Source organism: Rhizocola hellebori, assembly GCF_016862955.1.
In the GTDB taxonomy this organism is placed as follows: domain Bacteria; phylum Actinomycetota; class Actinomycetes; order Mycobacteriales; family Micromonosporaceae; genus Rhizocola; species Rhizocola hellebori.
On record NZ_BONY01000013.1, the window covers coordinates 112340 to 170010 of the forward strand.

General features: G+C 67.6%; 49 protein-coding genes (2 of these 49 running past the window's edge). 18 read left to right on the plus strand and 31 right to left on the minus strand.

Going from position 1 to position 57671, the window contains the following annotated elements; genetic code table 11:
* Nucleotides 1-256: the 3' portion of a hypothetical protein gene (locus Rhe02_RS13100; RefSeq protein WP_239123747.1), read on the plus strand. It extends 287 nt beyond the left edge of the window; 256 of the gene's 543 nt are visible here — the last part of the coding sequence; its start codon lies beyond the left edge, outside the window; its stop codon occupies nt 254-256.
* Here Rhe02_RS13100 and Rhe02_RS13105 read toward each other — a convergent pair.
* The 3 genes from Rhe02_RS13105 to Rhe02_RS13115 are packed head-to-tail and all read right to left on the minus strand — an operon-like array spanning nt 199 to nt 2262.
* Nucleotides 199-1431: an MFS transporter gene (locus Rhe02_RS13105; RefSeq protein ID WP_203908445.1), complete on the minus strand. Its 1233-nt coding sequence runs from the start codon at nt 1429-1431 to the stop codon at nt 199-201. The genes Rhe02_RS13100 and Rhe02_RS13105 overlap by 58 nt on opposite strands.
* 3 nt (nt 1432-1434) lie before the next feature.
* Nucleotides 1435-1830: a hypothetical protein gene (locus tag Rhe02_RS13110; protein WP_203908446.1), complete on the minus strand. Its 396-nt coding sequence runs from the start codon at nt 1828-1830 to the stop codon at nt 1435-1437.
* Nucleotides 1831-1854: 24 nt separating this feature from the next.
* Complete coding sequence (locus tag Rhe02_RS13115) at nt 1855-2262, minus strand: PaaI family thioesterase (RefSeq protein WP_203908447.1); 408 nt, start codon at nt 2260-2262, stop codon at nt 1855-1857.
* Between the two features lie 55 nt (nt 2263-2317).
* On the opposite strand from Rhe02_RS13115, the gene Rhe02_RS13120 reads away from it, so the two are divergent.
* Nucleotides 2318-2683, plus strand: coding sequence for a PH domain-containing protein (locus Rhe02_RS13120; protein ID WP_203908448.1), 366 nt, complete (start codon nt 2318-2320; stop codon nt 2681-2683).
* Here the strand turns inward: Rhe02_RS13120 and Rhe02_RS13125 are convergent.
* The 3 genes from Rhe02_RS13125 to Rhe02_RS13135 are packed head-to-tail and all read right to left on the minus strand — an operon-like array spanning nt 2680 to nt 5802.
* A complete protein-coding gene (locus tag Rhe02_RS13125; RefSeq protein WP_203908449.1) occupies nt 2680-4167 on the minus strand; it encodes an MFS transporter in 1488 nt (495 codons plus the stop codon). The genes Rhe02_RS13120 and Rhe02_RS13125 overlap by 4 nt on opposite strands.
* Complete coding sequence (locus Rhe02_RS13130) at nt 4157-4849, minus strand: LppX_LprAFG lipoprotein (protein ID WP_203908450.1); 693 nt, start codon at nt 4847-4849, stop codon at nt 4157-4159. The genes Rhe02_RS13125 and Rhe02_RS13130 overlap by 11 nt, the downstream gene beginning before the upstream one ends.
* 29 nt (nt 4850-4878) lie before the next feature.
* Entirely contained in the window at nt 4879-5802 is a 924-nt protein-coding gene (locus Rhe02_RS13135; RefSeq protein WP_203908451.1) for a 2-hydroxyacid dehydrogenase, read from the minus strand.
* An 83-nt stretch (nt 5803-5885) separates the two neighbouring features.
* Between Rhe02_RS13135 and Rhe02_RS13140 the strand changes: the two genes are divergently transcribed.
* Both Rhe02_RS13140 and Rhe02_RS13145 read left to right on the plus strand, forming a co-directional pair.
* Nucleotides 5886-7010 carry a PQQ-dependent sugar dehydrogenase gene (locus tag Rhe02_RS13140; RefSeq protein WP_203908452.1) on the plus strand — a complete coding sequence of 375 codons (1125 nt, stop codon included), beginning with the start codon at nt 5886-5888 and terminating at the stop codon, nt 7008-7010.
* Nucleotides 7007-8461, plus strand: coding sequence for a metallophosphoesterase family protein (locus Rhe02_RS13145; protein ID WP_203908453.1), 1455 nt, complete (start codon nt 7007-7009; stop codon nt 8459-8461). Before Rhe02_RS13140 ends, Rhe02_RS13145 begins: the two co-directional genes overlap by 4 nt.
* On the opposite strand, the gene gatB is transcribed toward Rhe02_RS13145, so the two are convergent.
* The 4 genes from gatB to lysX all read right to left on the minus strand — a co-directional run bounded on the left by gatB (nt 8454) and on the right by lysX (nt 15650).
* Nucleotides 8454-9935, minus strand: a complete 1482-nt coding sequence (gene gatB, locus Rhe02_RS13150; protein WP_203908454.1) for an Asp-tRNA(Asn)/Glu-tRNA(Gln) amidotransferase subunit GatB — start codon at nt 9933-9935, stop codon at nt 8454-8456. The genes Rhe02_RS13145 and gatB overlap by 8 nt on opposite strands.
* Before the next feature lie 6 nt (nt 9936-9941).
* Complete coding sequence (gene gatC / locus Rhe02_RS13155; RefSeq protein ID WP_203908455.1) at nt 9942-10241, minus strand: Asp-tRNA(Asn)/Glu-tRNA(Gln) amidotransferase subunit GatC; 300 nt, start codon at nt 10239-10241, stop codon at nt 9942-9944.
* 11 nt (nt 10242-10252) lie between these two features.
* Nucleotides 10253-12319: a putative bifunctional diguanylate cyclase/phosphodiesterase gene (locus Rhe02_RS13160; RefSeq protein ID WP_203908456.1), complete on the minus strand. Its 2067-nt coding sequence runs from the start codon at nt 12317-12319 to the stop codon at nt 10253-10255.
* A gap of 163 nt (nt 12320-12482) precedes the next feature.
* The gene (gene lysX / locus Rhe02_RS13165) at nt 12483-15650 is read right to left on the minus strand and encodes a bifunctional lysylphosphatidylglycerol synthetase/lysine--tRNA ligase LysX (RefSeq protein WP_239123751.1); all 3168 of its coding nucleotides are present in this window, start codon (nt 15648-15650) and stop codon (nt 12483-12485) included.
* A gap of 56 nt (nt 15651-15706) precedes the next feature.
* Between lysX and Rhe02_RS13170 the strand changes: the two genes are divergently transcribed.
* Both Rhe02_RS13170 and Rhe02_RS13175 read left to right on the plus strand, forming a co-directional pair.
* Complete coding sequence (locus tag Rhe02_RS13170; protein ID WP_203908458.1) at nt 15707-16411, plus strand: alpha/beta fold hydrolase; 705 nt, start codon at nt 15707-15709, stop codon at nt 16409-16411.
* Between the two features lie 60 nt (nt 16412-16471).
* Nucleotides 16472-18622: a transglycosylase domain-containing protein gene (locus Rhe02_RS13175; RefSeq protein WP_203908509.1), complete on the plus strand. Its 2151-nt coding sequence runs from the start codon at nt 16472-16474 to the stop codon at nt 18620-18622.
* Nucleotides 18623-18629: 7 nt separating this feature from the next.
* Here the strand turns inward: Rhe02_RS13175 and Rhe02_RS13180 are convergent, their stop codons facing one another.
* The 10 genes from Rhe02_RS13180 to Rhe02_RS13225 form a co-directional block, all read right to left on the minus strand.
* Entirely contained in the window at nt 18630-19283 is a 654-nt protein-coding gene (locus Rhe02_RS13180) for a response regulator transcription factor (RefSeq protein ID WP_239123753.1), read from the minus strand.
* Complete coding sequence (locus Rhe02_RS13185; protein WP_203908460.1) at nt 19280-20392, minus strand: sensor histidine kinase; 1113 nt, start codon at nt 20390-20392, stop codon at nt 19280-19282. Before Rhe02_RS13185 ends, Rhe02_RS13180 begins: the two co-directional genes overlap by 4 nt.
* 30 nt (nt 20393-20422) lie before the next feature.
* A complete protein-coding gene (gene ligA / locus Rhe02_RS13190) occupies nt 20423-22477 on the minus strand; it encodes an NAD-dependent DNA ligase LigA (RefSeq protein ID WP_203908510.1) in 2055 nt (684 codons plus the stop codon).
* Between the two features lie 15 nt (nt 22478-22492).
* Complete coding sequence (locus Rhe02_RS13195; RefSeq protein ID WP_203908461.1) at nt 22493-22897, minus strand: ester cyclase; 405 nt, start codon at nt 22895-22897, stop codon at nt 22493-22495.
* 3 nt (nt 22898-22900) lie between these two features.
* The gene (locus Rhe02_RS13200; protein WP_203908462.1) at nt 22901-23863 is read right to left on the minus strand and encodes a uroporphyrinogen decarboxylase/cobalamine-independent methonine synthase family protein; all 963 of its coding nucleotides are present in this window, start codon (nt 23861-23863) and stop codon (nt 22901-22903) included.
* On the minus strand, nt 23860-24927 hold the full coding sequence (gene mnmA, locus Rhe02_RS13205) for a tRNA 2-thiouridine(34) synthase MnmA (protein ID WP_203908463.1): 1068 nt from the start codon (nt 24925-24927) through the stop codon (nt 23860-23862). Before mnmA ends, Rhe02_RS13200 begins: the two co-directional genes overlap by 4 nt.
* A 211-nt stretch (nt 24928-25138) precedes the next feature.
* Nucleotides 25139-26275: a cysteine desulfurase family protein gene (locus Rhe02_RS13210; protein ID WP_203908464.1), complete on the minus strand. Its 1137-nt coding sequence runs from the start codon at nt 26273-26275 to the stop codon at nt 25139-25141.
* 61 nt (nt 26276-26336) lie between these two features.
* Complete coding sequence (locus tag Rhe02_RS13215) at nt 26337-27293, minus strand: electron transfer flavoprotein subunit alpha/FixB family protein (RefSeq protein ID WP_203908465.1); 957 nt, start codon at nt 27291-27293, stop codon at nt 26337-26339.
* Nucleotides 27294-27309: 16 nt separating this feature from the next.
* Nucleotides 27310-28089: an electron transfer flavoprotein subunit beta/FixA family protein gene (locus Rhe02_RS13220; protein ID WP_203908466.1), complete on the minus strand. Its 780-nt coding sequence runs from the start codon at nt 28087-28089 to the stop codon at nt 27310-27312.
* Nucleotides 28090-28327: 238 nt separating this feature from the next.
* Complete coding sequence (locus tag Rhe02_RS13225; protein ID WP_203908467.1) at nt 28328-29128, minus strand: GNAT family N-acetyltransferase; 801 nt, start codon at nt 29126-29128, stop codon at nt 28328-28330.
* Between the two features lie 18 nt (nt 29129-29146).
* Here Rhe02_RS13225 and Rhe02_RS13230 point away from each other — a divergent pair, with 18 nt between their 5' ends.
* From Rhe02_RS13230 to Rhe02_RS13250, 5 genes are read left to right on the plus strand one after another with little or no spacing between them, the layout of a single operon-like run.
* The gene (locus Rhe02_RS13230) at nt 29147-29533 is read left to right on the plus strand and encodes a YidH family protein (protein WP_203908468.1); all 387 of its coding nucleotides are present in this window, start codon (nt 29147-29149) and stop codon (nt 29531-29533) included.
* The gene (locus Rhe02_RS13235) at nt 29520-29813 is read left to right on the plus strand and encodes a DUF202 domain-containing protein (protein ID WP_203908469.1); all 294 of its coding nucleotides are present in this window, start codon (nt 29520-29522) and stop codon (nt 29811-29813) included. The genes Rhe02_RS13230 and Rhe02_RS13235 overlap by 14 nt, the downstream gene beginning before the upstream one ends.
* A gap of 17 nt (nt 29814-29830) precedes the next feature.
* Nucleotides 29831-30253 carry a PLD nuclease N-terminal domain-containing protein gene (locus Rhe02_RS13240; RefSeq protein ID WP_203908470.1) on the plus strand — a complete coding sequence of 141 codons (423 nt, stop codon included), beginning with the start codon at nt 29831-29833 and terminating at the stop codon, nt 30251-30253.
* Nucleotides 30254-30303: 50 nt separating this feature from the next.
* Nucleotides 30304-32337, plus strand: a complete 2034-nt coding sequence (locus tag Rhe02_RS13245; protein ID WP_203908471.1) for a glycosyltransferase family protein — start codon at nt 30304-30306, stop codon at nt 32335-32337.
* A 52-nt stretch (nt 32338-32389) separates the two neighbouring features.
* Nucleotides 32390-35401, plus strand: a complete 3012-nt coding sequence (locus Rhe02_RS13250; RefSeq protein ID WP_203908472.1) for an AfsR/SARP family transcriptional regulator — start codon at nt 32390-32392, stop codon at nt 35399-35401.
* On the opposite strand, the gene Rhe02_RS13255 is transcribed toward Rhe02_RS13250, so the two are convergent.
* From Rhe02_RS13255 to Rhe02_RS13275, 5 genes are all read right to left on the minus strand, one after another.
* Nucleotides 35398-36192 carry an ABC transporter permease gene (locus Rhe02_RS13255; protein ID WP_203908473.1) on the minus strand — a complete coding sequence of 265 codons (795 nt, stop codon included), beginning with the start codon at nt 36190-36192 and terminating at the stop codon, nt 35398-35400. The genes Rhe02_RS13250 and Rhe02_RS13255 overlap by 4 nt on opposite strands.
* Nucleotides 36189-37139, minus strand: coding sequence for an ATP-binding cassette domain-containing protein (locus tag Rhe02_RS13260; protein ID WP_203908474.1), 951 nt, complete (start codon nt 37137-37139; stop codon nt 36189-36191). The genes Rhe02_RS13255 and Rhe02_RS13260 overlap by 4 nt, the downstream gene beginning before the upstream one ends.
* Nucleotides 37140-37187: 48 nt before the next feature.
* Nucleotides 37188-38798: an acetolactate synthase gene (locus tag Rhe02_RS13265; RefSeq protein ID WP_203908475.1), complete on the minus strand. Its 1611-nt coding sequence runs from the start codon at nt 38796-38798 to the stop codon at nt 37188-37190.
* Between the two features lie 81 nt (nt 38799-38879).
* Nucleotides 38880-39062, minus strand: coding sequence for a hypothetical protein (locus Rhe02_RS13270; protein ID WP_203908476.1), 183 nt, complete (start codon nt 39060-39062; stop codon nt 38880-38882).
* Nucleotides 39063-39157: 95 nt separating this feature from the next.
* On the minus strand, nt 39158-39931 hold the full coding sequence (locus Rhe02_RS13275; RefSeq protein ID WP_203908511.1) for an enoyl-CoA hydratase/isomerase family protein: 774 nt from the start codon (nt 39929-39931) through the stop codon (nt 39158-39160).
* 57 nt (nt 39932-39988) lie between these two features.
* On the opposite strand from Rhe02_RS13275, the gene Rhe02_RS13280 reads away from it, so the two are divergent.
* Together Rhe02_RS13280 and Rhe02_RS13285 are read left to right on the plus strand one after the other, a co-directional pair.
* Nucleotides 39989-40465, plus strand: a complete 477-nt coding sequence (locus tag Rhe02_RS13280; protein WP_203908477.1) for a DUF6232 family protein — start codon at nt 39989-39991, stop codon at nt 40463-40465.
* 45 nt (nt 40466-40510) lie between these two features.
* On the plus strand, nt 40511-41383 hold the full coding sequence (locus Rhe02_RS13285; RefSeq protein WP_203908478.1) for a nucleotidyltransferase domain-containing protein: 873 nt from the start codon (nt 40511-40513) through the stop codon (nt 41381-41383).
* A gap of 3 nt (nt 41384-41386) precedes the next feature.
* On the opposite strand, the gene Rhe02_RS13290 is transcribed toward Rhe02_RS13285, so the two are convergent.
* Together Rhe02_RS13290 and Rhe02_RS13295 are read right to left on the minus strand one after the other, a co-directional pair.
* Entirely contained in the window at nt 41387-42001 is a 615-nt protein-coding gene (locus tag Rhe02_RS13290; protein WP_203908479.1) for a ribonuclease FAU-1 family protein, read from the minus strand.
* The gene (locus tag Rhe02_RS13295; RefSeq protein ID WP_203908480.1) at nt 41979-42806 is read right to left on the minus strand and encodes an ABC transporter ATP-binding protein; all 828 of its coding nucleotides are present in this window, start codon (nt 42804-42806) and stop codon (nt 41979-41981) included. The genes Rhe02_RS13290 and Rhe02_RS13295 overlap by 23 nt, the downstream gene beginning before the upstream one ends.
* 20 nt (nt 42807-42826) lie before the next feature.
* On the opposite strand from Rhe02_RS13295, the gene Rhe02_RS13300 reads away from it, so the two are divergent.
* Together Rhe02_RS13300 and Rhe02_RS13305 are read left to right on the plus strand one after the other, a co-directional pair.
* Nucleotides 42827-43825 (plus strand): ABC transporter ATP-binding protein, encoded by a 999-nt coding sequence (locus Rhe02_RS13300; protein ID WP_203908481.1) that lies wholly within the window; start codon nt 42827-42829, stop codon nt 43823-43825.
* A complete protein-coding gene (locus Rhe02_RS13305; RefSeq protein ID WP_203908482.1) occupies nt 43822-44781 on the plus strand; it encodes an ABC transporter permease in 960 nt (319 codons plus the stop codon). Before Rhe02_RS13300 ends, Rhe02_RS13305 begins: the two co-directional genes overlap by 4 nt.
* A gap of 7 nt (nt 44782-44788) precedes the next feature.
* Here Rhe02_RS13305 and Rhe02_RS13310 read toward each other — a convergent pair whose 3' ends face one another.
* Nucleotides 44789-45784, minus strand: coding sequence for a YihY/virulence factor BrkB family protein (locus Rhe02_RS13310; RefSeq protein WP_203908483.1), 996 nt, complete (start codon nt 45782-45784; stop codon nt 44789-44791).
* A 37-nt stretch (nt 45785-45821) separates the two neighbouring features.
* A complete protein-coding gene (locus Rhe02_RS13315) occupies nt 45822-46997 on the minus strand; it encodes an ROK family transcriptional regulator (RefSeq protein ID WP_203908484.1) in 1176 nt (391 codons plus the stop codon).
* A gap of 95 nt (nt 46998-47092) precedes the next feature.
* Between Rhe02_RS13315 and Rhe02_RS13320 the strand changes: the two genes are divergently transcribed.
* Both Rhe02_RS13320 and Rhe02_RS13325 read left to right on the plus strand, forming a co-directional pair.
* Complete coding sequence (locus Rhe02_RS13320) at nt 47093-48541, plus strand: glycoside hydrolase family 3 N-terminal domain-containing protein (protein ID WP_203908485.1); 1449 nt, start codon at nt 47093-47095, stop codon at nt 48539-48541.
* Between the two features lie 16 nt (nt 48542-48557).
* A complete protein-coding gene (locus Rhe02_RS13325; RefSeq protein WP_203908486.1) occupies nt 48558-49463 on the plus strand; it encodes a class I SAM-dependent methyltransferase in 906 nt (301 codons plus the stop codon).
* 637 nt (nt 49464-50100) lie between these two features.
* Here the strand turns inward: Rhe02_RS13325 and Rhe02_RS13330 are convergent.
* Together Rhe02_RS13330 and Rhe02_RS13335 are read right to left on the minus strand one after the other, a co-directional pair.
* Nucleotides 50101-51315 carry an HNH endonuclease signature motif containing protein gene (locus Rhe02_RS13330; RefSeq protein WP_203908487.1) on the minus strand — a complete coding sequence of 405 codons (1215 nt, stop codon included), beginning with the start codon at nt 51313-51315 and terminating at the stop codon, nt 50101-50103.
* 118 nt (nt 51316-51433) lie between these two features.
* Complete coding sequence (locus tag Rhe02_RS13335; RefSeq protein WP_203908488.1) at nt 51434-56338, minus strand: NAD-glutamate dehydrogenase; 4905 nt, start codon at nt 56336-56338, stop codon at nt 51434-51436.
* Nucleotides 56339-56433: 95 nt separating this feature from the next.
* Here Rhe02_RS13335 and Rhe02_RS13340 point away from each other — a divergent pair, with 95 nt between their 5' ends.
* Nucleotides 56434-57671: the 5' portion of a penicillin-binding transpeptidase domain-containing protein gene (locus Rhe02_RS13340; protein WP_203908489.1), read on the plus strand. It continues 658 nt past the right edge of the window; only the first 1238 of its 1896 coding nucleotides appear in the window; it begins with the start codon at nt 56434-56436; its stop codon lies off the right edge, out of view.

Consider the following 57671-nt stretch of genomic DNA (forward strand, 5'->3'; position numbering starts at 1 on the left):
TCCCGATGACGCCGACGCGGCGCTGGCGGTCGCGAAGCGGGCGCTCAACGGGGTGCCGAGGCTGATTCCGGTCTACGGGCATCGCTTCGCCCCCGCGCTGCCCGAGGCCGGGTTGCCGGTGCTGTCGGTGGTGCAGACCGACGTCATCGTCTACGGCCGGGACATGACCGATTATCTGTTGCGGGAGTTCGGTTCCGGTCAGCCGGAGACGGTCGGCTCGGCCACCGCCGTGCCGTTCTGGCTCGACCTGAGCTGAGCCACCCCAACGCCGAGCCCCAGCGCGACGGTCGCGATCGCCGACGCCAGCAGGGTTTCCCGCGCGCCGAGCCAGCCGACCAGCGGGCCGCCGGCGAGCGCGCCCAGCGACGTGGCCGGAATCGTCAGCGCGCCACGCGTCGCGAGGACTCTGCTCAGCAGCTCAGGTGGGCTCGTCCGCTGGACCATCGCCGAGGTGACCGAGGTGAACGGCCCGTAGATCACCCCGCCGACGGCGAAGCCGATCAGCCCCGGCACCAGCCGGCCAGAGAGCCCCAGCGGCAGCAGCGCCAGCCCCCAGCCCACGATGATGAAGACCACAACCGTCCCAAGTGGACGGTTTCGTAGTGTTGCTGCGGCAAGGCCGCCAACGACCGCACCAATGCCGAAAACCGCCCAGAACGCGCCGAGCATCGCCGCCGACCCGTGCTCGTCCAACACGACATGGACCGGCAGCGCCACCTCGACCGGCCCGTAGAGAAAGAAGAAAGCGCATGTGATCAAAACCAGGCCCAGCAGTTGGGGGTACCGGAAAAGCGCCCGCCAATCCCCTTTCGCCGCCTCGGCGTGACTTCGGGTCGGACCGGCGATGGTCCAGGACACCGCCGCGAGCACGGCCCAGGAGAGCGCGTCCACCCCTATCGCGCCGGCCGGCCCGATCGCCGGCACCAGCAGGCCCGCCAGCGCCGGACCGACGATGTAGGCGGTTTGGGTCCCGGTGCCCAGCAGCGAGTTGCCCACCACGTGATCGTCGCTGGGCAGGGCCTCCGCCACGAGCGTGTACATGCCCGCCAAACCCCAGGCGTGCCAGAGCGACGAAACGCCGAGCAGCGCCACGTAGAGCGGAGGCGTCAGCTGCCCGGTCGCGCCGAGCACCGCGACCGCGCCGAGCGCGGCCGCTCTGAGCGTGGCGTCGCACGCCACCAGCTTCGCTCCGCTCAGCCGCCGCGCTATCCGGCCAAACGCAAGCGCCCCAACGGTTGCCGGCAGCGAGAAGGCCGCGAGCGCAAGCGCTGTCCACGCTCCGGCCTGCTCTGCGGGCGCGATGGTGATGGCGAGCCAGGCGATGACGACCACGCTCATGCCGTCCCCGAGCGCCGAAACCCCCATTGCGGGCAGGAATCGGCGCATCGTGGGACTGCCCAGCACCCGCCGGTAGGCGGCTACCGTTTGCATGCGTCAGTTACCGCCGCTGAGCACCGCTCCGGCACAGCACAGCACGACCACGAGACCCACCACGCCCAGCATGATGAGCATCGCCAGCATGCCCGGGTACTTCTGCTGGGTAAGGCCGACCGCGCCACCCATGAAGTTGATCATCGGTGCCGAGTAGTGGACGGTCGGGACACCGGAGGTGTTGTCGACCGTGATGTTGGCCTTGCCCATCTTCCACAGGTAGGGAATGTGGATCTCGATGTTGTGCACACCGAGCGGGGCGGGCAGCACGTTTTCGCCCCAGTTCAGCTGGACTTCATGTCCGTTGATGGAGGCGCGGGGCTTGAAGGCCGCCATCGTGAAGGCAGACCAGTGGAACCTGGGGACAATACGCAACTGTCCGGTCTGAGGGGTAGTCATGGTCGCAGATCCTAACCACAACCCTCAGCCGATGGCGTACACCGTGGTGGCATGAGCGACCAGCGACTCCCCCGCGGTCATGGTGATGTCGGCGAAAGCCAGCGAGCGCCCGAGTTTGGTGAGCCGGGAGGTGACGAGCACATCCTTGCCCAGCACCGGCCGCTGGAACGTCGTCGACAGCTGCACCGTCGTCATCGGACCGAAGCCGCCACGCGCCGCACAGATGGCGATGACCGTCGCGGTGTCGGCGGCGGCCATCAGCGCCTGGCCGGACATCGCCCCGCCCTCGCGGGCAAGCCGCGCCGACCACGGCAGGCGCAGCGTGGCGAAATCGGCGCCGGTCTCCTCGACCGTCAAGCCCAGCTCCTGCACCCAGGGCGCGAAATGCTCCGCCAGGATCGCGTTGCCGTCGAGGTCAATGTCAGCGGTCATGGCGTCAGTATGCCCGTGGTGTGGGACACATCGCCTCCCGTGGGACACTCGAACGGTGACCAGGTTCAGAAAACCCGCACCTCTGGCCATCACCGCCCTGCTGGCGCTGATCGGATCGGTGTCAGTCGCCGCCGAGGGCGGCTGGCTGATGCTTGTGCCGCTGGTCCCGCTCAGTGTCGCCGTCTGGGCCTGGCGGGCGGGCACGGATGTCAACACCTACGGCCTCCGGGTGCGCGCGCTGCTGGGCAACCGGGTCGTCAGCTGGGACGACGTCGAGGCACTCCTGCCAGACGAAAAGGGCGGCGTCGCCGCCGCCCTCATCAATGGCACCGTCCTACGGCTGACCGCGGTCAGGACGGCAGATTTGCCGCGCCTCCTCGAGGCCTCCGGCAAGGCCCCGGCCGAAGCTCCTGCCGTTTAAGAAGGCAACGGGCGGGAGCGGCGGCTGCCCAGCAGCAGGCCGAAAAGCGCGCCAACCACGCAGATCGCCGCTGTGACAAGGAAAATCTCGCGATACTCGGCGCGTAGCGCGGCTTCCAGCGCCGTGCGGTAGACCGCGAACTGTTTGGCGTACTCGTCCGGGGTGACGTTGAACGGCAGCGGCGGCACCAGATCTTTGGTGAACTCCGCGAAACGGTGCAATCCCCAGGCCGACAACCCGGCCACGCCCAGCAGCATGCCCATCATGCGGGCCACCACGACCGCGGCGGAGGCGATGCCGTGCTGGCTCGCCGGGACCACGCGCAGCACCACCGCGGACAGCGGCGCGATGACCAGCCCCAGGCCCAGGCCGGCCAGAACGAGGTCGGTGTCCAGCCGCGGCAGGCCGAACCCGTATTGGGCATCGAGGATGTCCACCGGCCAGTTCGCGATGAGGTAGTACGCGAACCCGGCGAGCAGGAGGCCGAAGAAGGTGAGCAACCGCTCGCCGAGCAGCCGGATCAGAAGGCCGCCAAGGAGAGCCCCGATCGGCAGCGCCACCAGGAATCGGGTCAGCAGCAACGTGCCGCCGAAGGAATCCTTGCCCAGCAACGTTTGCGCCACGAGCTGGACATCGACCAGCGTCACCAGCAACGCGGCCCCGGCACAGAGGCTCGCCACCAAGGAACTCAGAAACGGCCGCATGGCCACTTCGCGTGTTTCCATCAGCCGGGTACGGGCGAACGCCTCCCAGAGCACAAAGAGCAGCAGCGCCACCGCTCCCCCGCCGAGCGTGGCCGGACCCCAGCTGGGTAGCACAGAGACGGACGGATCGGGGTTATAGAGCCCCGCCACGAACAGGCCCAAGGAGATGGCGAGCAGAAGCCCGCCAACCACGTCGACCCGGGGCGCGGCCTGACCCGAGACCCGCTTCGGCACCATCGTCCAGACGGCGATCGCGGCCAGCACGGCCAGCGGGATGTTGAGCCAGAAGATGCCCCGCCACCCGATCCAGGCCGCCACGGCGGCGCCGAACAGCGGGCCGAGCACCGCGCCCAGCTCCTGAGCCGCACCGACCCAGCCGAGCGCGGCGGCCCGGCGCGGCCCGGCGAAGACGTCGGCGACAAGCGCCATCGTCACCGGCAGCAGAGCGCCGCCAGCGAGACCCTGCAAGGCCCGTCCCGCGATGAGCACGTTGAGGGTGTCCGCGGTGGCGGTGACGGCCGAGCCGGCGGCGAAACCGGCGAGGCACACGACTATGACCGCACGCCGGCCGAATCTGTCGGAGAGCCGGCCGAGCAGGGGCATTCCGGCGATGTAGCCGAGCAGATAGCCGGTGATCAGTGGGGTGGCGCGTTCCAGCCGGTTGATCGGCACATCGAAGTCGTTCACGATATCGATGAGGATGGAGACCAGGACGTAGGCGTCAAGGGCACCAAGCAGAACGGCCAGCCCACCGACCCCGACCGCGAGCCTAGGGCGCACTGATGGTCACCGGTACGTCGTAGTTGCTGAACGTTATCGAGGCAACACCCTTCGAAGCCGAACCGGATTGGGGGATGGTGAACTCCGCTTTGGCGATGCGCTTGGTGGTGGCGTCGAGCCAGACCACCGCGGTCACGCCGGATGCCGTGGTCGGGATGAGGGCCGCCAGCGCCGACGCGTCGGGGTCGAACGAAACCTTGTACGCGTCCTTGCCGTCGACCTGTTCCTTGGCTTCGGTCTTCGGGTTCTTCGCGGTGCGCAGCAGCTTGGCCGCTCCCCGCTGCGGGTCGAGGATCGCCGACGGGTCGTAGACCGTGGATGCGACCGCGAGCGGCACCTCCTGGTACCCGCCGGTGGCGAGCTTGAGGTAGAGCTTCTGCCCGAGGATGACGAAAGCGGCCTCCGTCTTCATTCCGCCCATGTCGATGGTGGCGGCGCCCTTGGCGTTGCCCTCCTTGGTCAGGTCGCCCTCGGCCTTCGACAGGGGCACCCCGTTGATCGGCGTCTTGACGTCGATGACGAAGTGGGCGCTCTTCACGTCGCTCATCGCCTTGTCACCCTCGGACATGAGCTGTGAACCCGCCGGCAGCGAACCGGTGTCATTCTCGGACTTCTTCGTACACCCCGTCAGCGCGATACTAAATATTGTCAGCGCGGCTAGCGCGCGGAAAGTGCGAGACATACACGCATGCTATGCACAGCCCGCACCCGTTAGTAGCCGTCCTGAACCTCGTTGGCCAAGGGCTCGCCCGCCAGCATTCGCCGAAGCTGATCTCCGACCAGCCGGTAGGCCCGGGGCAGCAGCCCCCGAACCGACCCGGCCACATGCGGCGTGATCAGCACGTTAGGCATTGTCCACAATGGATGATCAACGGGGAGTGGCTCGGGATCGGTGACGTCGAGTGCCGCCAGAATCCGGCCGCCGGCAAGTTCTTTGGTCAGGGCGGCGGTGTCGGCAACCGGACCCCGTGCCGCGTTCACCAGCAGGGCCCCGTCGCGCATCGCGGCCAGGAAAGTCGCGTCGACCATGCCGCGGGTGAGGTCGGTCAGCGGTACCAGGAGGACCACGATGTCGGCGTGTGGCAGCAACTCCGGAAGCTCACCGATAGCATGCACTCCGTCGCGCGCCGTGCGGGCCACGTAGGTCAGCTCGACCTCGAACGGGGTGAGCCGGGCGCCCAGGGCCGTGCCGATTGAGCCCGCGCCGACGACGAGCACCCGCTTGCCCGCGAGCTCATCGGTCGGCGCGAACTCGGCGTAGCTCCAGGTCGGCACCGCCTGCGCGCGGGCGAAATGGTCAAACCGCCGCAGGACGGCCAGCATCGCGGTGACCACCCATTCCGCCGTGGAGGAGTCGTGTACCCCACGCGCGTCGCACAGCATCACGCCGGAGCGGGTGCGGCCGATCCAGGCGTCGGCCCCGGCCGAGAGCAGCTGGATGACCTGAAGGCTGGGCAGCCGCTGCGCGAAGTCGACGACCGCACCGCTGCTGAGGAACGGCGGCACCCAGAAGGTGACCTCGGCCGGATCGGAGGGCAGCGGTTTGTCGGGACCGGTGAGAACCCTGATATCGACGTGCGTTGCCAGCTCGCCGAGGAATTGGCGGCCTTGTTCGTGGGCGATCCAAACGGTCACGGCGACCACGTTATCTCTCAGGGGTGCGGGGTAGTCTGAGGCGCATGCGGAACCAAGGCGCGAGGTCGGGGCTCAGCAAGGTCATGAGAAGGTTTTGGGCACCCCTCGCGGTAGCGGTCTGCGCCAGCTTGGTGGCTTGTTCACAGCAGGGGCCGAGTGTCGTGGCCACCCAGCCGCCGCCCGTGCCCACCCCGGCCCCGTCGGCGAGCGCGCTCGGCACGCCAGTGGTGACCGCCAAGGATGTGATCGCAAAAGGGCTGAAAGCCCCCTGGGGAATTGCCTTCCTGCCCGACGGCAGCGCGCTGGTGACCGAACGTGACAGCAAGCGTGTGCTCAAGCTGACCAAGGGCACCGGTCACGACTCGCCTTACGCCGTGTCCGAGGTGGGTGTCATCCAGGAGGCCGATCCGGGTGGCGAGGGCGGGTTGCTGGGCATCGCGGTGTCGCCCGACTACGCCCAGGATCAGACGATTTTCCTTTATTACACAAGCTCTACGGACAACCGCGTGGTTCGCTGGAAGATCGGCGGCAAGCCCGAGCCGATCCTCACCGGCATCCCGATGGCGGGCAACCACGACGGCGGCCGCCTGGCCTTCGGCCCGGACAAGATGCTCTACGTGACCACCGGCGACGCCGCGCGCTCGGCCAACTCGCAGGACAAGAACAGCCTGGGCGGCAAAATCCTGCGCATGACGCCCGACGGCAAACCCGCGCCGGGCAATCCCTTCAACAACTATGCGTGGACCTTCGGGCACCGCAACGTCCAGGGCATCAGCTGGGACTCCAGCGGCCGCATGTGGGCCAGCGAGTTCGGCCAGAACACGTGGGACGAAATCAACCTCATCGAGAAGGGCAACAACTACGGCTGGCCCGAGGTCGAGGGCGCGGCGGGCGACAAGCGTTTCACCGACCCGATAGCCGCCTTCCCCACCAGCGAGTCCTCCTGCTCCGGCACCGCGGTCGCGGGCGACATCCTCGCCGTGGCCTGCCTTCGCGGGCAGCGCCTCATCCTGGTGCACGTGCCGCCCGGCGGCGTGAGCAAGCCCAACGCCCAGCTGGTCAAGGAGTTCGGCCGGCTTCGCGCGGCGGTGCTGGCGCCAGACAAGTCGCTCTGGGTGCTCACCAACAACTTCGACGGAAGGTGCAACGCTGGATGCACCAAGCACCCCGATGACGACCGGATCCTGCGCATCACAGTGGGCACATGACCAGAAAGGTGCCGTGGCCGCGCATAGCTAGGGCGCTTGGACTAGCGGGGGTGACGCTGGCCGGAGTGGTGCTGGCTCTTCTGGTCGCCGGGCGGGTAGGGGTCGATGTCGGCCCCTTTCGGTCCACCTTCTCGGTAACCCCGTCGGTGTTCGGCGACACCGAGGTGCTGCTGCCTCCGCTCGGTTCGCTTCAGCTCGACACCCATGAGGGCCCGGCCCATCTGCGGATCAGCCTTGACGGTCTGGACCAGGCCCGCACCGAGGCGCTGATTGAGGATCCGGCCACCATCACCAGGGCCAGCCGCACGGCCGTGACCGATCTGCGCAGCGGTGTCAACCGGCTGGTGATGCATGCGACCGGGGTGGCCATGCTGGGCGCGATGTTCGCCGCTGCCATCGTCTACCGCCGCATCCGCGAAATGGCTTGGGCCGGTGGGCTTTCCCTTGCCGTCATGGCCGGCAGCTTCGGCTTCGCAGCGCTCACCTTCCATCCGCGTGCCCTGACCGAGCCCCGTTACGAAGGTCTGCTCGCCAACGCCCCGGCCGTGGTCGGTGATGCGCAACGACTTGCGGATCGCTATGACGAGTACGCGGCCCAGCTGGAAAAGATGGTCGTCAACGTGGGCCAGCTCTACAGCACCGTGGCCAACCTTCCCGTCTACACCCCCGACGACGGCACCATCCGCGTGCTTCACGTCTCGGATCTGCACCTCAACCCGGCCGCCTGGCCCATCATCCGGTCGGCGGTCGAGCAGTTCCACATCAACGTGGTCGTGGACACCGGCGACATCAACGACTGGGGCAGCGAGGCCGAGGCCAGCTTCGTCGCCTCGATAGCCCTGTTGAAAGTGCCCTATGTCTACGTTCGGGGCAACCACGATTCCGCGATCACCCAGGCGGCGGTCGCGGCACAGCCCAACGCGGTGGTGCTCGACAACCGGGTGATCACCGTCGCCGGGCTCACCTTCGCCGGCATCGGCGACCCTCGGTTCACCCCGGACAAGGCGGTAAACCCTTTGAGCACAGGCGAATCGGCCACCACCGTCGACATGGTGCAGCAGGTTGGCGAGCGGCTCGCCGACACCGTCGTCAACTCGCCCAGGTCGGTGGACATCGCGCTGGTGCACGATCCCCGTTCGGCGGAGGGGCTGGCCGGCGTGACGCCGCTGGTGCTCGCCGGGCACGCCCACACCCGCTCGATGACGGTGCTGGACCACACCAAAACCCGGCTCCTGGTACAGGGCTCGACCGGTGGGGCCGGGCTGCGCGGCCTTGAAGGCGAGTCGCCCCGGCCGCTTGAAATGTCTGTCCTCTACTTCGATCCGGCGCGCGAGTTCCTGGCCTACGACGACATCACCGTCGGCGGCGCCGGGCTGGCCGAGGTGACGCTGAAACGTCACCTCGTCGAGCCGGTGCTCCTCGACGTCGAGCCGTCGGTCTCTCCTAGTTAGACAGTCGGCTCAGCACGAGCTCGCGGACGGTTTTCGCGTCCGCCTGCCCGCGGGTGGTCTTCATGACCGCCCCGATGAGCACGCCCGCTGCGGCCTGGTTGCCACCACGGATCTTCTCGGCGATGTCGGGGTTGGCGGCGATCGCCTCGTCCACGGCGACGGTAAGCGCTCCGGTGTCGGAGACGACCTCGATGCCGCGAGCGGCCATCACCTCGGCCGGGTCGCCCTCTCCCGCGAGCACGCCCTCAAGCACCTGACGCGCGAGCTTGTCGGTGAGCTTGCCCTCGTCGACCAGCTTCTGCAGCTGGGCCACCTGGGACGGGGTCACGCCGCTGTCGCCCAGCTCGATGCCGCGCTCGTTGGCGTGCCGGGAAAGCTCGCCCAGCCACCATTTCCGCGCCGCCTCGGGCGAAGCGCCCTGGGCCACGGTCTGCTCGATCAGCTCCACCGCTCCCGCGTTGAGGATCGACTGCATGTCCAATGCGGACAGTCCCCACTCGGCGGTGAGGCGGGCCCGGTGCACGCGGGGCAACTCCGGCAGGGCGGCCTTGAGCTCCTTGACCCAGGTCGCATCCGGCGCCAGCGGAACCAGGTCGGGCTCGGGGAAGTAGCGGTAGTCGGTCGCGGTCTCCTTGGACCGGCCCGACGTCGACTCCCCGGTGTCCTCGTGGAAGTGGCGCGTCTCCTGGATGATGTGGCCGCCGTTTTCCAGGATGTTGCCCTGGCGGATCATCTCCGAACGCACCGAACGCTCGACGCTGCGCAGCGAGTTGACGTTCTTCGTTTCGGTGCGGGTGCCCCAGGTTTCGCCGAGCTTGTTCAGCGAGGTGTTCACGTCGCAGCGCATCGAGCCCTGCTCCATCTTCACGTCGGAGACCCCGAGCGTGCGGATGACATCGCGCAGCTCCGCCACGTAGGCCTTGGCGACCTCGGGCGCCCTGGCCCCGATGCCCGGCACCGGCTTGGTGACGATCTCCACCAGCGGGATCCCGGCGCGGTTGAAGTCGACCAGCGACTCGGTCGCGCCGTGGATGCGGCCGGTGGCCCCGCCCACGTGCAGCGACTTACCGGTGTCCTCTTCCAGGTGCACGCGCTCGATGCCGATGCGGAACAGCTCGCCGTCGACCTCGACATCGAGGTAGCCATCTGAGCACAGCGGCTCGTCGTACTGGCTGATCTGGAAGTTCTTCGGCATGTCGGGATAGAAGTAGTTCTTGCGGGCGAAGCGGCACCAGGACGCGATCGAACAGTTCAGCGCGAGCCCAATGCGGACGGTCGCCTCGATGGCGGCCTTGTTCGTCACCGGAAGACTTCCCGGCAGGCCCAGGCACACCGGGCAGACCTGGGTATTGGGCTCCGCACCGAACACGGTCGGGCAGCCGCAGAACATCTTGGTCTGGGTCCCCAGCTCCACATGGGTTTCCAGGCCGATCACCGGCTCGTAGCGGGCGACCACATCGTCAAAGCTAAGCAACGGAACCTACTCCCCTTCGGCCAGGATCTGCGGCACCCGGAACCGGTTGGAGAAGGGGTCGGGTGCGCCCGCGAGCGCTAGGTCACGATCGAGGCAGGCATCGATGACGTCGTCGCGCAGGACATTGACCAGATCCACATTGTGCGAGGTGGCCGGCACGTCCTCGACATCGACCTCGCCAACGCGAGCGACCGCCTGCAGGATGGTGTCAAGCTGACCGGCGAACATATCGATCTCTTCGTCGGTGACAGCGAGCCGGGACAATCGCGCCAGGTGCGCGACTTCCTCTCGCGAGATGGTGGCCATGGGCGCAAAGTCTACAAGCTGCGTACCATGCCGCCCGGGACTGGGGCGCGGGTCTTGGCCAGCCAGAGCGGAAGCTCCTCGGCCTGCTGCGGCTTCGCGTAGAACCAGCCCTGGGCGATGTCGCAGCCCGCGAGGTGCAGCAGCCGCCATGCGCTCTCGTCCTCGACACCCTCGGCCACCACCCGCAGGCCGAGCGCTCCGGCCAGCTCGATGATCGAGCGGACAATGGCTCTGGCGTCGGCGTCCTCGGTCATGCTGATGACGAAAGATCGGTCTATCTTGACCTCGCGCAGCGGGAGCCGGCGCAGGTGCTGCATCGAGGAGTAGCCGGTGCCGAAATCGTCCAGCGCTATGGCCACCCCAAGCTGATGCAGCTTGGTGAGGGTGGCGAGCACCCTGTTCGGGTCGGCCATCAGCGCGCTCTCGGTGATCTCCAGCTGCAGCGCGCCGGGCGCGACGCCGTGCCGGCGCAGCAGCTCCTCGATCTGCTCCACGATCTCGCCGGTGTGCAGGTCGCGGACGCTGACATTGACCGAGATGCGCAGCCGCATGCCCTCGGCCTCCCATTGCGCCAGCCTTTGCACGGCTTGGCAGAGCACCCAGCGGGTCAGCAGGCGCATCACCGAGCTGGGCTCGGCGACCTTGATCAGCTCGTCCGGGGTCACCGGCCCGCGCGTCGGATGCAGCCACCGCAGCAGCGCCTCGATGCCCACCACCCGGCCGGAGCTGATTTCGATCTGCGGCTGGTAGACCAGGGAAAGCCCACCGCCGTCGGGCTCGTTGAGCGCGGAGCGCAGGTCGGCCAGGAGGCTGAGCCGCTGCGGGGAGTTCTGGTCGGCCTCGACCTCGTAGAAGGCGACCCCGTCTCCGGAATGCTTCGCCGAGTACATGGCCACGTCGGCGCGGCGCAGCAAGCTGGCGAAGTCGCAGCCGTGGTCGGGGTAGAGGGCGATGCCGATGGAGCCGCCGACATCGAGCGGGATTCCCTCCAGCACCACGGGTGTCTGCAACGCCTCCTCCACCTTTTCGGCCAAGGCGCGCGCCTGCTCTGGGCTTTCCAGGTGCTTGGCCACAATGGCGAACTCGTCGCCGCCGAGCCGGGCCACCAGGTCTGTGGTGCGGGCCGCCTGCGCTATCCGGCTGCCCACCGCGATGAGGAGCCGGTCGCCCACCTCGTGGCCGAGGGCATCGTTGACGTTCTTAAATCTGTCCAGATCGAGCAGCACGAGTGCGAACCTGTTGGCCGCATCGCCCTGCACCGCGCGGCGGGAGTGGCTCGCCGCCGCGCTGGTCACCTCGGCGATGAGCGCTTTGCGGTTGGCCAGCCCGGTGAGCGGGTCGATGTTGGCCAGGTGGCGCTGCCGCGCGGTCATGATGGCCAGCTGCCGCACCGCGATGAGGGGCAGCACGATCAGCGGGATGAACTCGGGCCGGCGGAACTGCATCATCAGGGCCGGACCCATCAGCAGCAGCGAACCCGTGGTCATCGCCTCCGGGCCAAGCGCGCCAAGGACCATCCGCCACCAGCTGACGTCGTCGCGCAGCCAGATGGCGATCGCCGTGGTCAGGTATTTCACGGTGAACCAGGTGAGCGCGGCGGCCACGATGCCGACCACCGAATACAGGCGCGTGGGCTCGTTGCCGCGCAGGGTCGCGTAGACCAGATGGGCGAGCCCGAAGGCGACCGCGTATTGCCCAATGTTGAAAATGGCGCGCCATAGCGCGTGTTTGAGCCGCCACGAAGAAACAGCGACGGCGACCGCCTGCACGGTGACCGCGGCGGCGACGCCGTACACGAGCATGATGGCGAAAGTGAAGGCAATGGACGGGAAGATGGCCGCGGTGTTCCACTTGCCCGGCAGCGAGACCGGCATCGCATCGGCGAGCACGGCCAAAGCGGCGGTTATCCAGAAGCCCGCCTGCGCTGTGCTCAGCACCGTCGGCAGCGACTCGAAGTCGTGGAAGGTCAGCAGCGCACCAAGCACGAGCACCGTCACGCAATAGCTGCCGAAGGCAACCCTTCGCTCAGCAGGCACCCGGTTGCGGTGCAGCTGCTGGGTAAGCGAGGTCGCCACCATCTACACCCTCCGCGTGCGACGGTAAACCTAACGTACGGCGTGCGTTAGGTCACACCACTGTATGCCTCTAACCGCCCTTCGACACGCTCCGCTACTCGTCTGAAATATATGTGGCGTATGCGGCCTATGTGGCTACGTACCGTGCTCGTATATGCACATGTTGCTACCGCACGAGGGGGAACGGCAGCGTCTCGCGAATGGTGTTACCGGTCAGCAGCATCACCACCCGGTCGACCCCGATGCCCAGCCCGCCGCTGGGCGGCATGGCGTATTCAAGGGCCTCAAGGAAGTCCTCGTCGAGCTCCATCGCCTCGGGATCGCCGCCGGCCGCTTTGAGCGATTGCGCGGTAAGCCTTTTGCGCTGCTCGACCGGATCCACCAACTCCGAGTAGGCCGTGCCCAGCTCCGTCCCGAAGGCCACCAGGTCCCATCGTTCAGCTAGGCGCGGATCGTGGCGATGCTGGCGCGTCAACGGCGACACATCGGTCGGGAAATCCTTGTAGAACGTGGGCGCCTTGGTGTGGTGCTCAACCAGCCGCTCGTAAAGCTCAAGAATCATCTCCCCGTGTCCCCAGCCTGGGTCAAACGGGACGCCCGCCTTGGTGGCGAGACTCTGCAGCGTCGCGACGGGAGTGTCGGGCGTGACCGGCTCGCCCAGCGCCGCCGAGATGGCTTCATTGATAGACATCACCGGCCATTGTCCGCCCAGGTCGTACTCGACGTCCTCGTGCACCAGGATGGTCGACTCCAGCGCCGCCCGCGCCGCGTTCTGGATCAGCTCACGGGTCAGGTCAAGCATGGACAGGTAATCGGCATAGGCCTCGTAGGCCTCCAGCATGGTGAACTCGGGGTTGTGCTTGAAGGAGACGCCTTCGTTGCGGAAGGTGCGGCCCAGCTCGAAGACCTTCTCCAGCCCGCCGACGCACAGCCGCTTGAGGTAGAGCTCGGGGGCGATGCGCAGATAGAGCCGCATGTCGTAGGCATTGATATGGGTGATGAAGGGCTTGGCATTCGCGCCGCCGTGGATCGGTTGCAGCATAGGCGTTTCGACCTCGAGGAAGTCTCGCCGGTACAACGTCTGGCGAAGCGAATGAATGACAGCGCTGCGCTTGCGCAGGGTGGCCCGCGAATCCGGGTCGACAATCAGGTCAAGGTAGCGCCGGCGCACCTTGGCCTCCGGATCGGTCAGGCCGAGATGCTTGTTGGGCAAGGGATGCAGGCATTTGGCGGTCAGCGTCCACTCATCGGCGAAGACCGACTTCTCGCCCTTGTCGGAGTTTCCCACCTTTCCCTTCACCCCGATGTGGTCGCCGACATCCACCTCGAGGCTGGGCGCGATGACCTGGATGTCACCGGTCCAGTCGCGAATGGTGGCGAAGGCGATGCCGCCGTGGTCGCGCAGCAGGATGACCCGGCCCGCCACGCAGACCTGCTGGCCCTGCTGCGCCGCGGCGATGGTGTCGGAACGTGGATATCCCACCGGGTAAGGCTGCGCGAGATGCTCCAATTTGGCCAGCCGCACCCGGACCTGCTCCGGGCGCTTGACGACCAGTTCCGGCTCGGCTGTCTCCTGCGCCGGCATGAGCGCCAGATCGGGCGGCGGCGCCGGGCTCAGGTGACCCCGCTGCCACGGCAGCACCACAAACCCTTCCGCGATCGCGGCGGCGAAACCGACCGCGGCCAGCTCACGCATCTCGCCGAGGCAGAGGAAGCGTGGCAGCCATTGCGGCCGGTACTTCTGGTTGGACCGGTAGAGCGACTCAAGCTGCCACCAGCGCGACATGAACAGCAGCAGCCGCCGCCAGGCGCGTTTGATCGGGCCCGCACCGATGCGCGCGCCCTCCTCGAAGGTGGCTCGGAACACCGCGAAGTTGAGCGAAATCCTTTCCACACCAAGGCGTGGGGCCTCCTTGACCAGCGAGGAGACCATGAACTCCATCAGCCCGTTGTCGGCTTCGCGGTCGCGGCGCATCAGATCCAGCGACAGGCCCTTGCGGCCCCATGGCGCGAAAGACAGGATCGCGGCCGGTTTCCCTTGCGAGTCAAGGGCTTCGACCAGCACACAGCGCCCGTCCCAGGGATCGTTGATGCGCGAGAGCGCCATGGAGAAGCCGCGCTCGGAGTCGGTGTCGCGCCACTTCTCGGCCAGAAACTCGGCCTGGCGCAGCTCTTCCGGGCTGAGGCTGGCGTGCCGGCGGACCCGTACGGTGTAGCCCAGTCGTTCCAGACGGGTCACCGCCTGCCGGACCGGGCGCATGTCCCGCCCATCGAGCTGATAGTCGCGAACCTGGACGATGGCCTCGTCGCCTAGCTCAATCACCTTGAGACCGTGTTTGGCGTAGGCCGTCGCGCCTTCCTCGGACGCGCCCATCACCGCGGCCCGCCAGCCGAACTCGCGCGCCTGCGCCAGCCACGCCTCGATGGCCGGCCCCCACGCCTGCGGATCGCCGATCGGGTCGCCGCTGGCCAGACTGACCCCGGCCACCGGGCGATAGGTGAGCGCCGCCCGGCCCGACGGCGCGAAGATGACCGACTTGTCGCGGCGGGTGGCGAAATAGGCCAACGAGTCACGTTCACCGAACTCGTTGATGAGCGCGCGGATGCGCACCTCTTCATCGCCTTGCAGCACAGCCTTGCGATGCTGGGTGCGAAACAGGGTGAAGCTGGCGGCCAGCAGGCTCAGCGCACCGAAGAGACCGAGCAGGAAGACGACCCAGCGGTAGCTGTTGGCCTGTGGGGCCGCCCGCACATGCATATCGAGGCCGCCCAGCACCTTCTCTACCGTGTAGATGAGGTAATCGTTGGCCGGCAACGTGTTCGGGAAGGCGCGCACGAGCAGATAGCCCAGGCCGATCGACACCGCGAGGCAGGCCACCAGGACTCCGAGCGCCTTGGCCACGCTGGCGCGCTGGGTCTTCGCATAGAACTCCTTGCGCGCCCAGATGAGCAGCGTGAAGAGCAGGGCCGTGATCACGGTGCTGGCGATGGCGGCGGGCACGCCGATGGTGTCCTCACTGATCTCGGCGTCCTCCACCCGCGAGGCCACGAAGTAGGCCACGAGCACCAGAACGTCGACGAGCAGCTGGAGTCCAAAGTAGACAAGCAGGATCCACCAGCCGACCCGCTTGCGGCGGGCGACGGCCGCGGCCAGCAGTCCCACGAACGCCGCGTAGGCGAGGTTGGCCGGCGCCGGAATGATCACCTCATCGACGAACCTGCGCACGTACTGCTGGCCGTAACCGAAGCGCACCGCGGCCAAGGCGCACAGCACCGCCACGACGGCAAGCAGCACCGCGAAGAAACGCGGCACGTACTTTCGCCTATTCGTCACCTTTCGGAGAATACGACCTCGGGAAGTGTCGGAGGTGGTGGTTAGCGTCTTCTGCCATGAGCACTTTTGTTCTGGTACCAGGGGCATGGCTGGGCGCCTGGGCATGGCAACACGTGGCGCGGGCCCTGAAAGAGCTGGGCCACCGAGCCCATCCGGTCACCCTGTCCGGCCTCGGCGAGCGCGCCGCCGACCCGGTGGAAAAGATCGGCCTGAACACCCACGTGGCCGACGTTCACGACGCGATAGCCAGCCTCCGCGACGTGATCCTTGTCGGGCATAGCTATGCGGGCATAGTCACCGGCATGGTCGCGGCCGACGCCCCGCAAACGGTGACCCGGGCAATCTTTCTCGACTCCAACGTCCCCATCGATGGGCGCTCGATGACCGACGGCTTCTCCCAGCGCGGCCGGGAGCTGGTGCGCGCGCAGGTGACCCAGGCCGGCGGCTATTGGAGCGTGCCCGATCCGGAGGAGTTCGACGGCCACGGCCTCACCGCCGACCAGGTGGCCTGGCTGCGCGACCGCTGCACGCCCCATCCGGGGCAGACCCTGTTCGACCCGGCGTCGCTGACCCGGCCGCTGCGCGAGCTGACTGCCACCTACGTGCACTGTGTCCAGCCGCAGATGGGGCGTTCCGACGAGGTGGAAGCGCTGCGTGACGTGCCGGGCTGGAGCTTCGCCACCCTCGACACCGGCCACTGGCCCATGGTGTCGCAGCCGCTGGCGCTGGCCCGGCTGCTTCATGAGATCGTCTCGGCCTAGTTTCGCATTTGGGACACAGAAGTGAGGAAGGCTCGATAACGTCTTTGCGTGGCACAATTCATGACGAAAGCACTTGCCGGCACTGGCCGCGTGCTCCGGTTCGCACCCCAGCTCATCCGCCTTGGCCTGATCGCCGGTGTCCTCGTCGCCGCGGTCGGCATGCCGGTCGTCGTGACGGCGGGCAAAGCCGCGCGCACCGGTTCAGACTTCTTCCTCGGCATGGAGTCCGATCTCAATGCGTCGCCGGCCGGGCAGACGAGCTACATCTATGCTTCGGACGGCTCCAGCCCGGTCACCATGTTCTATGAGGAATACCGCAAGTACGTCCCCCTCACCGACATGTCCGCCTACCTGCAGCAGGCGATCGTGGCAGCCGAGGACGCGCGCTACTACGACCACAAAGGCGTCGACTTCAAAGGCGTGGCGCGCGCGTTCGTGGCCAACCAGACCGCGGGCGAGGTGTCGCAGGGCGCGTCAACGCTGACGATGCAGTACGTGCGCATGGCGCTGCGCGACTCGGCGGCCACCCCGATGGAGGTCATCGCGGCCACCGAGCAAACCGGCATGCGCAAGATGCGCGAGATCCGCCTGGCGCTGGACCTGGAAAAGACGGTGTCCAAAGAGGACATTCTCGAGCGCTATCTCAACATCGCCTACTTCGGTCACCGCGCCTACGGCGCCTTCGCCGCCGCGCAGATCTTCTTCTCCAAACTGCCCTCCCAGCTGACCCTGGTCGAGGCGGCCACGCTGGCCGGTTTGGTCAAGGCCCCCAGCGCTTACGATCCGGCCAGCAACGAGTCGACCGCGGCCAAGGACCGCCGGGACTGGGTGCTGCACCAGATGGCCGAGTCGAAGTACATCACCGCGCAGGAGGCGCAGGAGGCGATGGCGCAACCGGTGGCGCTCAACGTCTACCAGCCGCCCAACGACTGCGTCTCGATCGCCCCCGAGCACAACAGCTGGGGCTTCTTCTGCGACTTCTTCAAGACCTGGTGGATGAAACAGCCCGCCTTCGGCGACAACCCGCAGGAGCGCCTGGACAAGCTGCGCCGGGGTGGCTATCAGATCACCACCACCCTCGACGCGGGCCTGCAAGACTCTGCGATGCAGAAGGTGACCGCCAAGGAAAGCATCGGCAGCGCCTACGCGCACGGTCTGGTGGCGGTGCAGCCCGGCACGGGACGGGTCAAAGTCATGGCGGTCAACCGTAACTACTCGCTTGACCAGTCCGGCAACGGCCCGCACACCGATCCGAACAAGCGCAACGTGGTGCCCAGCAACTACCCCAACACGGTGAACCCGTTGCTGGGCGGCGGGGACCTGCCCGGGTATCAGGCCGGCTCGACCTTCAAATGGTTCGTGCTGATGGCCGCGCTCGACGCCGGCTTCGGCCCGACCACCGCCTTCATGTCTCCGCAACGGCTTGTCTCGGCCTATCCCGGCACGCCCGGCGAGCGCAGCACCTGCGGCACCCAGTGGTGCCCCGGCAACGCCAGCGGGGCCATGACCGGCGTGCAGAACATGTGGACCGGTTTCGGCAAGTCGGTCAACACCTACTTCGTCCAGCTGGAGCAGGCCGTCGGGGCCGATCGCGCGGTCAGGATGGCCGAACGCCTCGGGCTGCGCTGGCGCTCGGAGACCGACCAGATGATGGCCACCCCCGAAAGAGCCGCCGGCTGGGGCGCCTTCACGCTCGGCGTGGCGGACACCACCCCGCTGGAGATGGCGAACGCCTATGCGGTGGGGGCGGCCGACGGCGTCTACTGCGAGCCGATCCCGGTGCTGGCCATCAACCACCCCGACGGCACCCCGGTCACCTACACCGACAAGGACGGCACCGTGCACAACGCCGCCGATCCGCGCTGCCATCAGGAGGTGTCGGCCCAGACCGCCCGCACGGCAACCGATGCGGCCAGGTGCGTGACCGGTTATGGCGCGGCGGGCTCCGGCTGCGGCGGATGGTCGACCGCCCCGGGCGTCTACGGTCAGGTCGGCCGGCCGGTGGCGGGCAAGACGGGCACCACCGACGACAACCGCACCGCGTGGTTCGTGGGCTTCACCCCCCAGCTGGCGGTGGCGAGCTTCATGGCCGACCCCGACTACCCGTTCAACAACGTCGGTGGCGGCAACTCGATCAAGCCGATCAACTCGGCCGCAGAGATCCTGCGCGAGGGATCCGGCCCGGACATCGGCTACTTCCCTTACCCGTAAAGGGATTTCACTTCGCGGCCATCCCGGCTTCATAAGCCAGGATGGCCGCTTGCGTGCGGTTGGAGCAGCCGAGTTTGTCCATCACCCGCGAGACGTGACTCTTCACCGTGGTCTCGCTCAGATTCAGCCGCTGGCCGATCTCGGCGTTGGACAGGCCTTCGCCCAGACACGCGAGCACCTCCATCTCCCGCGGGCTGAGCACCTCCACCCGCTCCCGTGCCGCCTGCCGGCCGTGTGAGGCCTCGTCAGTGAAGTGGGCGATGACCGACTGGGTGATGGCCGGGTCCAGGATCGCTTGTCCCTCATGGGCTTTGCGCACAGCGGCCACCAGATCCTCGGGCGGGGTGTCCTTGAGCAGGAAGCCCACCGCTCCGGCGCTCAGGGCCCGGTACACATAGGATTCGTCGCCGAAGGTGGTCAGGACAAGGACCTTCGCCGGGTCGTTGGACTGGGCCAGCTCTTCGGTGGCGGCCAGACCGTCCATGCCCGGCATGCGAATGTCCATCAGCACCACGTCGGGGTGCAGCTCCCGGACCAGGGCAACGCCCTCACGCCCGTCGCCGGCCTCCCCCACCACCTCGATGTCGTCGGTGCTCTCCATCATCATGCGCAGACCACCGCGCATGAGCTGTTCGTCGTCGACGAGAATCACCCGGATCACGAGCCACCTCCATAGGGCAAAAACGCATGAACGGCCCATCCACCATCACTGGTCTGACCGGCCGTGAAGTTTCCGGACACCAGGCCCACCCGCTCACGGAGGCTGCGCAGACCGTGGCCGCCCTCCGGGAAACCGGTCTCCTCCACAACGACCGGACTGTTGGCCACTTCGATTTCCAGTCTCGAGTCCCACCACGTCAGCCGGACCTGCACCTTGGCGCCGGAGGCGTGCTTGCGCGTGTTGGTGAGCGACTCCTGGACCACCCGGTAGGCCGTTCGCTCGACGGTGCTGGGCAGCTTGCGCCGCACGCCGGTCTCGACGAACCGAACCTCCTGTCCCGCGCCGCGGGCCTCCTCGACCAGTGCTTCCACCTTGTCCAGGCTCGCCATCGGCTGCAGCGGCGGCGACTCCTCCGAGCGCAGCACGCGGACCAGCTCCCGCAGCTCCTCCAGCGCGAGCCGGCCCGACGAGCGAACCAGATCGGCCGTGCGCCGGGTCTTCTCGTCGGTGGCCGCCAGCTTGAGCGCGCCGGTGTGCACGACCATGAGGCTCACCCGGTGGGCGACCACATCATGGATCTCGTTCGCGAGCCGGTTGCGTTCATCCTCGCGAACCCTTTCCGCTTCGAGCTTTCGCTGCCTTTCGTTGGTGGCGGCGCGCTGGGAGAGCTCGTGGGCGTAGAGACCGAACAGCACCGGCGCCACCGAGAAAAGCAGCATTTCCGGTACCAGATAAATCATCACCGCCCAAGTGATCTCCTCGGTGGACGGCCAGGGCACGAGCAGCACCAACGCGCCGAGGGCAGCGGAGAGCCAGACGCGATGGCGGGCATAGCCCTCGGCGGCCAGCGTGTAGAGCATGATGGCCAGCCCGAGCGGATAGGGCCAGGTGGCCAGATCGTTGAAGGCGGTCACCACCATGACCACCGCCAGGGCTGGCAACGTCCACACCCGACGGCACGCCACGGCCAGGCCCTCGGCCAGATCGCGCGCGATCTCCCAGCCCGCGTTCCCGCCGTCGAGCGAGGTGGCCGCGGTCAGATAGATCGTCAGCCCGGCCCCGATGGCGAGGTCGAGCAGCAGATCGCGGGCTGGAAGCGATCGTGGCAAAAACGACGAGATATGTGCTATTTCCCGATATTATCCGGCCAAACCGACCGCTTCCGGACCTTCCTCGAAAAGCTTGGTCAACTCTTGCTCGTCGAGCGTGCGCACGCCCAGCGACACGGCCTTGTCCAGTTTCGAACCGGCGTTTTCGCCCACGACCACAAAGGCAGTCTTCTTGGAGACCGATCCGGAGACCTTCGCGCCCAAAGCCTCCAGCCTGGCCGAGACCTCCTCGCGGGTGGCCCCCTCCAGCGTGCCGGTCACCACCGCGGTCATCCCGGCCAGCGGCTTCGGCCCGGTATCGGCTCTGGTCGATTTCTCCTCGGTCAGCTTCACCCCGGCCGCCGCCCACTTGGCGACGAGGTCGTTGTGCCAGCCGACGGTGAACCACTCCTTGAGGGAGTCCGCGATGATGCCGCCCACGCCCTCGACCCCGGCGATCTCCCCGGCGCTGGCCTTCTCAATCTCCTGCAGCGAACCGAAATGGTCGGCCAGCGCCCGCGCGGCCGTCGGCCCGACATGGCGGATCGACAGCGCCACGATCGCCCTCCAGAGTGGACGCTGCTTGGCCTCGGCGAGATTGTCGAGCAGCTTCTTGCCGTTGCTCGACAGCGACCCGTTCTTGTTGGTGAAGAAGGCAGAGCTCATCAGCTTCGCCTCGTCGAGGGCGAAGATGTCGCCTTCGTCGACAATCACCTCCGACTCGATCAGGGCCCGGGCCGCCTTGTAGCCGAGCACCTCGATGTCGAAAGCGCCGCGCCCGGCGAGGTGGAAGATGCGCTCGACCAGCTGCGCCGGGCAGCTGCGCGAGTTGGGGCAGCGGATGTCGACGTCGCCCTCCTTCGCGGGGGCGAGCTTGGTCTCACAGCTCGGACACGTCGTCGGCATGACGAAGGGACGCTCGGAACCGTCTCGCAGCGCCACCACCGGCCCGAGCACCTCGGGGATCACGTCGCCGGCCCGCCGGATCACCACGGTGTCGCCGATCAGGACCCCCTTGCGCGCCACCTCCGACTGGTTGTGCAGGGTCGCGCTCGTCACCGTCACCCCACTCACCTGCACCGGCTCGAGCTGCGCGTAGGGGGTGACCCGGCCGGTGCGCCCGACATTGACGAGGACATCGAGCAGTTTGGTGTTGGCTTCCTCCGGCGGATATTTGTAGGCCATCGCCCATCGCGGCGCACGGCTGGTGAAGCCCAGCTTCTGCTGCTGCGACACCTGGTCTACCTTGATGACCACACCGTCGATCTCGTGCTCGATATCGTGGCGGTGCTCCTGGTAGTAGGCGATGTACTCCAGCACCTCGGTGAGCGAGTCGAAGACCTTCCATCGCTCGCTGGTGGGCAGGCCCCACTGGCTCAGCTGCTCATAGGCGGCCGATTGGCTCTCCGGCTCGAAGCCGGTGCGGGCGCCCATCCCGTGCACGATCAGCCGCAGCGGGCGCCCCGCGGTGACCGCAGGATCCTTCTGCCGCAACGAACCTGAGGCCGAGTTACGCGGATTGGCGAACGGCTTGAGCCCCGCCGCCACCAGCCCCGCGTTGACATCGGCGAACCCGGCGATGTCGAAGAAGATCTCGCCGCGCACCTCGACCAGATCGGGAATCGGCTTGCCGCTGAGGCGATGCGGGATGTGCTTGATGCCCTTCACGTTTCGGGTGACATCCTCGCCGGTGACACCGTCGCCGCGGGTCGCCGCACAGGTGAGCCGGCCCTTCTCATAGGTGAGGTTGATGGCCAGCCCGTCGATCTTCAGCTCGCACAGATAGCGCACCGCCCCACCCGCGTCGCGCTCCACCCGCTTGGCCCAGGCGAGCAGCTCCTCCTCGTTGAAAACGTTGTCGAGGCTCATCATCGGCTCGGCATGCTGCACCGCGGCGAAGGTCGAGCCGGTGCCCGCACCGACCCGCTGCGTCGGGGAGTCCGCCGAGGTGATCTCGGGGTGATCCGCCTCGATCTTTTGCAGCTCACGCATGAGCTTGTCGTATTCAGCGTCAGAAAGGGTGGGGGCGTCCTCGATGTAGTAGCGCTGCTGCGCCTCGTCGATGAGCGCCATTAGCTCGCTGTAGCGCTTGCTGACCTTCTCCATGCTCACTTCTGCACCCTAACCATTGGGTGGGACGATCTGGGCCCCCAGCTGCATTGCCTTGCCGAAAACATCGCCCATGGCCCACATTCCGGTGATCCGGCCCGCCTGGACCGTGAAGAAATGCACCCCCGCCCAGGTGACCTCCCGGCCCGTGGGCGCCACCGGCCCCCACGGCCCCACCTGGCGGGCGGTGGCCTGCCAGCGCAGCGCGACGCGGTCGCCCCCGGCGACCTCATCCACAATCTCGTAACGGGAGTTTGCCCAGGTCAAGGCTTCGTCGATGTGCCACTGGCGCAACCCGGCCACGGTGTCCTGGCGACCACCGTGGTCGAACGGATCGGTGAAGAGCTCGGGCAGCAGGTCCAGCTGGCCGCCGTTCCACACCTGGCCAACCAGCCGCCGGACCACCTCAAGCGCCATCGCTTACTCCGACAATCGTTGCGCCGCTTCGCGGCACGCCTTCAAGACCCCCCGAGCATAGGCCGGGGTGCTAGTGGCCAGCCCGCATGCGGGTGTGAGCACCGCTTGCTTGGCCATCAGCTCGGGAGCGAACCCGAGATCGCTCCAGACGCGGCGCAGCCGATCAGCCAAATGCGACGAGCTCGGCACGGAGGCGGCGGCGGTCGGGGCCACCCCGGCATACAGCACGAGCCCGGCGTCGATCGCCTCGCCTATCGGGTCAAGGTCTTTGACCAGGGAGAGATCTATCGCCACCCCGGCCACACCGGCCTCGCGGAACAGGCCGAGCGGGGCGTTGCGGGCGCAGCAATGCACCACCACCGGCGAGCCCACTCCGTCCACAAAGGACTTCAAGACGTCGCGCGCGCGGCTCGCCTCCACCGATCTGTAGGTGTAAAGCCCGCTGGCCGTGCGCACTTCGCCGGCCATCGCGGCGGGCAGCGACGGCTCGTCCAGCTGCAGGATCACCTCGGCGCCCGGCACGCGCCGCTTTATCTCCGCGACGTGGGCGCGCAGACCCTCCAACAGCGAGGAGGCCAGATCACGTACCGCCCCATGGTCTTTCAGCAGCAGCTCGCCGAGCGCGAGCTCGACGCTTGCCGCCAGCGTCCACGGCCCCACCGCTTGCACCTTCAGCGGGCCGCGGTAGCCGTCGGCCCGCTCGGTCAGCGCATCGAGGTCGCGCTCCAGGAAGTCCAGGGCTTGTCGCTCATCGGCGCCGGCGTGCGCCGCCACCCGCCACCGCCCCACATACAGCTCGACCGGCAGGTCGACCAGAAACGCCGAGCCCCGCCCGATCATGTCCGCGCCCGGGCCGCGCCCGGGAAGCTCTGGCAGGTAAGGAAAATCCGGCAACTCGCCGAACGTGAAGGAGAGGGCTTCGTCGATGTCGGTACCCGGTAGGGACCCGACGCCGGTGGCTTTCACGCCGCAGCCGTGATGGTGGCACTGCCCAGCACGGTGTCACCCCGGTAGACCACAATCGCCTGACCCGACGCGATTCCGCGCTCCGGCCCGCGCAGCTGCGCCACCAGCCGGTCGCCGCGCAGCGTCACCACCGCCGGCAACTCCTTGCCGTGCGCCCGCACCTGCACCACGCACTCGATCGGACCTTGCGGCCGCTCGCCACCCGTCCAGACCACCCGATCACCCTCCACAGTGGACACATCGAGCGCCTCAGCCGAGCCGACTCGCACCGTGTTGTTCACCGGCGTGATGGACAGTACATACCGCGGCCGGCCATCCGGGGCGGGCCTGGTCAACGCCAGCCCCTTGCGCTGCCCGATGGTGTAGCCGAAAGCTCCGTCGTGCTGCCCCAGCACCTCACCCGTGCTGTCGTCGACGATGTCGCCCTTGGCATCACCCAGCCGCTGCCGCAGGAACTTCTGAGTGTCGCCGTCGGCGATGAAGCAGATGTCGTGTGAGTCGGGTTTGTCGGCCACCCCGGCCAGGCCACGCTCGTGCGCCTCGGCCCGCACCAGCTCCTTGGTCGAGTCGCCCAGCGGGAAAATCGATCGATCGAGCTGCTCACGGGTCAGCACCGCCAGCACGTAGGACTGGTCCTTGGCCGCATCGACGCTGCGGGTGAGCAAGCCGTCGAGCAGCCTCGCGTGGTGCCCGGTCACGACCGCGTCAAACCCCAGCGCCACCGCCCGATCGAGCACCGCCGAAAACTTGATCTTCTCGTTGCAGCGCAGGCAGGGGTTGGGCGTGCGCCCCGCCGCGTACTCCGCGACAAAGTTGTCGATCACGTCCTCGTGGAACCGGTCGGCCATGTCCCATACGTAGAACGGAATCCCCAGCACATCCGCAGCGCGCCGCGCGTCCCGCGAATCCTCGATCGTGCAGCACCCACGCGCGCCCGTGCGATGGCTCTGCGCGTTGCGCGACAACGCCAGATGCACCCCGGTCACGTCAAGCCCGGCGTCCACCGCCCGGGCAGCAGCCACCGCCGAGTCGACCCCACCAGACATCGCAGCCAGAACACGCACCCGCCAATCCTACCGGCCCGTTTTCTGGAGCAGATTTCCTTTTCTCTACGCCGCCACGTTGTGGTCAAGCGCCGCATCCTCCCGCCCGCCTTGGAGTTCTCCCTGGGCGGCTCCGCGGTGTTGGCGGGCCGCCGGGTGAACTCCTGGGCGGCGGCGACGAAGGCCCGTGCTCCCCACCCTCCCCGCACAGCGTCTGCGGCGGGGCGGCTGGTTAGAAGGTGCCGGCGCGGCGGGCGCGGTCCACCGCGGCGGGTAGGGCCGCCACCAGGGCGTCGATGTCTTCGGGGGTGCTGGTGTGGCCGAGCGTGAAGCGCAGCGAGGAACGGGCCGCGACGGGATCGGCGCCCATCGCCAACAGCACGTGGGAGGGCTGGGCCACACCCGCGTTGCAGGCCGAGCCGGTGGAGACCGCGATCTGCTGCGCATCGAGCAGCAGCAGCAGCGCGTCGCCTTCGCAGCCGGGGAAGCTGAAATGCGCGTTGCCGGGCAGGCGTGGGGTGGCCGGGCCGTTGAGCGCCGCTTCGGGGACCGCCTCCAACACCCGGGCGATCAGCTCGTCGCGCAGGAGGGTGAGGCGGGCCGCCTCCTCCTGCTGCTCTTTGACCACGTGCTCGACCGCGACGGCGAAGGCCACCACGCCCGGGACGTCGAGGGTGCCCGAACGCACATCGCGCTCCTGGCCGCCGCCGTGCAGCAGCGGGGTACTCGCCACATCACGGCCGAGCAGGAGAGCGCCCACGCCATAGGGGCCGCCGAGCTTGTGGCCCGTGACGCTCATCGCCGAGACGCCGCTGGCGGCGAAGTCGACCGGGACGTGGCCCACCGCCTGTATCGCGTCGGTGTGCAGCGGCACGCCCGCCGCGGCGGCCAGCGCGGCCAGCTCGGCGATGGGCTGGATCGTGCCAACCTCGTTATTGGCCCACATCACCGTGATCAATGCGACGTCGCCGCCGTCAAGGTTGACACTGGCGAGCTCGAGGCGGCCGTCGGAGTCGACGGGCAGCCAATCGACGGTGGCCTCCTCGTGGTCTTCCAGCCAGCGCACCGCGTCGAGCACGGCGTGATGCTCGATCGAGCTGGCCAGAACCCGGGGCCGGCGGCGGGCCCAGTAGATGCCCTTGACCGCCAGGTTGTCGCTCTCGGTGCCCCCGCTGGTGAAGATGACCTCGGAGGGACGGGCGCCCAGGGCGGCCGCTATCCGCTCGCGGGACTCTTCGATGTGTTTGCGGGCAAGGCGGCCCGGGCCATGCAACGACGAGGCGTTGCCGACCTCCCGCGCGGTTTCGACGTAGGCGTCCAGCGCCTGCGGAAGCATCGGCGTGGTCGCAGCGTGATCAAGGTATGCCATCTCGCGCACAAGCCTAATACGCGGCCGCCCTGCCAGCAGGACGGCCGCGAGTCGTGCTCGATTATTTACGCTTACGAATCTCCTCGGCGGCCTGCGGCACGACCTGGAACAGGTCGCCCACCACGCCGAAGTCGGCCAGCTCGAAGATGGGCGCCTCGGTGTCCTTGTTGACCGCGACGATGGTCTTCGACGTCTGCATGCCGGCCCGGTGCTGGATCGCCCCGGAGATGCCCAGCGCGATGTAGAGCTGCGGCGAGACCGTCTTGCCGGTCTGTCCGACCTGGAAGGCGTGCGGGTAGAAGCCCGAGTCGGTGGCGGCGCGGGAAGCGCCGACCGCCGCGCCGAGCAGGTCGGCGAGCTCCTCGACCAGCTTGAAGTTTTCCGCCGAGCCGACGCCGCGGCCACCCGAGACGACGATCGAGGCCTCGGTCAGCTCCGGGCGTGCGCCCTTCGCCTCGGCCACCCGGTTGACGACCGTGGCGAGCTTGTCCTTGTCCTCCACTGCTACGTCCACATTGGACACAGCTGCGGCGCCTGCCTGCGGGGCAGGGGTCAGCGAGTTGGGCCGGACGGTGACGATCGGCAGGTCCCCCTTGACCGTGGACTTGACGATCGTGGAGCCCGCGAAGACCACCTGCGTCGCGGTGCCGTCGGCGTCGAGTGAGACCACGTCGGTGAGCACCCCGTTCTCAAGCTTGACGGCGAGGCGGCCGGCGATCTCCTTGCCCTCCTGGGTCGACGCGATCAGCACCGCGGCCGGCCCGGTTTCCTTGACCAGCTTGGCCAACACGGAAGCCTTCGGGGCCACCAGGTGGCCCGCGATCTCGTCGCTCTCCGCGACATAGATCTTCTCGGCGCCGAACTCGCCCAGCTTGGCGGTCAGCGGCGCAGCCGCACCGGGGCCGCCGAGCACGACCGCGCAGGGCTCGCCGAGCCCGCGCGCCATGGTCAGCATCTCGAGGGTGACCTTCTTGACCGCGTCACCGGCGGCTTCGACAACAACCAGAACCTCAGCCATTTGAAGACTCCGCCTCTCACACAAACTTTTCGTTGGTCAGGAACTCGACGAGCTGCACGCCACCCTCGCCGGAGTCGGCAACCTTCTGGCCCGCGCTGCGCGGCGGGCGCTTGCTGTGCGAGGCCACCCCGGTCAGCGCGCCTGTCCAGCCGACCTGCTCGGCGGAAACCCCTAGATCGGCCAGCGAAAGCGTCTCAACCGGCTTCTTCTTGGCCGCCATGATGCCCTTGAACGACGGGTACCGAGGCTCGTTGATGGTGTCCCAGACACTCACCACGGCCGGGGTGGCGGCGGTGACGACCTCGTATCCCTCTTCGGTCTGCCGCTCGATGGTCAGCTGCGAACCTTCCACGGTGAGCTTGCGCGCGCCGGTCAGCGCGGCGATGCCGAGGCGCTCGGCGAGCATGTGCGGCAGCACCTGCCCACCGGCGTCGGTCGACTCCGCCCCGCAGAGGACGACATCGGGGTTGATTCGCTGCAACGCGGCCGCCAGCACCCGTGAGGTGCCGAGCGCGTCGGTCCCGGAGAGGGCGTTGTCCAGCACATGAACAGCGCCGTCGGGGCCCATCGAGAGCGCCTTGCGGATCGACTCGCTGGCCCGCTCGGGCCCCATGGTCAGGATGGTGACCTCACCGCCGTGAGCCTCCTGGAGCCGGAGAGCTTCCTCGATGGCGTACTCGTCCATCTCATTGATCACGTTGTTCGCCGAACTGCGATCGACGGTGTTGTCGTCCGGGCGAAGGTTGCGCTCGGCGCCTGAATCTGGCACCTGCTTGACAAGTACGACAATCTTCATCGCGGAGCAGGACCCTCCTGTTGAACGGGCGTTTAGATGGTTCACACGATAACCATGGCTGATGTTACCAGTGAGTAAGGTCCATGGATTTTCGAGTGAAGTGAAACACCTCACCGCTCTTTGTGTAAGAAAATGGGACACATGCCCGCCAAAGTTCACCGCATCACGCCCGCGCCGACGCAACACCTGTGCTCCTGCGGCCAGCTGCGCGAGCAGTGCGTGCGCGAGGCCGTGCGCGCTATGTGGCGCTAGGCCGCCAGATGTAGGGCGTGGTGGTGGTCACGGCCACAAAGCCAAGGCGCTCAAGGATTGGGCGGCTGTCGTCGGAGGCGTCCACCTGAAGGTAGGTATAGCCGCGCTCGATCGCGTCGGCTGCCCGCACCGCGACCAGTGCTTTGTAGATGCCGCGTCCCCTGTACTCCTTCAGGGTCGCCCCGCCCCAGAGCCCGGCGAAATCGGTGCCGGGCACGAACCGGATCCACGCCGCGCTCACCGGCTTCCCGTCGGCCTCGGCGACGTAAACCCGCATGTCGTCCCCGGACTCGGTGCGCAGCATCTCGGCCAGCCAGCTCATGTCGGTCTCCCAGACCACGGACTTCGTCGCCGCTATCCGGTCGAAATCCTCGGCCGAGGTGGTGAGCCGGATCTGGACACCCTCCGGCGCCGGGCGCGACGAAGCCTGTGCGCTGGCCAGGCCGACGACGACGGTCTCCCGCTCCTCGGGCTCGAAACCGGCCGCCACCAAGCGTTGCGGCAGGTCGGCCGGCTCATCGTGGCCACGGGTCTTCCACTCGAACTTCTCGCCCCGCTCGGCGAAGACGGCGACCTGGCGCGCGATCAGCGCGTCAAGCTCCGCACCGCGCAACCCGCCCAGGTCCCGATAGTCCACGAACCCGCCACCGTAAAGGCCAGTCAGCCGGCGCACCGGGCCGTCCCATTCCACCTGCGCTCCGGGCGGAAGATGCGCCTCGTCGGCTCCAGCGCGCAGCTGTGAGTCATATGCCTCGAGCAGGACCTGAGGATCTAGTAAGTCAGCCATTGTGGCCATACTAAGAAGGTGTGGGGCAGGGTGCGCAACTGGTTTGATCCCGACGAGGTGCGGCAGGTCGGCTCCACGCCCGACTATCGCTTCTCGCTGGCCAACGAGCGCACCTTCCTGGCCTGGATCAGGACAGGGCTGGCGCTGATCGCGGCCGGGCTGGGCGTGGCCCAGTTCCTCAGCCCGCTTCCGATTCCGCACCTGCGCGAGATCCTGGCGATCCTGCCCATCGCGGTCGGCGCGGGTTGCGCCCTGCGCGGAATCGACCACTGGATCCGATGCGAGGTGGCCATGCGCACCGACCGGCCGCTTCCGCCATCGCGGTTTCCGGCCCTGCTGGCGTTGGTGGTGGCGGTCAGCGCGCTGCTCGCGGTGGTGTACGTGATCGCCGATGCCACCCGATAGTGCCCCGCAGCGCACCCGGCTGTCGTGGCGGCGGACCACCCTCTCCGCGACCGCGGTGCTGGTCCTGCTGATCCGGCTGGCTCTGCTGCAGGACAACCGGGCGGTGGCGATCACCGTCACCGCGCTCGGCGCGCTGAGCTGGGTGACGTTGCTGGCGGTGGTACAGCGCCGCATTTACGCGCTCGGGCAGCTGGCCAGGCCGTCAAGGTGGATATTGATCCTCGTCGCGGCCGTGTGCGCGTGCTTCGGCGCACTGGGGGTCGTGCTCGCGCTCGCGTAGGCCTATTCTCATACGCCATGGCACGCTTCTGGCTGTTCTTCGTCGTAGCCAACCTCATCCTGACCGCGGCCGCCCTGATCAGCTGCCTCTCCGCTGAAGACGAGGACATCCGGGGTCTGCCCAGAATCGGCTGGGTAATCGTGATCCTGCTCTTCTCGCCGGTCGGCTCCATCGTCTGGTTCTTCGTCGGGAAAACCCCTTACAGCGTGCCCCGCAAGCAGGTCTGGCGTCCGGGCAGCGGCTTCCCGGAGAACGAGCGTCCACGTAGGACGGTCGCGCCCGACGACGACCCCGACTTCCTCAAGGGGATCGAACGCAATCGACGGGAGCTCGAGGCCGCCCAGCAGACCGAGGCCGAGCGGGAGCTTCTGCGCAAATGGGAGGAAGATCTGCGCCGCCGGGAGGACGACCTCAACAAGCGCGACAAGCCGGACGACTAGCCCATCTCCCGGGTGGTCAAAACCTGAAACATATTCTAATGTCTGCCGCCATGAGGAGAATCACGCGCCTGGTTGGCGTGTTCGCGGTGCTGACCCTGGGTGCGCTGACCTACGCGTCGCCCGCTTCGGCGCACGAGGAGCGGCAAACCCGCGAACTCGACGGCAAAGGCAGCGTGCCCGTCTATCGAACCGACGGACCGACCATCCTGGTCTGCAAAACCGACAAGGCCGCCTTCGACAGCAAGATCGCGGGCTATCCCGCCGCGCTCAAAGCCGAGAACGAGCGCCTTTGGCAGGAGTGCCAGGCCACCGGCCACCGGCATGTCCAGGAGGCCGTGGACGCGGCGAAGCTACCCGGTACCAACATAAAGATTCTCCCCGGCCTCTACCTTGAGGAACCGTCGCTGGCCGAACCCAACCCGGCCTGTGACGCGACCTTCAAGAACGCCCCCAAGGGCAAGATCTACGAAGAGTTCGCCATCTTGACCTGGGATCAGCAGCTGGCCTGCCCGCATCTGACCAACCTGGTCGCGATCCTGGGCAAGAAGAACCTGCAGATCGAGGGGACGGGCGCCTCGCGTGAGGACGTGCTCATCGACGCGCAATACAAGAAGCTCAACGCTGTTCGGGCCGACAACTCCGACGGCGTCTACTTCAAGAACCTGAGCGTGCAGCGCGCGGAGTTCAATGCCCTCTACGTCATGGAAACCGACGGCTTCGTCATCGACAACGTGATGGGCCGCTGGAACGACGAGTACGCCTTCCTCACCTTCGCCGTCGACCACGGCCTCTACACCGACTGTGAGGGCTACGGCAACGGCGACTCCGCCATCTACCCGGGCGCGGCGTCGAACATCAACAAGAACAACGGGCACAACGTCCCGCGCTACGCGGTGGAAATCAAGAACTGCTGGGGTCATCACAACACGCTGGGCTACTCCGGCACCGCAGGCGACTCGGTCTGGGTACACGACAGCAAGTTCACCGACAACACCGCGGGCATCGCCACCGACAGCGCCTTCGCCAACCACCCGGGCATGCCGCAGAACCACGCCAAGTTCGAGCGCAACATCATCGCGAACAACAATGTCAGCTACTACAAGTACATCGTCGACGGCACGTGCAAAAAGCCGTTCAAGGACCGCGGTTACGAGCAGGGTGTGGTCTGTCCCGCGGTCGGCGTGCCGCTGGGCACGGGCATCATCAACCCCGGTGGCAACTACAACATCTGGCGCGACAACTGGATTTACGGCAACAACTACTCCGGCTTCGTCACCAGTTTCGTACCCGGCTTCGTGCGCAACGACAACGAGTTCGCCCAGCAGTTCGACACCTCGCACCACAACCGCTATATGGGCAACCGGATGGGCGTTTCCGAGACCGGGCAAGCCAAGCCCAACGGGCTGAACTTCTGGTGGGACGGCCAGGGCGTCGGCTCGTGCTGGACACCGATGAAGGACACCAATATCCGCACCCTCCCGGCCTGCGGCGCGGACGAGCTGCCCAGCATCGGCGTCCATCGCTACTTCGGCGAGCCCGCGAACACCTTGAAGATGCTCGAATGTTCCGGCTACAGCTCGCGCGGCCAGAACATTCCGGCCGGCTGTGACTGGTACGGGGAGTTCGGCGCCACCGGCTGGTTCGACCGGGTCGAGGTGCGCAATGCCACGCTCGGCGCGATCGTTCTGGCGCTGGCCGCGATCGGGCTCTTCTTCCGCCGCCTGCGCCACAGCAAGGCGGCCTTGGCCGGGCTGCTGATCGGCCTCGCCGGTCTGGTGGTCGGGGTCTTCGGCACCATCGAGATGGGCAGCGTCATGCACCCGATCGGCCTGGCGCTCTATGGGCTCGGTTTCGTCTTGCTGGGTCTGGCGTTGCGCAAACACGGCACGCGCAAGCTCGGCACGCTCACCCTGATCGTGGCCGCCTTCGCCCTGCTGGGCGCGATCGACCACGGCCTCATCATGATTCCCTACCTCTCGGTCTCACCTGCCCTGCTGCGTGTGATCACCGAGCTGATCTGGGTCCCCTGGGCCCTCGGCGCGATCGTCGTCGGCCACCGCGTCCAAAAAGAAATACCGGCGTAGTTTGCAGCGCCGCGCGTTTGCTTCGCACGCGCCAGAATTACAGAATCGTCATGTGAAGATCTCACTGCTCGGGCCGGTGGAGGTGCGCGCCGACGATGGCTCGCTGCTCGACCTCGGCGGGGCGCGCCTGCGCACCCTGCTGATCCGGCTCGCGCTGGAGCCGCGCCGAACCGTGAGCCACGATGCCCTCGTCGATGCCGTCTGGGCCGACGAACCGCCGGCGAACTCTTCGAATGCATTGCAGCAGCTGGTTTCCCGGCTGCGGCGGCGTGGCCTTCCCATCCATGCCGATTCTGCTGGGTACCGGTTGGAGCTTGCCGAAAGCGATATAGACATCTTCAGTTCCGAGCCGACCGGGCCATGGCGCGGCCCGGCTCTGGCCGAAGTGGCCGACCGCGATTTCGCCCGAGCCCACCTCACCCGCCTGAGCGAGCTGCGGGCGCAGGCGGCCGAGGAAACCGCCACCACCATCGGCGATCTGGAGGCCCTCGCGGCCGAACATCCGTTGCGCGAACGCCCGGTCGAGCTGCTGATGCGGGCCCTGTGGCGGCTCGGCCGGCCGGCTGAGGCGCTCGCCGCCTTCGAACGCTATCGCGACCTGGTGGCCGAGCAGCTGGGCGCCGACCCGTCACCCGCGCTCGCCGCGCTCAACGTCGAGATCCTGCGCGGGCAACAGCCCGACCGTCCTTCGCTTCCGGTCGCGCTCACCTCTTTCGTGGGCCGCGACGGCGATCTGTCCCAGCTTCGGGAGTTGCTAGGCACAACGCGCCTGGTCACCCTGACCGGGCCCGGCGGCTCGGGCAAGACCCGCCTCGCGCTGGAAACGGCGCGGCTGCTGGCCGCACAGCCGGCGGGCGGCGATGCCGCGGTGCGCCTCGTCGAGCTGGCGCCGCTGGGCGAGGCGGTCGAGGTGCCGACCGCAATCCTTGCCGCGCTTGGCATTCGAGAACACACCCTGCTCATTCACCGAGGCGTGGCCGTCGACGCCCAAGACCCGATCGATCGCGTCATCGCGGCCCTGAGCCATCGGCGCCTGCTGCTCATCCTGGACAACTGCGAACACCTGCTGGACCCGGTGGCGCGGGTGGCCGAGGCCGTGCTCACCACCTGTCCCGGGGTCACCGTGCTGGCCACCAGCCGAGAACCCTTGGGGCTCATCGGCGAGACGCTCTGGCCGGTGGAGCCGCTGCCGGGTCTGGCCGCGGTGGCGATGCTCACCGATCGCGCTCGGGCCGTGAAGCCCGGTTTCGATGCCGAAGCCGATGAGCTTGACCGGCTTTGCCTTGCCCTGGACAGGATGCCGCTGGCCATCGAGCTCGCCGCCGCCCGGTTGCGCACGCTGTCGCTGCACCAGCTCACCTCGCGCATCGACGAGCGCTTCCGGCTGCTGACCGGCGGGAGCCGGACTGCCCTTCCACGCCATCAAACCCTGCGCGCCGTGGTCGACTGGAGCTGGGACCTGTGCGATGAGCAGGAGCGCGCGGTGTGGCGGGCGCTTTCGGTCTTCCACGGCGGTGCGACGCTGGGGGCCATCGAGGCGGTCGCCGGGGCCGAAGCCTTCGACCACCTGAGCGGGCTCGTCGACAAGTCTCTGGTCAACGCCGAAGGCGAGCGCTATTCGATGCTGGAGACCATCCGCGAGTACGGCCTCGACCGGCTCGGCCCGGCCGACCGCGCGGCGCTGGAAGGGGCGCACGCCGCGTACTTCGCCGAGCTGGCTGAGCAGGCCGAGCCGCATCTGCGGGAGTCCACCCAGATCGAGTGGCTCGCCGTGCTGCGGGCCGACCACGACAACCTGCATGCCGCGCTGCGCCGCCGCATCGCCGCGCGCGACACGGCAACCGCCATCCAGCTGGTCGCCGGGCTGGGCTGGTACTGGTGGCTGTCGGGCTATCGCGCCGAGGGCAGTTCCCTTGCCGCGGAAGCACTTGCCCTGCCCGAGGCGGGTGAGCCCTCGCTGCAGCGCCGAGCCATCGCCCTGACCATGGCAGCGTTGAATGTCATCGACGGGCGCGGTGACATGGTGCGGGCCAAGGAATGGTTCCAGCAGGCCTCCGCCCTGGTGACAGAGTCCGGCCCGGCACACCCGCTGCTCAAAATGGTCCAGCCCACCACCCTGCTCGCGTCGTGGGATCTGGCCTCAGCCCCCGAGCTGCTGCCCGCCTATCGGGTGCTGTTCGCCGATCCCGACCCCTGGGTGGCCGCCACGGCGAGAGCCTTCCACGCCCACACGCTGGTGAACATCGGCCAGACCGGGCCGCAGGCCAAGGCGGACTTCGAGACCGCGCTGGCGCTATACCGCACGGTCGGCGACAGGTGGGGCATGTCCCTTGCGCTGGAAGCACTTTCGATGATGGAAGCGCAGGAGGGCGACTTCGCCGCGTCGGCCCAGCGGGCGCTGGAGGCCGACGGGCTGCTGACGGTGCTGGGGACCTCGGAGGATCTGCTGCAGCTGCGCCTGCGCCTGGCCCAGGCGCAATGGTTCCTGGGCGACACCGACGGCAGCATCGCCACCATCGCCGCGGCGGAGCGCCAGGCCGAGAAGCTCGGCTCGAGCTTCGGACGTGCCGCGACCGCTTTCGCCTGGGCCAGCTATGCCCGGCTGCAGGGCGACTTCGTGAAGGCCAACCGGTTGCTGTGCAAGGCCGCCGAACTCATTGACACCGACATCGTCGCGCCACAGTTCCGCGCGATCCATGCCGGCGCGTTCGGCTTGGTGGCCGCCGCCGAAGGCGACTTCGATCTGGCCCGGCGTCAGCACACCATCGCGGTCGAGACCGCCATCGCCTCGGCCGACGCACCGGTCATCGGCTACATCCTGGTCGGCTGCGCCGACCTGTCGCTACGCGAGGGCGACCCCTTGCTCGCGGCCACCCTGCTCGGCGCGGCCGAGGCGATGAACGGCGCGGTCGATCACTCCATTTTGGACCGTCCCCGCATCGACACGGAGGTCCGCGCGATCCTCGGCGAGGAGAGGTTCGTGGCTGCCTACCGGCGCGGCCTGGCCGCCACGATCCCCTCCCTGCCAAAACTGACCGGCCTACCGCTCTCCCTGAGTGCCTAGCGGCGCTTGAGGCGCAGCAAGGCCAGCGGGGCGCAGATGACGGCAATCACCAGACCGCCCAACAGGCCCAGCAACGCGTGCTGCGCCACCGGGCCGCCGGTGAGCAGGCCGCGCAGGGCGTCGCCGAGCTGGGTCACCGGGTTGATTTTCACGAAGGCCTGCAGCCAGCCGGGCAGCGTCGCGGTCGGGACGTAGGCGTTGGAAAGGAAGCTCAGCGGGAAGATGGCGGTGAAGCCGTACATCATCACCTTCTCCGGCTCATCGGCGATCGTGCCGCAGAACACGGCAAACCACGAGGCGAGCAGGGAGAACGTGAGCATCAGCCCGAAGGCGGCCAGCACCGCCACCACCCCTTGGGTGGCCCGGAAACCGATCAGGTAACCGGTCGCCAGCAGGATGGTCATCGACCAGCCCTGCTTGACCACGTCGGAGACCACCCGCCCGGCCAGTGGCGACCAGCGAGCGATCGGCAGCGACTGCAGCCGGTCGAAGAAACCCTTGTGCAGGTCGGTGCTCAGGCCCATGCCGGTGTTCATGGTGGCCATCAGCCCCGACTGCACGATGATGCCGGGAAGCATGAACTGGAGGTATTTCACCGGATCGCCCATCACCGCCCCACCGAACAGGTAGGTGAACAGCAGCACGAACATGATCGGCTGGAAGCTCAGGTCGCCCAGCTCCATCGGATTGTGGCGGATCTGCACCAGGCCACGCCAGGCCAGGGAGGCGGTCTGGCGCAGCCCGACCAGCGGGCTCACCCGGGCGGGAAGGGTGGTGTTGAGTGTGGTCATTTCGTCACCTCTACGGAATCCTCGGCCCGGTGGCCGGTAAGGGCTAGGAACACTTCGTCCAAAGTGGACGTCCGCAGGGCCAGCTCGCCCACGGTCACGCCGGCATCGTCGAGCCGGCGCACCACGGCCGGCAGCACCGCCGGATCGGTGACCCGCGCGGTGATGAACCCGTTCTCCAGCTCGGCCTTCGCCGCCAGCTCGGCCACCACGGCCCGGACCTTCTCGGTGTCGCCGTCTAGCAGTGGCCGCACGGCAAGCACCTGCGCCCCGGTCTGCCGCTTCAGCTCGGCCGGCGTGCCGCTGGCGATGACCCGGCCGTGGTCGATGACGACGATCTCACCGGCCAGCTGGTCGGCCTCGTCGAGGTATTGCGTTGTCAGCAGCACGGTCACGCCCTCGGCCACCAGGCCGCGCACGATCTCCCAGACCTCGTTGCGGGCGCGCGGATCCAGCCCGGTGGTGGGCTCGTCGAGAAAGAGCAGCTTGGGACGGCCGATAAGGCTGGCCGCCAGGTCGAGCCGGCGGCGCATGCCACCGGAATAGGTCTTGGCCGCACGGTCGGCGGCATCGTCGAGATGGAAGCCGCGCAACAACTCCGCGGCTCGGGCCCGCGCGTCAGGACGGGACATGCCGAGCAGACGCCCAAGCAGGCGCAGGTTTTCCGCACCGGTCAGGGACTCGTCCACCGAGGCGTATTGGCCGGTAAGGCCGATCAGGCTACGCACCCGGTGGGCGTCTTTGACCACATCCAGCCCGCCTACCCGCGCCATTCCGGCGTCGGGGGCCAGCAGCGTGGCGAGGATCCGCACCGCCGTCGTCTTGCCCGCCCCATTCGGGCCGAGCAGGCCGAGGACGGTGCCGGAGCTCACCGCGAGGTCCACACCGTCGAGCGCTTTGGTCTGGCCGAACGACTTGACCAGACCTTCGGCAACGATCGCTTTAGTCATGCCCCAGATCGTGGCGCTGAGGTCTGACAGCGTGCTGACAGCTTGCTGTTAAGCCAAATTCGCCGATCTCGGGTACTGGTCAGCGGGATCGGTGAGCACATTGACCAGATAGGGCACGCCCGAGGCGAAGGCGCGCTCGAAAGCGCCGGCCAGCTCGCCGGGCTTGGCGACGGTCTCCCCCGCCCCGCCCAGCGCCTTGACCACCTCGTCGTAGCGCAGGCCCGGTTGCAGGTCGGCGGCCACGTCGTAGCCGTACATCGCCTGCATCGGGTGCTTCTCCAGCCCCCAGATGCCGTTGTTGCCCACCACGATGACGACCGGAAGGTTCTGCCGCACCAGGGACTCGACGTCCATCAGCGAGAAGCCCGCGGCGCCGTCGCCCATCAGCACGCAGATCTGGCGGTCGGGATAGGTGACCCTGGCGCCCATGGCGTAGCCCATTCCTGTCCCGAGGCAGCCGTAGGGGCCCGGGTCGAGCCAGGTGCCGGGTTGGGCGGGCTCGAGGTAGCGGCCGGCGTAGGAGACGAAATCGCCGCCGTCCCCGATCGTCACCGCGTCCGCGGCAAGGATCTTGCGGAGCTCGCCGTATACGCGAGCCGGCTTGATCGGGTCGGAGTCGGCCTCCATCTCGGCGGCGTGCTTGGCCGCCACCGCGCTCTCGGCCTCGCGCAACTTGGCGATCCAGTCCTCGTGGCCGGTCTGGTCCCCGGTGTAGCGGGCCATCGCCTGCAGGGTGAGGGTGAGGTCACCGGCCGGCGAGGCGGCGGCCTCGACATGACCGGCGCGCAGCCTCGGCTCGGCGACCACGTGCACCACCTTGGCCGAGCCAAAGTCACCGAACCCGAGCCGGAAGTCCAGTGGGGTGCCGATGACCGCCACCACATCGGCGTCGGACAGAGCCGCCCGGCGGCTCTTGGAGAAGGCCAGGCGATGCTCGGGCGGCAGCACGCCACGGCCCATTCCGTTGGCATAGACCGGTACCGAGAACTGCTCGGCGAGCGCCCGCAACGCCTCCACCGCGTTCGCACCGTAGACATCCGAACCGGCGATGATGGCCGGCCGCTGCGCCTGTGCCAGCAGCCCTGCCGCCTTCTTGACCTCTTCCGGGTCGGCCTGCCAGGAACCCACCTTGGGCGCCTCGACATTTCCTTCGCCGAAGCCGAACATCACGTCCAACGGAAAGTCCAAAAAGGACGGACCGCGGTGTCCGCTCAGCGAGGCGGAGAGCGCCTCGGTCACGGCGGCGGTGATCGCGTCGGCGGAGGGCACCGTCGCGGCGTGCTTGGTGATCGAGCTGACCAGCGGGACGTGATCGATCTCCTGCAGCGAGCCCGCACCCCAGCGGAACTGCGGCGCCCGCCCACCCAGCACGAGCACCGGCGCCGCGTTGAAGAAAGCACTGGTGATGCCCGAGATGCCGTTGGTCACCCCCGGCCCGGCCGTGAGCACGGCCACCCCGGGCCGGCGCTGAAGTTTGGCCACGGCCTCGGCCGCGAAGACCGCGCTCTGCTCGTGCCGCACGTCGTAGAGCGGAAAGCCCTCCTGATGCGCCGCATCGTAGAGCGGAAAGACATGCCCGCCGGAGAGCGTGAACATCTCCTTCACGCCCGCAGCCTTCAGCGCTGCAAGCGCCAACTGTCCACCGTGGCCAGAGATCATACGGCGCAGCCTACCCATCGCTCGAAAGAATGTGAAGCATCCTCACACTTGCCGGAGCACCCCGCGCGGCGCTCATCACCATTAACGAGCGACGGCTATCGCGCCGACGAACGAATCGGCAAGCAGATCGGCCAGCGCGGCGGTGAGGGTGAGCTCGGCGGGCTTGGCCTCAACGCGGAACACCTTTCGGGCCACGCTGATCAGACCTCGCTCGCCAAGCTGCACCAACCTTCCCGACAGGTGGCTTGCGATCGCTTGCACCACGGCGGCCCCACCGCGAGCGCCGCCGGTGTGATCATCGCAAGCTCAAGGCCGAACCCGCCGTAGTGTCCTAGAGGGACGCAAATCGCGCTGTCGGATCAACGACCCTCGAAGCCCGGTTTGCGCTTCTCCACGAAAGCGGTCATGCCCTCGGTCTTGTCCTCGGTGGCGAACAGACCCGCGAAAAGCTGTGACTCCCATGCCAATCCGGAGGCGAGGTCGTTGTCCAGGCCACCATCGATGGCCAGCTTCGCGGCGCGAATGGCTTGCACCGGCCCGCGCACGTACTGCGACACCAGCGCCAGAGCCTCGTCAAAAACCTTCTCCGGCTCGACCACCCGGTCGGCGAGCCCGATCGCCAGCGCCTCGGCCGCGTCCACCATCCGGCCGGTGAGGATGATGTCCTTGGCTCGCGCCGGGCCGACCAGCCGCGGCAGCCGCTGGGTGCCACCCGCTCCGGGAATGATGCCAAGTTTGATCTCGGGCTGGCCCAGTTTCGCGTCGCTGCCCACCACCCGCCAGTCGCAGGCCAGCGCCAGCTCGCACCCGCCGCCGAGCGCGTAGCCGGTGATCGCGGCCACCACCGGCTTGGGGATGCGCGCCACCGCATCGAAGGCGCTCGACAGCGCGCCCGCCCGAACGGCCATTTGGGCATAGGTCATGTCGGCCATTTCCTTGATGTCCGCACCCGCCGCGAAGACCTTGGGACCGCCATAAACGATCACCGCGTAGACGTCCGCGTCGTTGGTGGCCGCATGAGCAGCGGCGCGCAACTCCTCCTGAACCTGGGCGTTGAGGGCATTCATCGGTGGGCGATCCAGCCGAATCACCCCGATGCCATCCGCTATTTCCAGGTTGACGAATTCGCCCACCACTGCCTCCTCGCTGAGATCACCGACAGGTATTGACACCGACTCTACGGTGGGCGTGTGCTCACCTATTACCGTGACCGGACGGTGGAGGTGACCTCCGTGGCCGTTCACATCCACGGCAGGGTCTATGCCCTTTCCGAGCTGGAATATGTCTGGCACCTGGAGGTGCAAGCCGATCCTTCGGTGCGCCGCCGGGCCGCCAGCCGTGGTGCGCTCAACATCGGTGTCGTGGTGGCGGTCATCCTCGCCCTGCTGGGGATCGTCTTCCTGGTGACCGCGACCCTGACCAACCCCGGCACCGCGGCTGCCGTCCTGGTCCCGCTGGCCGTCGTCGTCCTGCTCGTGGCCATGGCCGGGCCGATGCTGGAGTGGGTGCTGCACCGGTTCGACCGCAGCTACGACGTGGGCTCCAAGGTGCACGAGATCTGGTGCGTGCGCCACGGCAAGGAACTCCTGTTGATACGGGTTGCCGATGAGACCCGCTTCGGCAAGATCTATCGGTCGATTCAGCGCGCGCTGGAGAACCATCCGTAGCGGAGGTAGGGTGTCGTTTTTGCCCTGACCATTGTGGAGTTTGAAATGCCGCGCTCGGTTGCCCAAGCGTTCGATGAGTTCTTGAGGCGGCTCACGCCGCTGGAGTCGGAACGTGAGGCGCGAGCCAAACATCGAGACAGCGTCGAGGCATCGCTGAGAAATTCCATCGAAGTCAATCGCTTTATCGAGATCGGCTCGTTCGTCAACGGCACCGGCATCCGCAAACACTGCGACGTCGACCTGCTCGTCAGCATCAAGGGCGCGAAGCCGGGCTCGTCCGACACCGCCCTGGGCTGGGTCAAGAACGCCCTCACCGCAAGCTTTCCCAACACCAAGGTGTCCATCAGCAGGCCGGCCGTCGTGGTCGAGTTCGCCAACGGCGACGGCGCCTGGAACGTGATGCCCGCCTTCGCAGCCGGCCGCCGGGACGACAACTTCCCGCTCTACGAGGTACCCGGTTACGACACGGGATGGATGGACTCCGCCCCGGACGCCCACGCCAGCTATGTCAACGATGTGAACAACATCAGCAAGGTCTCCGGCGCGGCGAAGAACCTCGCCCGCCTGGCCAAGGCGTGGAAGTACTACAACGAGATGCCCGTGTCGTCGTTCTACCTGGAGATGAGGGCCGCCGAGTACATCAGCAGCGAGGAGACCCACATCCCGGTGTGGGACATCTGCGGCCTGCTCCAGCGGCTGGATCAGCTCAGGCTCGCGCCGATGAAAGATCCCAAGACGGTCACCGGCCAGTTCGACGCCTGCGCCACCCCTGCCATCCGCGACGAGTCGGTGGCCAAACTGCGCCGCGGGGCGAACAGGGCCCGCAAAGCGCTGGAGGCCTTCCACAACGAGGACACGCCAGAGGTCTTCTACTATCTGGACCTTCTCTTCGGCGGAAACTTCCCCGGCCGCTACTGACGATCAGCGGCCGACGCAGGGGACCTCTTCCCAGTGGGCGGGCAACGTCGGCGCTGCCCACTGCGGATCGGGTTGCCAGCTCGCCCATGACTCGTCCCACCAGCGCTCGCCCGCGTCGAGGAGCTTGGCGACGCGGTCGCCCTCGGCCTGGATCTCGTGAACGCGGCCCGGGTAGCGGGCCTCGCCGGTCTTGGCGAACTCCTCCACGTCCTTCCACTCCCAGGTTGGCGCGCCTACCCGCCAGAGCAGATCCAGCTCGTGGTCGAGGGTGTCGAAGCCGATCGGGGTGCGGCGCGGAGCGTCCTGCAGGTTGAAGTACCAGAAGGCGTGCTCGCGTTGCGGACCGTTCCAGTAGACGAAAACGGCGTGGTCCACGCCCTCCCAATGCAGGGCGAGCATGCCGTGACCGGACCAGTGGGTGTGTTTCTCCGCGCGCCAGGGATGCTCGCCGATCGGGAACCTTCCCTTCGTGGGAAAGCCGAACTCGGTGTTCGTCGGCAGGTAGGTGACCAAAAGATCACCCTCGTCCTGAACGCAGATCGACGGATAGGCGAACCAGACCTCGCCGTGCATGATCTCCCGCCGGATTACCGTCTCACCTGGCTGAAATCGCCGCATATCGTCCCTCCCCGTAGGACACCTTCAGCGTCATGCCGAACGTCTCCGACAGGTTATCGGACGTGATCACGTCCTGCACCTGCCCGGACGCCACCGCGGCCCCATCGCGCAGGAGGAGGGCGTGGGTGAAACCGGGCGGGATCTCTTCGACGTGATGGGTCACCAGAACGGTCGCCGGCGCATCGGGGTCCATGGCCAGCCGGGTGAGCCGGGTGACCAGGTCTTCGCGGCCACCCAGGTCGAGCCCGGCCGCGGGCTCGTCGAGCAGCAGCAGCTCCGGGTCGGTCATCAGGGCCCGCGCGATCTGGGTGCGCTTACGCTCGCCCTCGGAGAGGGTGCCGTACTCACGCTCGGTCAGCGAGCCCATCCCCCACTCGCGCAACAGGTTGGTGGCCCGGACGACGTCCTGCTCGTCGTAGGACTCCCGGAACCGGCCGACCACCGACCAGGAGGCGGTCACCACGACGTCGCGCACCAGCTCCCCGCCCGGAATCCGCTCGGACAGCGCCGACGTCGAAAACCCGACCCGGGTGCGCAGCTCCTGCAGATCGGTGCGGCCTATCCGCTCGCCGAGCACATGCAGCGCGCCGCTGGTGGGATGCGATCGGCCGGCAGCCAGGTTGAGCAAAGTGGTCTTGCCCGCGCCGTTGGGCCCGAGAATCACCCACCGCTCGTCCAGCTCCACCTGCCAGTTCAGTTCGCGAAGCAGATGACGGCCGGAGCGGACTACATTGACCTGCTCAGCGGCGATGACGAGATCGGGATGCACGAAAGCAATAAAACCATGTCCCCATGGACTCGGCATTGAGACATAAGGTGACGGCCATGACAGCGGTCATCGAGATCTCCGGCTTACACAAGACCTTCCGCGGCTGGCGGCGCGGCCCCAAGGTGGCGCTCGACGGCTTCGACATGGTGGTCGAGGCCGGTCAGGTGCACGGCTTCCTCGGCCCCAACGGGTCGGGCAAGACCACCACGCTGCGCGCGCTGCTCGGTCTGGTCCACGCCGACAGCGGGGACATGCGCATTCTGGGCACCACCAGCGCGGACTACATCCACGTCGCACACCGGGTGGGCGCGATCGTGGAGAGCCCCGCGTTCTTCGGGAATCTGTCCGGACAGCGAACGCTTGAGCTGCTGGCGATGGCTGGCGGGGTACCCAGAAAAAGGGTTGAAGAGACACTGGTGGCAGTCGGTCTGCGCGATCGCGGGGAAGACCTCGTCAAGAGCTACTCGCTGGGCATGAAGCAGCGGCTGGCGGTCGCCTCGGCCCTGCTCAAGCAGCCCGAGTTGCTGATCCTCGACGAGCCGGCCAACGGCCTGGACCCGGCCGGCATCCACGAGATGCGCAGTCTGGTCCGGGAGCTGGCGTCGCGCGGGGTGACCATCCTGATTTCGAGCCATCTGCTGGACGAGATCGAACAGGTCTGCGACTCGATGACGATCATCTCCCGGGGCCGCCGGGTCACCCATGGGCCGGTGGCGCAAGTCCTTGCCCAGCATGACAAAGGCGAGTATTCGGTGAGGGTGGCCGACCCGGCCGGGGCGCTGGAGGCGATCGCCGCCGCGGGCGGCTCGGCCCGGCTCAACGAGGGCAAGCTGGTTGTCAGCGGGGTCACCGACGCCTCCTGGATCACGCAGACCCTGGGCACGGCCGGCCACTGGCTCACCGAGCTGACCGCGCTCACGCCCGATCTTGAGAGCGTTTTCCTTGATGTGACCGGCACCCGGCCCGGCAACGGCCTTATGTCCGATGTGGACGATGGATGGCAGCCACCGGCGCCGGCCGGGCGGGCCGAAATCGAGATCGAGGTAACGCGATGAACCTCATCAAGGCGGAGATCCTCCGCTTCAGCTCCCGCAGGTTCATCCAGATTATGGTGGTGATGCTGCTGGTGGCCTTCGGGCTGACCATCTTCACCGTCATGGCCAGCACCGAGCAACCCACGACGGAGATGTGGGCAAACGCCAGAATGCAGGCGGCCGAGACCCGGCATTACCTGGAAAACGAATACGCCAACTGCGTGGCCAACCTCACCGACACCCGCCGGTGCGCGGATCTGGACCCGAGCAAGGTGGTGGTGGAGGACTATCTCTACGGCGTCTTCCACTTCGCCCGGCAGATCGAAGCGCTGGTCTTCTTCCTTGGCGCATTTCTAAGCCTTTTCGGGTACCTGGTGATGGCCTCGTTCATCGGCTCCGAGCTGCACAGCGGCGGCATGACCAACCTGCTCCTGTGGCGGCCCAACCGGACGCAGGTGCTGGGCAGCAAGCTGGGCGTGGGCCTGGGCATGCTCACCGCCATCTCGGTGGTCTTCAGCCTCATCTACATCGGCACGTTCTACGGGATAGCCGAAACCATGGGCTACGCGGGCGGGATGACCGCCTCCGGCTGGTCTCACGTCGCGCTGATTACGGTGCGCGGCATAGGCATGGCCTTGGTGGCCGGGTTGGTGTCCTTCGCCGTCGCCACGGTCGGCCGGCACACCGCGGCGGCGTTGGGCGCTCTGCTCGGCTACGTCATCGTGTGGGAGGGCGGCGCCCGGCTCATCATGGAGATCGCGAGCCGGAACGTGGGCGCCAGCAACGATCCCTACTTCCTGTCGACCTACATCGCGGCCTGGTTCGCCGGTGAGTACACGTATTACGACTACACCTCACACCTCGACAACGGCGCAATGATCGTCTACTGGTGGCAGGCGGCGGTGGTGTTCGGTGCGCTCACAGCCGCTGCCGCGGCCGTCGCCTTCACCGGCTTCCGCCGCCGCGACCTCGCGTAGGCCCGGCTTAGATGTCGGGCGGTTCCTCGACCACCCGATCCTTGGGCAGGTCGCGCACGGGCAGGTAGGGCTCGGCCTGCCGGGGAAGCCCGGCCGCGATAGCCCGCTCGCGGGCAAGCTCGGCGTCGAATTCGGCGCCGAGCAGCACCGCGACATTGGTGAGCCACATCCACACCAGGAAGACAATCACCCCACCGAGCGCGCCATAGGTGCGGTCGTAGGAGTTGAATCGCGCCACGTACAAGGCGAATCCGCCGGAAACCGCGATCCAGACCACGGTGGCCAGCAGGCTGCCCGGGGTGATCCAGCGGAACCCGCCCTGTCGCGCGTTGGGCGCGGCCCAGTAGAGCAACGCCATCAGCAGCGCGAAGGCCAGCATCAGCAACGGCCACTTGGCGACGTCGAAGGTTTTGACCCGCTCCGGGGCGATGTTCAGCGCCTCCCCGATCCGGACGGCCAGGCGGCCGGTGAAGGCAACGGTGAGCGCGCTGAGCGCGAGGAACAACCCGGTGACGATCGTGATGAGGATGCGCAGGGGCAACGTCTTCCAGACCGGGCGCCCCTCGGGCACGTCGTAGATGGCGTTCGCCGCGCGGATGAAAGCACCCACGTATCCGGTGGCCGAATAGAAGGCGACCAGCAGACCCAGCACGGCGACGATCCCCGCCTGCTGCTTGCTCTTGACGACGTCGTCCACGCCCTGGCCGATGATGTCGGCGGTCGGGCCGAAGCTCAGATTTTTGATGTCCTGCACGACATCTATCGCGGTCTGGTTGCCGAGCAACCCCACGACGGCCACCAGCACCAGCATGCCGGGGAAGATGGCGAGGATGCCGTAGTAGGTCAGCACGGCCGCGCGATCGGTGAGATGGTCATCGATCAGCTCGCCGACGGTGCGGCCGAAGGCACGCCACCACGCCCCCCGGCTCAGCTCCGAGGGACGTTTCGGCCCGCGCTCCAGGAGCCGGACCAGCCGTTCGCGATATGTCTTGGCGGGTAGCACGCCGCGAACATACCCATTTGGCGGCCTGCCGGAAACGTCAGTCCACTGTGGAGCCGAAGACCTCGTCGCGTACGGTGTCGAGCGCGGTCAGCAGAGCGCCCCGCAGCACCGGCTCCTCGGTCACGCCGGTCACCACCACCTTCGGGCTCACCGGGGTGATCGCGGCCACCTCGTGCTGAACCCTTTCCGCCAAAGGGGTTCCGCCCGCGGCGCCGATCTCGCCGCTCAACACCACCAGCGGCGGGTCGAGCACCAGACACGAGGAGGCGACACCCAGGGCCAGCCGCCGGGCCAGCTCGTCGAGAACTGGGCCGCCCTTGGTGCCCGCGGCGATCGCGTTGCGTACGGCCTCGCCCGCGGTCGGCGCGCGGAAGCCGTGTTCCCGAGCCATCGCCCGGGTCGCGTCGGCGGCCGCGATCTGATGGAACGCACCCTTGCCGCGCCGGGTCACCTCGCGGGTGATCTCCGCTCCGGGCACTGGCAGGTAGCCGATTTCGCCGGCCGCGCCCGAGAATCCGCGATGCAGCTTGCCGCCGAGGACGACGGCCAGACCGAGCCCGCCGCCCACCCACACCAGGAGGAAGTCCTTCACGTCACGGGCCGCGCCGTTGTGGGCCTCGGCCACGGCCGCGAGGTTCACGTCGTTCTCGAACAGGATCGTGGTGTGCAGATCGTCGCGAAGCGCGGCCGCCAGGCCGCGATGCCAGCGCGGCAGGTTCCAGGCGAAGACGATGTCGCCTGTGCTCGGATCGACCAGACCCGGTGTGCCGAGCACGATCCGGCGTACGTCGGCCATGGGTGCCCCCGACTGCTTCACCGCGTCGAGCACTGCGTTGTGCACCACCCCGACCGGGTCCGCGGTGTCCTCGGTGGAGTGCTGCACCCGTCCGATGATCTCGCCGGTGATGTCGGCGCACGCGGCGATGACCCCCTCCGCGCCGACCTCGACGCCCACCACATAGGCGCTTTCCGGACGTACCGAATACAGCTGGGCATTTGGCCCGCGCCCGCCGGCCTGTTCGCCGACCCGCTGGACCAGCCCGCGCTCCTCCAGCCGTTCCACCAGCTGGGACGCCGTGACCTTGGACAGGCCCGTCATCTCACCCAACTGGGAGCGTGTGAGCGGTCCGCGCGAGAGCAGCAGCTCGAGGGCCGCACGATCGTTGAGCGCACGCAGTAATCTCGGGGTGCCAGGTTGGGACACAGCCGCCATTGCTCATCCTTGGCTCTAGCTTTTAGTTAAGTTTCTTATTAAATTAGGTAACCTTAACCGGTACCGCCGTAGCCTACAGGTCTTGAGGAGTCGCCGTGACCATCGATCCGGGTCTGCGCCGTTTGGCGTTGCGTACGCTCTTGGCTGCCTTTCCGGGCCATACCGCACCGGAATGGTCAACCGACCTGGTTGAGCAGGGTCTGGCCGGTTACACCATTTTCGGGTACAACATCGCCGACCCGGCCCAGGTCACAGCGCTGAGCGCGGCCCTGCGCACGGCCCGGCCCAACGTGCTGCTCGCCATCGACGAAGAGGGCGGCGACGTCACCCGGCTGGCTCACCGCACCGGCAGCCCCTACCCCGGCAACGCGGCGCTCGGCGCGATCGGCGACCTCGACCTGACCCGGCGCGTCTACCACTCGATCGGCGTGGAACTCGCCCGCGCCGGCCTCAACCTCAACCTCGCCCCGACCGTCGACGTGAACACGGCGACCGACAACCCGGTCATCGGGACAAGGTCCTTCGGCGCCGACCCGATGAAGGTCGCCGCACACGCCGCGGCCGCCGTGGTCGGCCTGCAACAGGCCGGGGTCGCGGCCTGCGCCAAGCACTTCCCCGGGCACGGCGCCACCGTCGCCGACTCCCACCTGGAGCTGCCCACGGTCGACGTCTCCGCGCAGGTGCTGCGCGAGCGCGAGCTGCCGCCCTTCGCCGCGGTGGTCGCCGCCGACGCCAAGGCCATCATGACCGCCCACATCCGGGTCCCGGCGCTGACCGGCGATGATCCGGCAACGTTCAGCCGAGCCATCCTGGTCGACCTGCTGCGCGGCGAGTTCGGCTTCACCGGCGCCGTGGTCACCGACGCCCTGGAGATGAAGGGCGCCTCCGTCGCGGCCGGCGGCATCGGCCCGGCCGCGATCCGGGCCCTGCAAGCCGGTTCGGACCTGCTGTGCGTGGGCGCCGACGTCGACCTCGCCCTCGTCGAGCAGCTCGCCGCGACCATCGCCGCCGCCATCTCGTCGGGCGAGCTTTCCCTTGCCCGCGTGGAGGAAGCGGCAGCGCGCTGTGACGCCCTCGCCAATTGGACCATGGGCGCGACCCAGCAGGAGCCCGCTCCCCGCCTCGGCTACGAGGCTGCCCGCCGCGCCATCATCGTCGAGGGCAGCCTCGCCGGGTTCGAGAAACCCTTCGTGGTCCAGCTGCGCGCCAGCCACACCATCGCCGAAGGCGTCGTCCCGTGGGGACTTTCCCCCCACCTCAACGGCACCCCGCAGCTCGCCGTCGCCGCCGACCAAACCTCCGCCGAGGCTCTCATCGACGCCGCCCACGGCCGCCCGATCGTCCTGGTCGGCCGCCACACCCACCGCAACCCGGCTGCCCGCACCCTCGTCGAACAGCTCGCCGCCGCCCACCCGGTGGCCGTGGTGGAGATGGGCTGGCCGGCCTCGTGGCGTCCCCACGGCGCCAAGGCTTTCGTCACCACCTACGGCGCGTCCCACGCCAACGGCCGCGCCGCCGCCGAGCTCCTCGGCCTGGCCCACTGAACTAGAGTCAGAGCTTGTGACGTATCTGCATCCCTTGGCCTATCTGCTCGGCGTCGAGGGAGTCGCGCTGCTGCGCTCTTTCGGCGGCGAGTTCGACCGCGACTTCGTCCACGCCCGGCTGGCCGAGATCCGCCGCCTCGTCAACGACGAAACCCTTGTCGCCGCAGGCATTCCCATCGGCACGGTGGACACCGTGGACGGCTACCAGGTCTGGGCCAAAACCTACGACGAGCCCGGCAACGGCGCCTTCCCCGTCGAGGAACCCTATGTCCGCCGCATCGTCGACTCACTGCCCCAGGGCTGCTTCGTAGACGCTGCCTGCGGCACCGGCAGGCACACCGAATACCTTGCCGCCCAAGGCCACCGCGTCATCGGCGTGGACAGCTCACCCGACATGCTGGCCCACGCCCGCGCGAAGGTGCCCTCGGCCGAGTTCCGCTTCGGCCAACTCGACAAACTCCCCCTGGCCGACAACGAAGCCGACGCCATCGTCTGCGCCCTCGCCCTCACCCACGTCGCCGACCTGCGCCCAGTAATGGCCGAATTCGCCCGCGCCCTGCGCCCCGGCGGCCACCTGATCATCTCCGACATGCACGAGAGCATCGTCCTCCGCGGCTCCATCCCCAAGGTAGAACTGCCCGACGGCACCCGCGCCCGCATCGCCACCCACCGCCACCTCACCGGCGACTACCTACGCGCCGCCCTCCCCGTCGGCCTCCAGGTGCGCAGCTGCGAAGAACCGCGCCCAGGCCTCGACTCCACCATGCCCCCCGCCACCCCGCTAGGCCCAGACCTCACCCCCGGCGAATGGCAAGACTGGCCCTGGAACCTGAGCGGCTTCATTCCCCAAGCCTCCTGGGCCGCCAACGCCGATCGCCCCGCCACCGTCATCTGGCACTTCCAACTATCCACAAACGACTAAATTCACCATTGCGCCGGCCCGCCGTGGCCGGCCGCCGTATCTCCCGGCGGCCACGCCACCCCCGTGCATGGTCCCGCCCGGCGGCTCCGCCGCCGACAGGCCACGCGAATCGCCCGCCCACACCATGCTCCGCCCCTGGCGAAGGGTATTGCCACCGCACCTTTGCTCTGCACCCATAGACGCACATTGACCATGAAGTTGCGCCTATGGGTGCAGAGCAAAGGTCTGGCGAACACACACCCCTCTCAGGGCTGCCCGCCATCGGCACCGCCGTGCCCCTCTTTGTGACCGACAAGGCAAACGAGATCCGGTGCCCTGCCTATAGCGCCCGCCCGCGATGCGGCAGCGCCGCCACGCGATATGGCAGCGCAACGCGCAGCGCCGCCACGCGGCGGACGATCCAGAGCAGCGCCGCCACGCGGCGCACGGTCCGGGGCAGGGCAGGCGCGGTCCCGGCTGTGCCGGTGGCGATGGGGGCAATCAGCGCATGGGCGCAGCAGGCGCACTGTGGGGAGGCCGACCGCACCCTGGATGTCTAGGGCGGTGTTGGCGCTTGGCGCGCCAGGGCACAAGGGCGCAAACTTTGCGCGGGGCGCGCATGTGTGGGTGGAAGGTGTTGCGGTGTAGGGGATTTGGGTTAGCGCCGTCTGTGGAAGGTGTTGCGGCGCGGGGTTTGCAGTGGATCAAGCCAGGCTGGTGGGAGGAATTCCGGTAAGCCGTCAGCCGCGATCCGGACAAGCCATTCGCCTTGATGGATGACGCGATGATGGTGACCACACAGCAGCACGCCGTTGTCCAGATCGGTGCGCCCACCCAGGATCCAATGCAGGATGTGATGCCCTTCCGTCCACTTTGGAGGACGATCGCAGCCGGGGAAGGCACATCCGCCGTCGCGCAGCACCAGGGCACGGCGGGCCGCTCCGGTGAACAGGCGTCGTTCCCGGCCCAGGTCGAGGACCTGGCCGGTGGTGCCGAGAACGGCGGGGATGATCCCGGCGTTGCAGGCCATGCGGCGCAGGGTTTCGGGGGTGAGGCTTTCCCCGTTGTCGAGCATGCCTCGCCCGATGCGCTCGAGGAGCTCGTCGTGGCGGATGGTCACCATGACCTTGGCCGAGTCACCGCCGCTTTCGGGTAGCTCGTCGGTGGCCAGGGCGAGACGGCACACGTCGGTCAGCGCGTCAGCGCGGCGCTGGGTCGCGGTGCGGGTGTCGTCCTTGCCCGCCGGGGCGCACAAAGGTTCCATGGCGGCGTTGACGATCGCGGCTGCTTCCGCGCCCAGGATGCCGGTCAAGCGGGTGCGGCCGGTGCCGTCACCGAACGGTGACAGGGTCAGCGCTCGATCCTGCGCGGCGCGTTTCTCGCCTTCGGCCAGCCGCTTGCGCAGCAACTCCTCTGCCAAGTCAGGGGCGGCCAGGCCGACCGCGTAGTCGGCGGCGATCGCCAGCTGAGCCGGGGCGAGCACGACGCATTCGTCGGTGAGCAGGGCCTTTTCCACCTCGCCCTGGATCGCGGTGCCGCAATCGGCAAGGCCGGTAACGGTTTTCGCGATGACCTCAGCCTGCCGCTGGTTGATGACACCCTCCGCCAGGGCCGCAGCCGTGGCCTGACAAGAGGTGTCCATCACCCGGGCCAGCTCGACCATCTGCCGTGCGGCGCCCTGATTGAGCCGCAGCTTGCCGCCAAGCCACGCGGGCAGGCTGGTAGCACCTTCCCGGCGAGCGACATCCCGGCCGTCGATCTCCCGGATCACCGTCAGGATCTCGGCCACAAGCGACTGCTTGGCCTGCCACAGATTCAGCAGTTTGGTGGACAGCTCATCGCCACTCAACGCCCAAACCGCCCCCGCAGCCATGCATCGAAGCCTACCACAAATAGCACGGATGTTCGAGAGCGAGGTGCACCCGAAAAACCTAGTACTACCAACGTAAATACCGGTCCCGTCGGAGGACGGGACCGGCAAGGTGATGGTGTCAGGCGGCGGCGGTGCGGACTAGGGTGCGGATTTGGCGCAGCAGCACGGAAAGCGCGGCCAGGTCGGCGCGGGAGGCGTCGACTTCGCCGATTGCTTTGATGGCTTGGCTGATGGCCTTGGTGTTGCGCTGTTCCCATAGCTCGACGCGCTCCATCGCCTCTGTCCCGGCTGGGGTCGCGGCGAGCACCTCGTTGGTGAGTGCGGCCAGCGCGGCGTAGAGGTCATAGCGCAAAGCCATGCGCGCCAGCGTCTGCCAGCGATCGTTGCGGGGCAGCTGGGAGATTCGGGTCAGCAGGTCGTCGACCCGGAACCGTTCCGAGAGCACGAAATAGACCCCGGCCACCTCGAACATGTCCCGGCCTGTGTTGAGGGCTACCTCTACGACGTCTAGCAGTCCGAAGCTGTACAGGATGCGGGTGCCGCGCTCGGCCAGTTCGGGCGGAGCGCCCGCTGCGAGCAGCTCGGCGGTGTGGGCCTGCATCGCCTCCTGCTCCGCGCCGCGGAACAGGGTTTCCAGGTGGGGCAGGAGGGCGTCGACACCGGGGCGCAGCGTGGCGATCTCGCCGGCGACGTCCATCGGCGAGCGGCGGTTCTGCAACAGCCAGCGCACGGCACGGTCGAGCAGGCGGCGTGCCTTCAAATAGACCACGGTCTGGGCGTCGGTCGGGATGACGTTGTCGGTCGCCTCGACGGCGGCCCAGAGCGCGGGCAGGTCGAAAACGTCGCGCACCACCACGTAGGCGCGCAGCACGTCGGCCGCGGTGGCGCCGGTTTCCTCCACGGCCCGGTGGACGAAGGTGATGCCGCCCCGGTTGACGATTTCGTTGACGAGCACGGTGGTGAAGATTTCGCGGCGCAGCGGATGCGCGGCCATCAGCTGGGTCATGCCGCGCAACGGAGTTGGGAAGTAGTCGACCAGGGTCTGGTTGGTCCAGGCCTCGTCGGGCAGGTCCGAGGCGACGATCTCCTCCTCCAGCACGATCTTCGTGTAGGCGAGCAGAACCGCGAATTCGGGTGCGCACAAGCCTTCTCCGGCTTCGCCGCGCACCACCAGCTCCTCATCGGTGGGCAGCGACTCCAGCGCGCGGCTGAGCTTGCCGGCGCGTTCCAGCTCGGTGATGAGGCGGCGATGCACCGGAAGCAGGGACAGCGCCTGGGTGCGGGCACTGCCGAGGGTGGTCGCCTGCTGGTAGTTGTCCTGCAGCACGAGGTCGGCGACCTCGTCGGTCATCGAGGCCAGCAGGGCATCGCGATCCTCTACGCCCGTACCCAGCAAAATTTTGATGTTGACTTCATGGTCTGAACAGTCGACACCGGCTGAGTTGTCAATGAAATCGGTGTAGATGTGTCCCCCGGCGCGGGCGAACTCGACCCGGCCGGCCTGGGTGCAGCCCAGGTTTCCGCCCTCGCCGACCACTTTGGCCCGCAGGTGGGCGCCGTTGACCCGGATGGCGTCGTTGGCCTTGTCGCCAACCTCGGTGTTCGACTCGCTCTTGGCCTTGACGTAGGTGCCGATGCCGCCGTTCCACAAAAGGTCAACGGGGGCAAGCAGAATCGCCTTCATCAGCTCGGCCGGGCTCATCGCGGTCACCGAGTCGGCCAGCCCAAGCGCGACCCGGACCTGGGCCGAAATCGGGATCGACTTGAGGGTCCGGGCGAAGACGCCGCCGCCCTCGGAGATGAGCGACCGGTCGTAGTCGTCCCACGAGCTGCGCGGAAGGTCGAACATCCGGCGGCGTTCGGCGAACGAGCGGGCCGGATCCGGGTGCGGGTCAAGGAAGATGTGCCGGTGGTCGAAGGCGGCCAGCAGCGCGATGTGCTCGGAGAGCAGCATGCCGTTGCCGAAGACGTCACCGGACATGTCGCCGACGCCGACCACGGTGAAGTCCTGCGTCTGTGTGTTGACACCCATGTCCCGGAAGTGGCGCTTGACCGACTCCCAGGCACCGCGCGCGGTGATGCCCATCTTCTTGTGGTCGTAACCGGCCGAGCCGCCCGAGGCGAAAGCGTCGCCGAGCCAGAAGCCATAGGACTTCGAGATTTCGTTGGCGATGTCGGAGAAGGTCGCGGTGCCCTTGTCGGCCGCGACGACCAGATAGGGATCGTCGCCGTCGTGGCGCACCACATCCTTGGGCGGCACCACTTTGCCCGCGTCGAGGTTGTCGGTGACGTCGAGCAGGGCGGAAATGAACTTCTTGTAGACGTTCACCCCCTCGGCCTGGTAGGCGTCGCGCTCGGACGGGGAAGGCGCCTGCTTGAGCACGAAACCGCCCTTGGACCCGACCGGGACGATGACCGCGTTCTTCACCATCTGCGCCTTGACCAGGCCGAGGATCTCTGTCCGGAAGTCGTCGCGGCGGTCGGACCAGCGCAGCCCGCCGCGGGCCACCGCGCCGAACCGCAGGTGCACGCCTTCGAAGCGCGGCGAGTAGACGAAGATCTCGAACTTGGGACGCGGCTGGGGCAGGTCTGGGATCGCTTGTGGGTCAAGCTTTATCGCCACGTACGACTTAGGCCGCCCATCGGAGGAGCGCTGGAAGAACGAGGTGCGCAGGGTGGCCTGGATCAGGGTGAGGTAGTTGCGCAGGATCCTGTCCTGGTCGAGACTGTCCACATTGTCCAGTTGTCGGGCGATCGCGGCGACCAGCTCCTTGGCCTGGCTGTTGCGTTCCGCGTCGGTCAGCTGCAGGCGCGGATCGAAACGGGTCTCGAAGAGCGCCACCAGCAGCGCGGCCACCTGCGGATAGGCGGTGAAGGTCGACTCCATCGAGTCCTGGGAGAAGACCGTTCCGGCCTGCCGCAGGTACTTGGCGTAGGCACGCAACACCACGGCCTGCCGCCAGGTCAGACCGGCCCGCAGCACCAGCTCGTTGAAGCCGTCCACCTCGGCCTCGCCGCGCCAGGCGGCCGCGAACGCGTTCTCCACGTGGGCCCGCACCTCGGCCAGCTCGCGCGCTCCGGAGGGGAGCTGCAGGCCGAAGTCGTAGAGGTAGACCGTGCTGTCGCCGCGCTTGACCTCGTACGGCCGTTCGTCGGTCACCTTCACGCCCAGCGAATGCAGCACGGGCAGCACCGCGGAGAGCACCATCGGCTCCCCGTAGCGGAAAACCTTGAACCGCACCGCATTCGAGTCCGACTTCTTGCGGAACAGGTGCATCTCCAGCTGTCCCGGCTCTTCCAGCAACTCCAGCTTGGCCAGGTCCTGCACCGCTTCGTAGGGCAGGTGACCGTCCTTGTACGTCTCCGGAAGCGCGTCGGTGTACCGGGAGGCGAGCTGTTTGGCCTGCTCGTCACCGAGCTTTCTGTCCAGTACCAGGCGGAAATCGTCGTCCCAGTTGCGGGTCGCGTCGCCGAGCTGTTCGGCGAGCAGGTCGACGTCGATGTGCTGGGGCGGGTTGGCCGGATCGGTGCGCACGATGAAGTGGACGCGGGCCAGGTTCGACTCGCTGACCCGGGTGGTGTAGTCGACGCCGATACCGTTGAGCTCGCGGAGCAGAATCTCTTGCATGGCAAGGCGATGCGCCGTGGTGAACCGGTCGCGCGGCAGGTAGATCAGGCAGGAGATGAAGCGGCCGAACGTATCCCGGCGCATGAACAGGCGCAGCTGACGGCGCCCTGCCATGCGCAGCACGCCGGTGGCCGCCTGGTAGAGATCATCGGTCGTGATCTGGAAGAGCTCGTCGCGGGGATAGGTCTCCAGGATCTCGACCAGATCCTTGCCGGAGTGGCTGCGCGGGCTGAGCCCGGAGCGGTCCAGCACGCTGGAAACCTTACGCTTGACCACCGGCAGATCGCGCACGCTGGTGCGGTAGGCCGCCGATGAGAACAGGCCTAGGAAACGCTTCTCGCCGATGACGTTGCCGTTGCTGTCAAAGGTTTTGAAGCCGATGTAGTCAAGGTAGGCGCTGCGGTGCACGGTCGAGCGCGAGTTCGCCTTCGTGATGATCAGCAGCCGCTTCTCCAGCGCTTTCTGATGCGCTTCGGGCGTCATCGAGCTGAGCATGCGGGAGTTGTCCTGCTCGGCGCGCAGGATGCCCAGCCCGGTGCCCGGGATGGCCCGGATCAGCTCGTGCTCGTTCTCGTGTGCGAGCTCGTATTCGCGGTAGCCGAGGAAGGTGAAGTGGTCGTCGGCGAGCCAGCGCAGCAACTCGACCGAGTCTGTGACGTCGCGGTCCGGCACGGGAAGCTCGGCGTGGGAGATTTCGTCGGCCAGCCCCAGCGCGCGGGAACGCATCGCGGGCCAGTCGGTGACCGCGCGGCGCACGTCCTCCAGGACCCGGTTGAGGTCCTCCCTCAGCAGCTGTTGCTCCTGCGGATCCCGGACCGGGTCGATCTCTATACGCATCCAGCTCTCGACTATGTCGTCTGGGATCGCGTCGTCGGGCTCGACATCGGCGCAGGCTTCCAGCAGCTCGCCGTCGGAGGAGCGGCGCACCACCATCACCGGGTGCACCAGCAGCTGGACATCGAGGTTGCGGGCGCTCAGCGCACCGGTGACCGAGTCAACCAGGAACGGCATGTCATCGGTGACCAGCTCCACGACGCTGTGTGGCTGATCGGCCGGAACGGTCAGGCGCAGGTTCAGCTCGCCCGGTTTGCGCTTGGCGGCCAGCTCACGATGGGATCGGGCGGCGGCGAGCACCTCTTCGGGGGTCAGGTCGACCAGTTCTTCGTCGGGGGCGAAGCGCCAGTAGCGCTGCACCAGCTGCGCTTCAGCGAGGCCGTCAGGCCCGGTCGCGGCCAGCGCTACCGCGGCGGCGATCAGGCTCTCGCCATTGGGAAGCGCCTCATCAAAGTCCTCATCCAGGTCGTCGGTTAGGGAGACCTGACCAAAGGCCGCTTCGTCGGTCAAAGAATCGACAGTCGCGCCGAACTCGGTACCGCCATCATCTGAGGCACTCATGACTACCCATACTCCCCTCGCCCACCACGCTGTGGGCCACACCTGAAGCCTAATCAGGGTGACGAGCCATAGCAGCTGTGGGTCAGAATGAACGCGTGTCCCCCTTTCGCAGCCTTCTGCTCCCCTTTCTCGCGCTCACCGTGGCCGCCGTTGGCCTTACCGCCTGCTCCAAGGATCCTGGGCCTGGACCCTCAGTAGACCTTTTTCTCAAAGGCTGGGGCACTGGCGACTTCGGCAACGTGACCATGATTCGCACCAATGGTGAAAAAGTGGCCAACAATGTCGTCGCCGAGGAGCTGGCGGCACTGTCGGGAAGTCTCAAAGACAGTAAGCCGACACTGGCAAAGGGCAAGATTGACACCAAAGATGACCAGGCGACCGTCGAAATCAAGGTGTCCCAGCCCATCCCCGGCGGAAAGTGGGATTACGTCACGGCTGTCACCGCGCACAAGGTCGAGGACACCTGGCAGCTGATCTGGGAGCCGAAGGTGGTCCACCCCCAGCTGAACCTGGGTGACCGCTTCGAAACCCGCCGGGTGAGCCAGACCCGCGCCGGAGTGCTCGCCGCCAATGGCGAGGAGCTGGTGAAACTGCGCCCGGTCGTCATCGTGGGCATCTGGCCGTCGAAGATCATTGGCTCGAAGGACAAACTTGTCACCGATCTGGCAAACATCCTCAAGCAGCAAGCCACCCTGGACGTCGCCGACCTGACCACCCGGGTCAACAACCCGGCCAACGCCGAGCAGTTCATCGAGGTGATCACGCTGCGGCGCGAGGTCTACGACACCGTCCGGCCCCAGCTGCAGGCGTTGAGTGGCATGCGCTTCAACGAGGAGCAGCGCATGCTGGCGGAGAGCAGGACCTTCGGTGCGGCCCTTTTCGGCTCGGTAGGCCCGGTGACCAAGGAGATCATGGACGCCAACCCGGGTGTCTACTCGCCGACAGACCAGGTGGGCCGCGGCGGCCTGCAGCAGAAATACGACCAGCGGCTGCGCGGCTCGGGTGGGGTCAAGGTGGTCGCGGCGCGCAAGGCCCCAGACGGAACCACCATCGACAACCTGCTCTACGACGTGCCTGCGGTGCCCGGCCAGCCGCTTAAGACCACATTGGACACCAAGGTGCAGCGGGCAGCCGAGGCGGCGCTCGGCGCGGCAAGCCAGCGCAGCGCCCTGGTCGCGATCCGGATCAGCGACGGGTCCATTCTCGCCGTCGCCAACAAGACCGAGCTCAACCTGGCCTTCACCGCACAGGTGCCGCCCGGTTCCACCTTCAAAACCGTGACGGCGCTCGGTTTGCTCGAAAACGGGAAGGTTACCCCCGACGAGATCGTGGC

Excerpts from the sequence above, each read along its gene's own strand:
- Rhe02_RS13160 (WP_203908456.1), bottom strand. The coding sequence starts at position 12,319 with ATGGTGGCGACCTCGCTTACCCAGCAGCTGCACCGCAACCGGGTGCCT.
- Rhe02_RS13300 (WP_203908481.1), top strand. The coding sequence starts at position 42,827 with ATGACAGCGGTCATCGAGATCTCCGGCTTACACAAGACCTTCCGCGGC.
- Rhe02_RS13245 (WP_203908471.1), top strand. The coding sequence starts at position 30,304 with ATGAGGAGAATCACGCGCCTGGTTGGCGTGTTCGCGGTGCTGACCCTG.
- Rhe02_RS13110 (WP_203908446.1), bottom strand. The coding sequence starts at position 1,830 with ATGACTACCCCTCAGACCGGACAGTTGCGTATTGTCCCCAGGTTCCAC.
- gatC (WP_203908455.1), bottom strand. The coding sequence starts at position 10,241 with ATGGCCACCATCTCGCGAGAGGAAGTCGCGCACCTGGCGCGATTGTCC.
- Rhe02_RS13260 (WP_203908474.1), bottom strand. The coding sequence starts at position 37,139 with ATGACTAAAGCGATCGTTGCCGAAGGTCTGGTCAAGTCGTTCGGCCAG.
- Rhe02_RS13225 (WP_203908467.1), bottom strand. The coding sequence starts at position 29,128 with ATGGCTGACTTACTAGATCCTCAGGTCCTGCTCGAGGCATATGACTCA.
- Rhe02_RS13130 (WP_203908450.1), bottom strand. The coding sequence starts at position 4,849 with ATGTCTCGCACTTTCCGCGCGCTAGCCGCGCTGACAATATTTAGTATC.
- Rhe02_RS13175 (WP_203908509.1), top strand. The coding sequence starts at position 16,472 with ATGACGAAAGCACTTGCCGGCACTGGCCGCGTGCTCCGGTTCGCACCC.
- Rhe02_RS13255 (WP_203908473.1), bottom strand. The coding sequence starts at position 36,192 with ATGACCACACTCAACACCACCCTTCCCGCCCGGGTGAGCCCGCTGGTC.
- Rhe02_RS13305 (WP_203908482.1), top strand. The coding sequence starts at position 43,822 with ATGAACCTCATCAAGGCGGAGATCCTCCGCTTCAGCTCCCGCAGGTTC.
- Rhe02_RS13285 (WP_203908478.1), top strand. The coding sequence starts at position 40,511 with ATGCCGCGCTCGGTTGCCCAAGCGTTCGATGAGTTCTTGAGGCGGCTC.
- Rhe02_RS13115 (WP_203908447.1), bottom strand. The coding sequence starts at position 2,262 with ATGACCGCTGACATTGACCTCGACGGCAACGCGATCCTGGCGGAGCAT.
- Rhe02_RS13145 (WP_203908453.1), top strand. The coding sequence starts at position 7,007 with ATGACCAGAAAGGTGCCGTGGCCGCGCATAGCTAGGGCGCTTGGACTA.
- Rhe02_RS13290 (WP_203908479.1), bottom strand. The coding sequence starts at position 42,001 with ATGCGGCGATTTCAGCCAGGTGAGACGGTAATCCGGCGGGAGATCATG.
- Rhe02_RS13335 (WP_203908488.1), bottom strand. The coding sequence starts at position 56,338 with ATGAGTGCCTCAGATGATGGCGGTACCGAGTTCGGCGCGACTGTCGAT.
- Rhe02_RS13195 (WP_203908461.1), bottom strand. The coding sequence starts at position 22,897 with ATGGCGCTTGAGGTGGTCCGGCGGCTGGTTGGCCAGGTGTGGAACGGC.
- Rhe02_RS13265 (WP_203908475.1), bottom strand. The coding sequence starts at position 38,798 with ATGATCTCTGGCCACGGTGGACAGTTGGCGCTTGCAGCGCTGAAGGCT.
- Rhe02_RS13240 (WP_203908470.1), top strand. The coding sequence starts at position 29,831 with ATGGCACGCTTCTGGCTGTTCTTCGTCGTAGCCAACCTCATCCTGACC.
- Rhe02_RS13315 (WP_203908484.1), bottom strand. The coding sequence starts at position 46,997 with ATGGCGGCTGTGTCCCAACCTGGCACCCCGAGATTACTGCGTGCGCTC.
- Rhe02_RS13330 (WP_203908487.1), bottom strand. The coding sequence starts at position 51,315 with ATGGCTGCGGGGGCGGTTTGGGCGTTGAGTGGCGATGAGCTGTCCACC.
- Rhe02_RS13140 (WP_203908452.1), top strand. The coding sequence starts at position 5,886 with ATGAGAAGGTTTTGGGCACCCCTCGCGGTAGCGGTCTGCGCCAGCTTG.
- Rhe02_RS13210 (WP_203908464.1), bottom strand. The coding sequence starts at position 26,275 with ATGGCATACCTTGATCACGCTGCGACCACGCCGATGCTTCCGCAGGCG.
- Rhe02_RS13220 (WP_203908466.1), bottom strand. The coding sequence starts at position 28,089 with ATGAAGATTGTCGTACTTGTCAAGCAGGTGCCAGATTCAGGCGCCGAG.
- Rhe02_RS13235 (WP_203908469.1), top strand. The coding sequence starts at position 29,520 with ATGCCACCCGATAGTGCCCCGCAGCGCACCCGGCTGTCGTGGCGGCGG.
- Rhe02_RS13215 (WP_203908465.1), bottom strand. The coding sequence starts at position 27,293 with ATGGCTGAGGTTCTGGTTGTTGTCGAAGCCGCCGGTGACGCGGTCAAG.
- Rhe02_RS13170 (WP_203908458.1), top strand. The coding sequence starts at position 15,707 with ATGAGCACTTTTGTTCTGGTACCAGGGGCATGGCTGGGCGCCTGGGCA.
- Rhe02_RS13105 (WP_203908445.1), bottom strand. The coding sequence starts at position 1,431 with ATGCAAACGGTAGCCGCCTACCGGCGGGTGCTGGGCAGTCCCACGATG.
- ligA (WP_203908510.1), bottom strand. The coding sequence starts at position 22,477 with ATGGAGAAGGTCAGCAAGCGCTACAGCGAGCTAATGGCGCTCATCGAC.
- Rhe02_RS13295 (WP_203908480.1), bottom strand. The coding sequence starts at position 42,806 with ATGCCGAGTCCATGGGGACATGGTTTTATTGCTTTCGTGCATCCCGAT.